We start from the raw sequence: 54,673 nt of genomic DNA on the forward strand, positions 1-54,673 counted from the left end.
GCTGCCGTTCACCGTCTGGGTGCTCACCGCTTTCGTGCGCGACCTGCCGGTGGAGGTCGAGGAGGCGGCGATCCTCGATGGCGCGACGCCGTGGATCATCATCACGCGCATCTTCCTGCCGCTGATGTGGCCGGCGCTGGCGACCACCGGGCTGCTGGCCTTCATCGGTGCCTGGAACGAGTTCCTGTTTGCGCTGACCTTCACCTCCAACGACGCGCGGCGGACCGTGCCGGTGGCGATCGCGCTGCTTTCGGGCAATTCGCAGTTCGAAATCCCCTGGGGCAACATCATGGCCGCCTCGGTGATCGTCACGGTGCCGCTGGTGGTGCTGGTGCTGATCTTCCAGCGCAAGATCGTCTCCGGCCTCACCGCCGGCGGGGTCAAGGGGTGAGGAGTGGTCGGCGAAGCCGATCAATCGACAACGATTTGTCGATTGAAGCGACGAACGCCCGAAGCCATAGCGGAGGGCAGGGCATCCTCAGATATCGGGCGCGTTGCCGATTTTCTGCTTGATCTCCAGCGCCCAGGCGCGGCCCTCGTCGCCACCCCATAAGAGCCAGGCGATGGTGCCGGCCGAAGGGTTTTCTTCATTGCCGTAATTCTTGCCGCGCTTGTCGACCTCGTGGCGGGCGAAGTAGCTGACCATGCGGCGGATGGTGGAAGGCGCCAGCTTCTCCCGGTTCTTCAGCTCAGTCGCCCGCGCCACGCCGATCTCGGTGCCGCCACGGCCGAACTGCTTGCGCAGCCGCAGGCCCTTGGCGGCATTGTCGGCCACCACTTGCGGGCAGCGCAGGTCGATCTCGTCGGCTTCGTGCATTCTTCTCTCCACTCGCAGCTGTAGCCGATAACGGGGATGTGGCAAGGCCGGGCCTGTCCCGATGCGAAATGTCGGGACCGGTTCCGGCCAAACGTCCTTGGGTCGCAGAGCAATCGCGCCGGGACGCCGGCGCGCGGAACCAAGGAGCCGATCATGATCACCTTTCCCAACGAATCCGCCAGATACCGCACCGCGCGCGAAAAGCTGCTGAACAAGGAAATCGAGCTGCGCCGCGCCATGGAAGCCGTGGCCGAGGCGCGCCGCGCGCTGCCGCCGGGCGGGCTGGTGCCGCAGGATTATGTATTCGACGGGCTCGATGCCGCCGGCAAGCCCGCCAGGATAAAATTGTCGGAGCTGTTCACGCCCGGCAAGAACACGCTGATCCTCTACAACATGATGTTCCCGCGCCATCCGCGGGAGACGCGCGACGTCGCGACCAGCGGCGGCACCGCGAAGCTCGCCCGGCCCGACCAGCCATGCCCGTCCTGCACCGCCCTGCTCGACCAGTTCGACGGCGCGGTCGGCCATCTCGAAGCGGCCGGCTTCAACTTCGCCGTGGTGGCCAAGACGGCGCTGGAAAACCTCGTCACGCTCGGCCGCGATCGCGGCTGGCGCAACATGCGGCTGGTGTCGTCGGCCAACAACAGCTTCAAGCGCGACTACAATGCCGAGGACGCGGACGGTGCGCAGATCCCGCTGCTGTCGGTGTTCCACCGCGACGGTGACGGCGTCAGGCATTTCTGGTCGTCGGAACTCGGCTTCGCACCGACCGAGCCCGGCCAGGACCCGCGCGCCATCGGCACCTGCGAGATCCTGTGGAACCTGATGGATTTCACGCCGGAGGACCGGCCGAATTTCAGCGAGCAGCTGCAATATGGCGAGGCGTGCTGCCACTGAGGACGCTCAGTCCGCACGCTTCGGTTCCGAGTGGCTCTTCAGCACATGGTCGCCGTCGGCTTGTTCGATGAGGCAGGCCGGCTCGCCGGCGATGCCTTGTGTTTGACCCGTGTTCTTGATCCGCGCATCACGTGGCTGCTGAAGCTCTCGCTCAGGTCGGCCGGAACATCGGAACATCCGCTGCATTGATAGGAGACGGTTTGCGACCCGCTTCACGGATTAGACGTGCGCCCTGCAGTTAAAGACGTATGGGACTTGGTGCGAGAAAGCGTGGTTGGCTTTGTCAACGACAATGCTCTTAGCCATGGCGCGGCGATGGCGTTTTATGCCGCCACGTCGCTGGCCCCGGTTCTGATAATCGTCGTCGCGATAGCTGGCATCGCTTTTGGTCATGACGCGGCACAGTTGGCCTTGTCTGCTCAGATATCGGGGCTGATGGGCCGGGAAAGCGCAGCGCTGCTTCAGACGGCGCTCGAAGGGGCATCCAGCAAATCATCGGGGACCCTGGCAGCCCTGATCGGCGTGGCCACTCTGCTCGTCACCGCCTCCGCGGTGTTCGGCGAGATGCAGCAGGCCCTGAATGCAATATGGAAGGTTGAAGCGAAAGGGGATTCGCTGTCGCGTCTCTTGCGCGCGCGTGCGGCAAGTCTGGGCCTGGTCGCCGCCCTTGGCTTCATGTTGCTGGTATCCTTGGCGGCGAGCGCGGCGATCTCGGCTCTGGGCAGCGTGATCAGCGCTTATCTGCCGTTCGGCCAATTTGTTCTGAGCGCCATCAACACCCTGATTTCCTTTTCCCTGATCTCCGTGATGTTTGCCGCGATCTACAAAGTGCTGCCGGACCGTGCCTTGCAATGGCGGGATGTCGGGATCGGTGCCGTGGTGACCGCCGCTCTGTTCACGTTGGGAAAGTCGCTTATCGGCTGGTATATCGGCACGAGTGCGATCGCATCGTCCTATGGTGCGGCCGGAGGGCTGCTCGTCATACTGCTTTGGGTCTATTATTCATCGGAAATCTTTCTGCTCGGTGCGGAGTTGACGCGCGCCTATTCCGTTCGACGGGGGAGCAGGTCCGACCTGGACGGGTTGGTTCAAAATGCTCCGGCTCCGGAAAGCCTTGTTCCAATGCACCGAAGGTCCGGCTCTTCGGGCTTTGTCCCCTTGTTGGCGGTGGCGTGCGTGAGCGCGACGATGACAGCCTTTCTGCTGGGGTCTCGTCGTCCGTAAGGAGAGATCATGCCGCGGTCGCCAAGCTGCTTTCCCTCCTCCCGCGACGAGAAGGGACGCGGCTGGCAACCTCGCCGCATCTGCGGCGTTGGAATCCTCGAGGGAACCATTCCGATCGGAGACGCCAGATGAAAATGCTCCTGACCATGGTCGCCGTCGCGCTGACCGCCGTCGCGCCCGCCGCCCTTGCCCAGACGAACGGCACCAACTCGAATGCCGTCGCGCCCATATTGCCCGACAGCAAGGTCGACACCCCGACTTTTGTCGGCACCGTGCCCAGTGCCAATGAATTCGAGATCCAGTCGAGCCAGTTGGCCGAACAGAAATCCGCCTCGGCGGACGTCAAGGCCTTCGCCGCCCAGATGATCAAGGACCACACCAAGGCCGGCGAGGACTTCAAGCAGGCGCTGAGCAAAGGGCAGACCACCGCCTCGATCAAGCCCGCCGGACCGGCGCTGCAGCCCAAGGACCAGCAGATGCTGGACCAGCTGAAAGCCGCCAGCGGCAAGGCGTTCGATGAGAAATACGTCATGATGCAGACCGAGGCCCACAAGCAGGCGGTCGCGCTGTTCAGCACCTATGCGAAATCGGGCGACGACCCCGCGCTGAAGGAATTCGCCAAGAAGACGCTGCCCGTGTTGAAGATGCACGAGAAGCACGTGAAGGAGCTCGGCGCGGTGCATTAGGGGGCGGTGGCCAGGGCGAGAACGGTTCGAGATCCGCGCTCTACGGCGCCCCCCTCTGTCCTGCCGGACATCTCCCCCTCAAGTGGGGAGATTGGCGGCTTCGGGGCCGGCTCTCTTCCTGGCGCTGTTGAAAATTGGCGAAAGCAGCGACAACAGCCAATCTCCCCCCTTGGGGGGAGATTGTCCGGCAGGACAGAGGGGGGCGCCGTAGGGCGCTACGTCGCATACGCCCAGGCAAAACGCGCAACTTGGCCCTGTGCCTCCACCCGCCATGCGCTACACTGCCGCCTCACCTCGGGAGCATCGTATGCCCAAGATCGATCTCGCATTCGTGCCCGTGCGCAAGGGCTCGGGCTACCCCGCACCCTTCGACGCCCCGTGCGCCGACCGCACGCGCCGGCGCCTCGGCGATGCCGGCGGGCTTACCGATTTCGGCGTCAATCTGATGACACTGCCGCCCGGCGGCTGGTCGAGCCAGCGTCACTGGCACAGCCACGAGGACGAGCTCGTCTATGTCTTGGAAGGCGAACTGGTGCTGGTCGAGGATGGCGGCGAGACGCTGCTCAAGGCCGGCGACAGTGCTGCCTTCGCCAAGAACAGCGGCAACGGCCATCACATGATCAACCGCTCGCCGGTTACCGCGCGCTACCTGGAAGTCGGCTCGCGCTCTCCGGACGATGTCATCACCTGCTCCGACATCGACATGATGAGCCCGAGTTCGGACGGGCGCTTCCTGCACAAGGACGGCACGCCTTATCCGGGGCAGGGGTGAGGGCAATCGCATAGGGCGGCGCTAGCCCCCTCTCCGTCCGCGTAGCGGACGGAGAGGGGAGCGCCCTATGCGATTAGCTTGGGCAGGGGTGACGCCTGGACCACATCCCGCCGCTGGCGTTCGCCCGGCAGCCCGCTAAGCTCCCTGCCAACCCAGGGAGCACCACCATGAAAAAAGAAGTCATCGAAGTGCCCGTCATGTCGGACAAGGTGCGGGCGCTCGGCCTGCCCTGTTCGACGGCGGTGAAGGCCAACGGCTTCGTGTTCATCTCGGCGACGCCGCCGGTGGATATGGTGACCGGCGAGATGGTGCGCGGCGACATCGAGGTCCAGACCGAGGCCTCGCTGAAGGCGCTCAAACATTGCCTGGAAGCGGCCGGCACCTCGCTGGAAAACGTGGTGATGGTGCGCATCTACGCCGTCAATTCCGGCTTCTACAACGCGATAAACAGGGTGTATGCCCGGTATTTCAGCGTGAACCCGCCGGCGCGGAGTTTCGTGCCGGTGGCGTCTTGGCCGATGGAGTTTGATATCGAGATTGAGTGCGTGGCGGTGGGGTGAACGAACGACATTAATAGCGGCAAGGCTGCCGCCGTCCTAAGCCTGCAATGGGTCGGCACTAATATTGAGGCCAACAACGACATTGGCAGCAATTCCAGCAGCCCTGCCTTCGCAAACGAACACAACTGTGCAATGAATTGAAGTTAGGGGGATTCTACTATGGCAAATAGTGAGAACGTTGACGCTTCTTCGGCGTCCGAAAATGAGCGCCTACGCTTCAGCGTGAGTCTAGTGCGCCAAGGAAGGCACTCCTTTTATACGTTGACGATGCCGTCAAATGTCCTGGCGCGGACTTGCGTCGTTAGCTCCAGAAAAGAAGACCCGAAGCATGGCTTTCAGCGTGTGCTGGATGAGAAGCGAGCCCTGGAGATTGCCAATTATATCGACACTGGTATGGGAACGATACCAAACTCAATCGTCTTGTCTGCGCAACCTGCCGCGAACCTAAAGGTTATCGGCAGAGGTAAAACCCTTGAGTTTTCTGATACGCCCGGAGCATTCCTAATCTTGGACGGTCAGCACCGCGTCTATGGGTTTTCCAAGGCCTCAACGCAATTGCGAGTACCTGTAGTCGTCTATAATGGATTGTCGCGCCGGGACGAATCTCGATTGTTTATTGACATAAACACTAAGCAGCGCCCGGTTCCAGCTCAGCTTTTGCTTGACATAAAGCAGCTCGCAGACATTGAAGATGAAAGCGAAGGTATTCTTCGTGAGGTGTTCGACTCTTTCAACTCTGATATAAGGAGCTCTCTTTTCGGTATGATGGCTCCGTATGAAAGTGTCAAAAATAAAATAACTAGAGTTACGTTCAATTCGGCTGTGAAGCCGCTTCTCGAGATTTTCTCCGGAAGGGATATTGTCGACATTTATGACATATTGAATAATTATTTGAGCGCCGTCAGAAGGTGTGTCGACCCGAAGTGGGATTCACAAGTGGTGGCAAAACCCGTTGTGTTCAGAGCTTTGATGGGGCTATTCCCTTCGGTAGCGCAGAGGGTATTGGACAGATTCAGTGGCGACTACTCGGAGGCGAATTTTTTCGAGATCGTTAGCGGTATCTTTGCCGGCATGCCAAAGAATAAGCTGGATGTACCCGGAACAAGTTGGGTGGCTTTGAGAGATTATTTTGAAAAAAGACTGCGCAGCAAGCTAACACTATAGCCATGGGACTTTCGTCAGCCATAGTTAGGAGGTCATTGCCGCGCATCGGAGAGTATGTCGCTCGAGCTGATGGCATCAGAACGTGGATTGAAAGTGGCAGTTTCTATATTGATGATCAAAGCACTGATTCTATAATAATTTTGAAGAATATAACTATTACTGAAATTCTTCCTTATTTTATGTTTGATTATGAAAGATTTGCGTTGTCGTGCTGGGAGAGTTTTTCCGTATATAAAGAGGAGTCTAACTCTCATAATTTGCTCGCGTGGCCTTTTCTGAAATTATATTACTCTGCGTTCTTTGGTGCCCACGCAGCTATGCGAGTGGTGGGGGAGGCAGTCATTCGTATAGAGCATGGGCAAGCAAAGCGTCTCTCGGAGCTTGTTTCAATATTTATGGCGCCCGGATTCCATGTCGGGACGGGGACTTATCACGTCAGAACAATTCAGAATCCAGATTTGACGATCAATGTGATTTTGCAGAAGCTTTCAGACACTGGTGGCGCTCATGACGGTTTCTGGAGAGTTTTTTCTGGATTTTTACAAGAAATAGAGGCCGAATCTATTCGAGATAGATATGTCGATGCCGGAATAATTGTATCCAAGATTGAAGATCTCACAAAGATCACCAAAGCCTACGGCGGAGCTGCAGGAAATTGGCTTTCGACAATTCGGAATCGTATCAATTACAGTCACGACTTCGGTGTCTGGTTCCCAATTAAAGGGTCTCATACATCCTTGGACGATCTTAGGGGTATCGTGTTCAGAAGCCTCGATGGAATTCGACTAGATATAAATCCGGGTAAGGAGCCCCTGAGGGCATTTGCCGCCGCTAGCCAAGTGCTGGCATCGCTGAGCTTCGAAATTGCAGAGCAGATCGCAGCGCAGTCGGACGCGGCCACTCGGTTCGGAAGCAAATGGAAGCGGCTGCGCCGTGAGTTGCGCGACGGCGAACCAGCTAGATCAGGTTAGAGGCGACCGTTGCGGCGCTGCCCCTCATCCGCCTGCCGGCACCTTCTCCCCGTATTATAGAGGCGGGGAGAAGAGAGCCAATCACTCAAGCAAAATACTCCTGCAGCGGCCTGACCTCCAGACTCCCCGCCTTCAGCGCCGCGATCGCTTCCGCCACCGCGGCCGCCCCCGACAGCGTCGTGTAATACGGCACCTTCTGCATCAGCGTTGCCCGCCGCAGCGACTCGAGTCCGACACCGCCTTCTGACCGTCGGTCGTGTTGAAGACGATCTGGACCTGGCGGTTGCGGATGGCGTCCTCGATGTGGGGGCGGCCTTCCAGGACCTTGTTGATCTTCTGGGCGTCGACGCCGTTTTCGGCGAGGAAGCGCTGCGTGCCCGAGGTGGCCAGCACCTTGAAGCCGAGGCCGGCGAGGCGCTTCTGCTTCAACCTACTTTGCGCTAGTCTCAGATTAGAGATGATCGAAAGGGTAGACGATGGATATTACCAGCGATCAACGCGATGCATGGTCAAAGCGCCCTGAGAATGGTGAATGGGAAGCGATTATTGCTCCCTACTACAAACGATCCGGCGGCGTTGCGGACTTAGAGGCGCTGCATGAGATTGCGCGGCTCAACGGGCTGATGGATACACGCTCCGAGCCCTCTGGAAGCAAGGTATATTGAAACTACCAATTGACCGATGCGTACGGCGGTTGCGCTAGCTAATGCCACTTGGCGCTGCCCCTCATCCGCCTGCCGGCACCTTCTCCCCGTTGAACGGGGAGAAGAGAGCTAATTGCTCAAGCAAAATACTCCTGTAGCGGCCTCACCTCCAGGCTCCCCGCCTTTAGCGCGGCAATCGCCTCCGCCACGGCCGCAGCCCCCGACAGCGTCGTGTAATACGGCACCTTCTGCATCAGCGTTGCCCGGCGGAGCGATTTGGAGTCGGACACCGCCTTCTGGCCATCAGTCGTGTTGAAGACGATCTGGACCTGGCGGTTGCGGATGGCGTCTTCGATATGGGGGCGGCCTTCCAGGACCTTGTTGATCTTCTGGGCGTCGACGCCGTTTTCGGCGAGGAAGCGGGCGGTGCCTGACGTCGCCAGCACCTTGAAGCCGAGGCCGGCGAGGCGCTTGACCGCCGGCAGGATGCCTTTCTTGTCCTCGTCGCGCACCGAGACGAACAGCGTGCCGGAGCGGGGCAGGTCGACGCCGGCGCCCAACTGGCTCTTGGCGAAGGCGAGCGCGAAGTCGCGGTCGAGGCCCATGACCTCGCCGGTCGAGCGCATTTCCGGCCCGAGCAATATGTCGACGCCGGGGAAGCGGGCGAAGGGGAAGACGGCTTCCTTGACCGCGATGTGGCCGGGGTTCCTGGGGTCGGGCATGGCGCCGTAATGGGCGAAGGCGTCTTCCAGCGTCTCGCCGGCCATGATGCGGGCGGCGATTTTCGCTATAGGCCGGCCGATGGTCTTGGCGACGAAGGGCACGGTGCGCGACGCCCGCGGGTTGACCTCCAGCACATAGACCGTGCCGTCCTTGATCGCGTATTGCACGTTCATCAGTCCGCCGACATTGAGCGCGCGGGCGAGCGCCGCCGTCTGCCGCTCCAGCTCGTCGACGAGGTCCGAGGGCAGCGAGTGAACCGGCAGCGAGCAGGCACTGTCGCCCGAATGGATGCCGGCTTCCTCGATGTGTTCGAGAATGCCTGACACGAAGGTCGCCTTGCCGTCGCAGAGGCAGTCGACATCGACCTCAATGGCGCCGGAGAGGTAGGTGTCGAACAGCAGCGGGTTCTTGCCCAACAGCGTGTTGATCTGGCCGGTCTTGTCGTTGGGGTATTTCTGCTTGATGTCCTCCGGCACCAGGCCGGGCACGGTGTCGAGCAAATAGGACTGCAGCATGCCCTCGTCATGGATGATCTGCATGGCGCGGCCGCCGAGCACATAGGAGGGGCGCACCACCAGCGGGAAGCCGAGCTCGCCGGCGACGAGGCGGGCCTGCTCGACCGAATAGGCGATGCCGTTCTTCGGCTGGCTGAGGTTGAGCTTGTGCAGCAGCTTCTGGAAGCGGTCGCGGTCTTCGGCGAGATCGATCATGTCGGGCGAGGTGCCGAGGATCGGAATGCCGGCCTTCTCCAGCGCATCGGCCAGCTTCAGCGGCGTCTGGCCGCCGAACTGGACGATGACGCCGACCAGTTCGCCCGAGGCCTGCTCGGCGCGCAGGATCTCCAGCACGTCCTCCGCCGTCAGCGGTTCGAAATAGAGCCGGTCCGAGGTGTCGTAGTCGGTCGACACGGTTTCGGGGTTGCAGTTGATCATGATCGCTTCATAGCCGGCGTCGCGCAGCGCGAACGCGGCGTGGCAGCAGCAATAGTCGAACTCGATGCCCTGGCCGATGCGGTTCGGCCCGCCGCCAAGGATGACGACCTTCTTGCGCGCCGAGACCTGGGCCTCATTGGCGAGCGCGCCGGCGAAGGGCACCTCATAGGTCGAGTACATGTAGGCGGTGGGCGAGGCGAACTCGGCGGCGCAGGTGTCGATGCGCTTATAAACCGGATGAACGTCGAGCTTTTCACGAATCTTCTGAACGACTTCGGCGTCGGTCTTCGTCAGCGAGGCGAGGCGGGCGTCGGAGAAGCCCATCGCCTTCAGCATGCGCAGATTGACGGCGTCGCCCGGAATGCCGTGCTCGCGGATGCGGGCTTCCATGGCGACGATACCGGCGATCTGTTCGAGAAACCACGGGTCGATCTTGCACATGGCGTGCACGTCTTCCAGCGAGGTGCCCATGCGGATCGCCTGCGCCACCATGCGCAGCCGGTCGGGCGTCGGCGTGCCCAAGGCGGCGCGGATGGCGTTGCGGTCATCGGCGCTGTTGGTCGCGCCGAGGCCGGGGATCTCGATCTCGTCCAGGCCGGTGAGGCCGGTCTCGAGACCGCGCAGCGCCTTCTGCAAAGACTCCTGGAAGGTGCGGCCGATGGCCATGACTTCGCCGACCGATTTCATGGCGGTGGTCAGCACCGGCTCGGCGCCGGGGAACTTTTCAAACGCAAAGCGCGGGATCTTGGTCACGACATAGTCGATGCTCGGCTCGAACGAGGCGGGCGTGGCGCCGCCGGTGATGTCGTTCTCCAGCTCGTCCAGCGTGTAGCCGACGGCAAGCTTGGCGGCGATCTTGGCGATCGGGAAGCCGGTCGCCTTGGAGGCGAGCGCGGACGAGCGCGAGACGCGCGGGTTCATCTCGATGACGACGAGACGGCCATCGGCCGGGTTGACGGCGAACTGCACGTTGGAGCCGCCGGTCTCGACGCCGATCTCGCGCAGCACCGCGATCGAGGCGTTGCGCATCATCTGGTATTCCTTGTCGGTCAAGGTCAGCGCCGGGGCGACGGTGATGCTGTCGCCCGTGTGCACGCCCATCGGGTCGATGTTCTCGATCGAGCAGACGATGATGCAATTGTCCGCTCTGTCGCGGACGACCTCCATCTCATACTCCTTCCAGCCGAGCACGCTCTCCTCGATCAGCACTTCGGTGGTCGGCGAGGCGTCGAGGCCGGACTGGACGATGTCGTAGAATTCGGCCCTGTTGTAGGCGATGCCGCCGCCGGTGCCGCCCATGGTGAAGGACGGGCGGATGATGGCCGGCAGGCCGACATGGTCGAGCGCCTGGGCCGCGATCGCCATGCCGTGGCTGATATAGCGCTGCTTGCGGTCGCCTTCGCCGAGGTTCCAGCGAGTTTCCAGCGCATCGAGTTCGGCGTCGAGATTGTCGGGCTTCTCGGCCTTCAGCGCGGCGCGCTCGGCCTCATGCGTCTTGCGGTCGGCGTTCTTGACGTCGGTGGCGTTGGCCAGCATCGACTTCGGCGTCTCCAACCCGATCGTCTTCATCGCCTCGCGAAACAGCGCGCGGTCCTCGGCCTTGTCGATGGCATGGGCGTCGGCGCCGATCATCTCGACATTGTAGCGCTCGAGCACGCCCATGCGGCGCAGCGACAAAGCGGTGTTGAGCGCGGTTTGGCCGCCCATGGTCGGCAGCAGCGCGTCGGGCCGCTCCTTGGCGATGATCTTGGCGACCACTTCTGGGGTGATCGGCTCGATATAGGTGGCGTCGGCCAGTTCCGGGTCGGTCATGATGGTGGCCGGGTTGGAATTGACCAGGATGACGCGAAAGCCCTCTTCCTTCAGCGCCTTGCAGGCCTGGGTGCCGGAATAGTCGAATTCGCAGGCCTGGCCGATGACGATGGGGCCGGCCCCGATGATCAGGATCGACTTGATGTCGGTGCGTCTGGGCATGTCTATGAATTCCGTTCGGCAGCGGGCTTGCACAAAAAACCGGGACGGGAAGACCCGGCCGGTTGTGCTCGCGATTCTGGTATCAGGCTAGGAGGGCCTTATAGGGAAGAGTTTTGCCCGATGTAACCCCGAAAATGCGGGATTGGGCGGGGCTGCACAGGCTGGGCGCGCGCGTTGGGTTTGAATGGGTATCTTGCAGTGCGTTGGCGCTGCCCCTCACCTGCCTGCCGGCATCCTCTCCCCGTATAGCGACGGGGAGAGGGGTGCTGCCGTCGCCGGTGTCGCCAATCACCGCTGTTGCAAGAAGAGCGCAAGGTTGCGGCCAGCATCTTTCTCCCCGTCATTATACGGAGAGAAATGCCCGGCAGGGCAATGAGGGCGGCGCAAACCCCAGCAATCAGGCAGCCACGGCAAAAGTCGCCGAACTCTAATCCCCCAGTACCACCGTGTCCGTGATCTCGAACCGCTCCGACACGCCGATGCGGATCATGTTGAGTTTGCCTTCCCGGGTGAAGCGGAAGTCGCTGCCGGCGTCCGAGCTTGCCGGCAGGCCGGCAGCGAAGGAGATGACGCGGCTGCCGCCATCGGGCCAGGTCACGGTGACGTCGGCCTTGTCCGTGCCCTTGTGCGTCACGCTCGCCGCGCAAGGCGCCATGGGCTGTCCAACGTAGCGGGCGCAGGGAATTTGCAGGGCGCCATCGACGGCCGCCGTGGCCCCGGTTGGCTCTTCGGCCGCGGGTCCGTTTTCAGTTGCAGCCAGCGCCAGGCCATAGGCATCCTGCATGGCGATCTCCGCCGCGGATTTCGGTATGGCTTCGGGGCTGGTCGGTTGGCTCGCACCACCCAGCCGAGCGGTCAGGTCGGGTGCATCGGGCGTCGCTGCGGCTTCGGTGGCCATGGCGGGCGTATCCGCGGCCTCGTCGGGCACGGTCGCCGGATTGAGAGGAATGAGGTAGCGCGCGGGAGCCCAGCCGGTGGCTTTGGGATTGTCTGACTCAACCTTGCACCAGGGATGGCCGTCAATGTCGTTGCAGCCGAGGTTCCGTACGCTCGCACCGGCCGCCAGGCGGGCCTCGGTCTTGCCGATCGCCGACGGCTTGGCGCGCACATTGAGCAGGTCGTCGGGGGCGAGCCCGGTGACAACGGAGATAAAGGGACCTTCTTCCGCATGGGCCGGGACAACAGCCGGCCACGCCGCCATCAGCAGCGGAACCGCAACCAGCGCATGCAAACCTGTTCGGAGCGTAACTGTGCGCCTCATCATCTGGCCGTGCGCCGATACTCGAAGTTCCATGCCGCGGCCATCTTGCCGCATGTCCGGCCGGTTTTATAAGGGACGACGCGCCGCCATGTAAGCCCGAAAATTGTTGCGAAGCCTTGGTATAGGCGGTGCTGGCTTGGGCGGTATTGACGCCCGCCGTCCATCGGATACGCTTCGAGCGTGTGCGGGGACCTACATGGCCGGGGACGGATATTCGCCAATCATCAAAGGCATTTTCATTGCGGAAGCGATTGTTGGAAGCATAGCGCTGATCGCCTTCCTCTGGACAGGAAAAGGCATCGCACTAATTTATGGACGCGGTGTTTTCCTCATAGACCGGAGCGAAAGCCCCTATCTCTATTGGAGCGGACTAGCGGTGATTTTAGCTGGTTTCGTGGCGTTTCCGATCTGGTCTCTCTACCGGAAGCCGCGAAGGCGCTGAGAAGACTTACCGGCCCTGTCTAGTTCCATCGAATGAGTGGCGGCATCCTGACAGGTGCTGCCCAGCCGAAGGAGAATGCCTACAGCACTTGTGCAGGCAGGATGCTTACGGCATGAATCCCGTCCTGAGCGCGTGCGCCCGTTCCGGGCGTCCCGCCTGTTCAGCCTGCCGTGCCGCCGCCTCGTGGTCGTACTCGACGGCGATCGTCTCGAAGCGATCCGGCTGGCCGGCGCCGCCCAAGGTGATGATGCCGTCGCGGGCTAAGCGCATTTTCGAGGGGGCTCCACAGGCTGGCGAAGGACTGGTCGAAAGGGCGACCCTGACAGGGACATGATTTCCTCCCGCTTAGCGAGGGAAAGGAAATGTGTCAGGCCGACACTTCGATGTCGTGGCCGCCGACGGCCGGCAGGGCGGCGTCGTCCGCGGCCGCGGCGATGACGCTGTCGAGCAGGCCGGGGAAGCGGGCGTCGAGATCGGCGCGGCGCAGCGTGATCATGCGGTTGGTGCCGACCACTTCGGCGCGGGTGACACCGGCCTCACGCAGCTTGGCGAGGTGGTAGCTCAGATTGGTCTTGGAGCCGAGATCGAGGAAGCGGCTGCAGTTCAGCGGCACGCCTTCCTTGCTGGCGAGATAGCGCACGATCGCAAGCCGCGTCGGGTCGCCGAGCACGCCGAGCACAATGGGCAGGCTGATCTGGTCCGTATTGGGGTGTGGCAAGGTCATGGCTGGAACCTAAGCACAGTTCGGGCCGATTTCAACGCGTCGATCCTGCCCGGTCCATACACACTGTTTCTCCACTTCATGGCCGTCCTGACACAGGGCTGTCAGCATGGTTATGCTATTTTTGCCTGGCTTCATTGACATGATGCCCTTTTATGTCCAATTGTTCAATAACTTTTGAACTAAGGACGCTTTCCCATGGACAAGAGAATTTTCTGGCTTGCGCTCGGATCGTTTGCGATCTCGACCGAAGGCTTCGTCATCTCCAGCCTCCTGCCCGATATCGCCAGGGATGCCGGCATCTCGGTGCCGCTCGCCGGCTCGCTGATCACCGCTTTCGCGCTCGCCTATGCCGTGGGCACGCCGATCCTGGCGACGCTGACCGGCGAATGGGACCGGCGCCGCGTGATCCTGTGGACGCTGGTGTTCTTCGTCGTCGGCAATGTCGTCGCCGCCTTGAGCTCATCCTTCGAAGTGCTGCTCGTCGCACGCATCATCATGGCGCTGTCGTCGGGCCTGTTCGCGGCGACCGCGCAAGGCACGGCGGTGGCGCTGGTGGACGATCATCACCGCGCCCGTGCCATCGCCGTCGTCGTCGGCGGCACCACGGTGGCCGTCGCTGTCGGTGCACCGCTTGGCGCGCTTGTCGCGGCCATCGCCGGCTGGCGTGGCACCTTCTATGCCATTGCCGGCCTTGGCGCGCTGTCCGGCGCCATCCTGTGGTACCGCCTGCCGCGCGGCATCATCGGCACCAGGCTGCCGCTGAAGCGCCGGCTGGCGGCCGCCATGCGTCCCGGCGTGATGCCGATCCTGGTGACGACATTGCTGGCGCTGGTCGGTGCCTTCACCGTCTTTGCCTATGTCGCGCCGCTTGCCATCGAGGGCGGCGGGCTGAGCGAGATCGCGCTGCCCGGCATGCTGCTCGCCTTCGGCGTCGGCGCCGTCGTCGGCAACATTGCAGGCGGCCAGGCGGCCGACCGTTTCGGCGCCACGCGCACCGTCGGCTGGTCGCTGGCGTTGAGTGCCGCCATGCTGATCATGCTGTCGGTCATCCCGACCTTCCTGCCGCAGCACATTGCCGGACCGGCGCTGATGGCGATGATGGTGCCGTGGGGCATCGTCGGCTGGGCGTTCCCGCCGGCGCAGGCCAGCCGCATCATCAAGCTGGCGCCGGACGCCGCTCCAATCGTGCTGTCGCTCAATGGTTCGGCGCTCTATCTGGGCGTGGCGGTGGGCGCGGTGGTCGGTGGTGGCGTGCTGCGCTACGGCGCGCCCGCCGATCTCGGCCTGGTCGCGGCGGTGTTTCCGATCGTCGGGCTCGGCATCGTGCTGGCGGGGCGGGTGTTTGCCCGGGCCGTCACCATGCCGGCGGAATAAGGCCGGCTCCGAGGCTTGCATCCTTGTTTTTTCGCGGCCGCTTCTTCAACTGGAAGGAGTGGCCGCGGGCAATTCCAGCTTCAACGCAGCCACTTCATCGAGCGTGGCCCGCAGTTTCGCGGCCTGCTCCGCGCCGATCATGGCCTCGAATTGCCGCTGGGCGACGCTCCATAGCTTGATCGCCTCGTCGAGCTTGGCCTGTCCTGATGACGTCAGCCGTACGCGCTTGACGCGGCGATCGTCCTTGTCGGGGAAGGTTTCGACATAGCCGTCGCGGACCAGGGGCTTCAGCGTGTGGCCGAGCGCCGACAGATCCATGATCAGCGCCTCGGCAATGGCTCCCATCGCCGGCTCGCTGCCGACACTGATCTGGAACAGCAGGCCGAACTGCGTGCCCTTCAGGCCGGAAGGCGCCAGCGCGTCGTCGTAGAACCGGCCGAGCCTGCGTGCGGTGCGCCGCAAGGTGGCATTGTTGCAACGGCTAAATCCGTCAGCTTCACTCATGGTCGCTCCTTGTGGAGCATCTCCGGCGAAACGCATCGCCTCCAATGCTCTGTCTTGTACGCAATTCCGGACGCAAAACCGCTGGGCACTTGCTGGAATTGTCCTGGCAGGTGCGCCAGCCTGCCGCAGAAATAGTTTTCGCCGCCGCCGTTGACAAGATGGTGGCATATACCTACTTCAAAGAAAGTGGCATATACCACTAATTCGGATAACAGCCTTGCCGGCCGATATTTATCCGCCGGGGCCGAGCCAGCGAACACAAGGAACGTGACAATGAGCAAGAATGACAACAAGGGCACGGCGGTCGTTACCGGCGCCTCATCGGGGATCGGCGCCGTCTATGCCGACCGGTTGGCGAGGCAGGGCTACGACCTGGTGCTGGTGGCGCGCCGTGCCGACCGGCTGCAGGCGCTGGCCGGGAAGCTGCGCCATGCCCACGGCCGCAACGTCAGCGTGATCAGCGCCGATCTGTCCGACGACGGCGATGTGCGCCGTGTCGAGCAGTCGATATCAGCCGACGAAACCGTGACGCTGCTGGTCAACAATGCCGGCCTTGGCGGTCAGGCAGTGGTGGCAACCGCCGACGCCGACGCGGCCGAGCGCATGATCAAGGTCAATGTCGTGGCGCTGACCCGGCTGACACGTGCCGTGCTGCCTGGGTTCCTGGCGCGCAACCGGGGCGGGATCGTCAACATCGCCTCGGTCCTGGCCTTCGACACCTCGTTCGGCGGCATCTACAGCGGCACCAAGGCCTATGTCGTCAACTTCACCGAAGCCCTGCATCGCGAGGTCGCGGGCACCGGAGTGACGGTGCAGGTGGTGCTGCCGGGCGCGACCCGAACCGATTTCTGGGAGCTTTCCGGCGGTGATATCGACCAGTTGCCGAAGGAGATCGTCATGACCGCCGACGATATGGTCGACGCCGCCCTTGTTGGCCTGGCCAGGGGCGAGGCCGTCACCGTGCCGGCGCTTGCCGACACGGGAAAGCTGGACACATTCCTAGGCGCCCGCCAGGCCTTCTATGGCAGCCTGCATGCCGACAAGCCGGCCCCGCGCTACGCGGCTTAGGCTGATGTGGCGGCCGGCCGTCAGGCCGTCCGCCACATCGGGATGATCGAGGCGGCGAGCACCAGCGCCAGCGCGATGTTGAGCGCGCGCCATTGCCACTCGGCCTTGAGCAGCCGCGCCAGCACCATGCCCGCCACGCACCAGACGGACAGCGAGATGGCGGCGGTGAGGCCGAAGGTCGAGCCGAGCAGCAAGGCGAGTTGTCCCGGACCGTCGGCAAGCGCGGCGAAGGAGGCCGCCGCGCCCAGGCCCATCGCCCAGCCCTTGGGGTTCATCCACTGGATTCCGGCGCCGCCCAGGAAACTGTTGGGTTTGGCCATGGCGACATCGAGATTGGGCGGGCCGGCGCGGCCGATCTTGATTGCCAGCCAGACGAGGTAGAGCGAGCCGGCGATCTTCATGGCAAGCTGCAGCGACGGCATGGCAAGCAGCAGCCCGGCGAGCCCGGCGGCGGCCGCCCCCGTCACGGTCGCGAGACCGGCGGCACTGCCGACCATCAAGGGAACCGAGCGGCGAAAGCCGAACTGCGCACCCGAAGCGGTCGACAATGTCGTGGCGATGCCCGGCGTCGCGGTGGCCACGAAGGCAAACAGGATGAGCGGCAGGATCGGCTGGAGCATGGAGCGTCCTTTGTCGGAGGCTTCATGGTAGACTGAGCGTGACATCAGTAAATGCAATGTTTGCGATGATGATCATTAGCATTTATAATGCTGATGATGATCCGCAATCTCGATACCAGTCTCATGCGCACCTTCGTCACCGTCGCCGACAAGGCCAGCATGACGGCGGCGGCCAACGCGCTGCACCTGACGCAGGGCGCGGTCAGCCAGCAGGTCAAGCGGCTGGAAGACACGCTCGGCTGCGGGCTGTTCGAGCGCGACCGGCGCGGTCTGCGGCTGACCCATTCCGGCGAGCGGCTGTTCGACAAGGCAAGGCGCCTGCTCAGCCTCAATGACGAGATATGGACCGAGATGGTGGGGAGCGCTGTCGCCGGACAGGTGCGGCTCGGCGTTCCCTACGACCTTGTCGGCACCTTGCTGGCTCCCGTCCTGAAGGCCTATGCCGAGGCCTATCCGCAGGTCGAGATATCGCTGGTCTGCGCCTCCTCGCCGGAACTGGCGGCGGCACTGGCGGCCGGAACCATCGACCTCGCGGTAATCGAGGAGCGGGTCGGCCCGACCTCTGGCGAATGCCTGGCCATCGATCGGTTGGTCTGGGTCGGCGCAAGGGGTGGGGTGGCTCGCGCCAAGCGGCCATTGCCCGTCTCGATCGTTGCCGACACCTGCGCCTTCCGGCCGGTGGTGCTGGCGGCACTTAACGAGCATGGGCTGGAATGGCGCAGCGTGTTCGAGAACGGCAACATCGACGCGACGACCGCGACGGTGCGTTCCGACCTCGCCGTCACCACATGGCTCGCTGCCACCGTGCCAGCCGATCTCGACATATTGCCGTTCGACACCGGCCTGCCGCCGCTGCCGAATTTTGCCATCAACCTGCACCTGCCGAGGCATGGCGTGAGCACGGCGGCGCAGGAATTCGCACGCCATATACGCGATGGGTTGGCGCGGCGATCGCAGGCTGCCTGATGCCCGAATTTACTTCCAGTTCTTGCGCCGCTCGAGTTCGGCCGGGGATGGCTCGCCCGTGACAAAGGAGCCGACCTTGATTTCGCCCGCGCGCTCATAGATGACGCCGGTGGTCGAAGTCTGCGAATTGACAAGCTTGAAAGCGGCCGGCATCGCTGCCGCGCCGAACAGCCGCTTGCCCTTGCCCAGCAACAGCGGGAAGATCATCAGCCGGATCTCGTCGATCAGCCCGTTGGCGAGCAGGGTCTGAATGAGATCGCCAGATCCCTGGATGAGCAGGTCAGGTCCATCGTCCTGCTTGAGGCGACGCAAAGCCGTGATGATATCGGGCCCAAGCGCGTGCGTGTTCTGCCAGGTCAAAGTATCCGGCCGATGCGTCGCCACATACTTGGTCGCGGGGTTGAACGCATCCGCGATCGGATCTTTCTGGTAGGGCCAGTACGCGGCGAAGATGTCGTAGGTTCTGCGGCCGAGCAGCAGGGCGAAGGGTTTGGAGAACAATTCCTCCATTGCCGCGCCTCCCACGTCATCAAAGTAGTGGAATGTCCAGCCGCCGAATTCGAAGCCACCGACCGGATCCTCGTCTGGCCCTCCCGGCGCCTGCATGACGCCATCGAGGCTGACGAAGGTCGCGGCGATGATCTTTCTCATTGTGCTCTCCCTTGCTTGCGGCCACGCCATCGCGGCCGGATTTCAACCCAAGGACGGAGCAACCGCGCCCGTCCCGACAAAGGCCGCGAGATCTGGTCCGCCCTCGATAGGTCAGCCGCGGACGCTCACGGCTTTCGACGAGAACCAGACATGCTCGAAGATCGCCGTGGCGGTGCGGTCCGGCTGCCTGTCCTCGACCAGCCAGATCGAGCGGCTGCGCGTGGCCTGCTCGCGTGTCGGGATCTTCGCCGCAAGATCCGCGAGCGAGGCGCCGAAGCATGGGATGAACCAGGCACGCATGAACGGATCGCAGGCAAAGCCCTTTTCGGTGCGGGTCACCAGCATCGCCAGCGGGACGCGCTCGGCGGGACGCCAGGGGAAGATCATGCGGCCGCCGGGGCGCAACGCTTTCAGCCATCCGGCGGGAGGGGCGACGACACCGGCATTGACATAAATGATGTCGGACGGCGGCAGCGGCGACGTCACGGCATCGCCATGGACAATGGTCGCATTGCCGTAGGTTTCGAGATTCTTGCGCGCCAACCCGGCCAGGTTTTCGTCGATCTCGAAGGCGGTGATGGTGCCGCATGGCGAAACCAGTTTGGCCAGCAAAGCTGTGTAGTAACCGCTGCCGGCGCCGATATGCGTGATGGCCTCACCAGGCTTTGGCGCGAGTTTTCCGATCCACATGGCGTGCAGGAAGGGCTCGCCATTGTTGATGCCCTTGTCGGTATCGAGCGCCACCAGAACGTTCTGGCAGATGTGGGCCGGATCGGCGCTTGGCGTGGTGACCGTGCCGTTGCCGGTGATGACCGTCCATGGGCCGGGGCCGAGGAAGGCCTCGCGCGGTACGCTGGCGAACACCTCTTCCAGGCGCGGGTCCGATGAGGCGGCGTTGACCGCCATCAGCCGCGCGTAGAATGTCCGGATGTCTTCGAGGTCGCTCATGGCATCGGGAAGATAGCGCGATCCGGCGGTTTGTCCCGTGATTAAACGGAACTTCAGCCAACCCCGAACATGGTGTCGTAGAGCAGCTTGAAATTGAGCACCAGGATGATTGCCGCGACCACCCAGGCCAGTGCGGCGACGCCGCGCGGGATGGCGAGATTGCCCATCTTCTTCTTGTCGGACACGAACTGCACCAGCGGGACGACCGCGAAAGGCAGCTGCATGGACAACACCACCTGGCTGAAGACCAGCAACTGGCCAGTGCCCTTCTCGCCATAGAGCGCGGTGACGACCACCACCGGTATGATGGCGAGGCCGCGGGTCAGCAGGCGCCGCGCCCAGTTCGGGATGCGCAGGCGCAGAAAACCTTCCATGATGATCTGGCCGGCGAGCGTCGCCGTCACCGTCGAATTCAAGCCCGACGCCAGCAGTGCCACGGCAAACAGGATCGAGGCGATGCCGAGGCCAAGCAGCGGCGACAGCAGCTTGAAAGCCTGGTCGATCTCGGCGACATCCTGGTGGCCGGTTTCGTGGAAGGCGACGGCCGCGACGATCAGGATGGCGGCGTTGACGAACAGCGCCAGCATCAGGGCGATGGTGGAGTCCGTCGTCGCCCATTTGATGGCATCTCGTTTTCCGGCCTCCGTGCGCTCATAGGCGCGGGTCTGCACGATCGAGGAATGCAGGTAGAGATTGTGCGGCATCACCGTTGCGCCGATGATGCCGATGGCGATGTAGAGCATCGCTGGATCGGTGACGATTTCGGAGGACGGCACGAACATCGAATGCAGGATCGTGCCGGCCGGCGGAGCGGCAACGAAGATCTGGATGGCAAAGCAGCTGAAGATGATGACCAAAAGCGCGACGACGAAGGCTTCGAGATAGCGGAACCCCTTGTTCATCAGGAGCAGAACCAGGAAAGCGTCGAGCGCGGTGAGCATGGCGCCGCCGATCAGCGGGATGCCGAACAAAAGCTGCAGCGCGATCGCGGTGCCGATCACCTCGGCGAGGTCGCAGGCGATGATGGCGAGTTCGCAGGCGATCCACAGCACGAGATTGACGGGGCGCGGATAGTAGGCGCGGCAGGCCTGGGCGAGGTCGCGGCCGGTGGCGATGCCAAGGCGCGCGGCCAGCGCCTGCAGCAGGATCGCCATCAGGTTGGACAGCATGATGATGAACAAAAGCGTGTAGCCGAACTGCGCGCCGCCGGCGAGGTCGGTCGCCCAGTTGCCCGGGTCCATGTAGCCGACCGAGACCATGTAGCCGGGACCCATGAAGGCGAACAAGCGGCGGAACCAGACGCCTGATGTCGGCACCGCGATGGAGGAGTTGACCTCGCGCAGGCTGGGCTGATCGTCTTCATCCCGTCTGGCGAACCGCCATGCGGACCGGGAGGTTGTGACGTCTGCTTCTGACATGAAAAGGCTTTCCGCGACTTCCGGAGGATGCCCTCAAGGTATGCCATGGCTCAACATTATGCAATAGGCTATATTTCATTGTCGGTGCTTTTTAGCATGTCGCGCTGTGCGTGCGAGGATGACGCCCCCGGAGACGCCGGTTGCGCCTCTCTCGGAATGCAAATAAACGGCCTGAAGAATCAGAGCCCGTGCTATAAAAGCAGGGACGGCAAACTCCCGAGGAGGAGCGCGCATTGGCGCTGAAGAACAGACCGGTCCCGCGTGAGCCGTTGCTCGATGCCGATGTCCATTCGGAAGGGTTCCGGCAGACGCGCGAAGCGCGCCGCAGCGCGCTGGTCGAGGATTATGTCGAACTGATCGCCGACCTGATCGAGGACGGCAACGAGGCGCGCCAGGTCGACATCGCCGCGCGCCTCGGCGTCGCCCAACCGACGGTGGCCAAGATGCTGACGCGGCTATGCGCCGACGGGCTGGTGTCGCGAAAGCCCTATCGCGGCGTGTTCCTGACCGATGCCGGCCGCAAGGTCGCAGAGGAAAGCCGCATCCGCCACCAGACGGTCGAGGCCTTTCTGCGCTCGCTCGGCGTCAGCGCCGAGACGGCGCGCATCGATGCCGAGGGCATCGAACACCATGTCAGCGCCGAGACGCTGGAAGCGTTCCGCAAGGCGATGACGGCGCGCTGAAGCGCTTCATTGCCGCGTTTTCGACCATGTTAGCCGCTGGAACTGCCGGCGCTTATGCGCGTTCCCCTCTCATTGCGCGCCTATCGCGCGCCAGGGAGGAAGCAATGGGCATCGAGCAGGCACCGACCGCAAAAGGCAAGCAGGCAGCCACAGGATTGGAACAGGCGGCCGCCAGGGACGAGCGCAAGACCGAGGCCGAAACGGGACATCCGCTGAAGAAAGGCGCCGATCGTTTCGAGGAACGCTCGAAAAGCTCCGACGGCAAGAGCGCCGGCGCCAAGCAGAAAGAGTAAGCGGCAGCAGTTCTGGACCGATGCGGATGACCATCGAGTGGCGCCCGCCTGAACGCTTTGTCTTTCAGGGACATTCGATCGCCTGGGGCGTCATGGGGGAAGGACCGCCCGCCGTCGTTCTCCGCGGCACGCCATTCTCCTCGGTCGAGTAGCGCCGCATCGCGCCATGGCTGGCGAAGCAGCGACGCGTCCACTATTTCGACATGCTTGGCTATGGCTGGTCGGACAAGCCGGACGGCGATGTGTCGCGTGGCATGCAGAACGAGCTGTTCGCGGCGCTCTATGCCCACTGGAAGCTGGAACGGCCCGACGTGGTCGCGCATGATTTCGGCGGATCGACCGCTCTGCGCGGTCATCTGCTCAACGGTTTGGAGTTCCGCTCGCTGGTGCTGATCGATCCAGTGGCGATCAGCCCGCAAGGTTCGCCGCTGGTCCAGGCAGCCAAGCAGAACGAGAAGGTTTTTGCCGGGCTGCCCGCATATGTCCACGAAGCGATCTTGCGGGCCTACATCGATGGCGCGACGGACAATTCGTTGCGCACAGACGAGATGCAGGCCTATCTGCGTCCATGGCTTGGCGACGAGGGCCAGAAGGCGTTCTGGAGGCAAGTCGCGCAGATGGACGACAAGTACACGGAGGAAGTGGAGTGGCGATATGGCGAGATTCGCTCTCCGGTCACCATCCTGTGGGGCGAAAATGACGATTGGATACCGGTAAAGGACGGCCGGGAGCTGGCGCGGCGCATTCCCGGCGCGACGTTTCAGACAGTCCCCGGCGCCAAGCATCTCGTCCAGGAAGACGCGCCGGAGGCGATCGCCGCCACGGTCCTCCAGTTTTGGCGGAGCCTGGAAGCCGGCTGGGGCGGTGGTAGTGTCTCAGTTTGAAATTTGGTGGCGGACCCGCCCGTCTCGACCGGGGGCCTCCAGCACATGACTGGCGCTCTTCCCCTGAGCTACGGGCCGCCAACCTGTTTATATCAAGCTACCCGCCTTTTGTAAGGGCCGCGATTGTCGACGTCGCGGGTGACGCCGAGCGCGGGGCCGAGCAAACGGCTGATCGACAGGCCGCCGCGTTCCAGCGCCTGCAACGTGGCCGGATCGGTGACGGCGACGCTGGGATCGAGCGTCACCGCGCCGGCATTCGCAGCCCGAGGCACGGCAACGCCACCAGCAGCGACAGGAAACCCCTGATCGTCCTCAAGCCTGGAACCCCTCCCAATGCCGGCGATGCGACAGGCCTTGCGCGCTCCCGGCCAGTGCGGTGGAGCGGCCATGCGGCGCTGCCTGGCCGCAAAAATGCTGTGACTTGGAGCAACCATTGCGATACTTGTTTGTTGGATTGAGCCGGTCCTGCCGGAGCAATGGGGAAGTTCGCAGCACGAGGAGTTGCCATGCTCTGGAGAGGCCGTCGTCAGAGTGACAATATCGAGGACGACCGCAGCGATGGCGGCGGCGGCGGGATCGGTGGTGGCGGCGGCCAGTTCCGCATCCCGATCGGTGGCCGCGCCGGTGGCGGCGGTAGCATATTCCTCGTCATCCTGGTGGTGCTGGCCGGATGGTATTTCGGCTTTGATCCCTCAACGATCCTGGGCGGTGGCGACGGTGGCCTGCTGCCGGGCGGCGGTGGCCAGATATCGGACAACAGCGGCGGCCAGGACAGCGGCGCAACACCAGCCAATGACGAGATGAAGCAGTTCGTGGCGACCGTGCTCGCCGAGACGGAAGACACCTGGACCGGCATCTTCAAGTCGCAAGGCCTGACCTATGAGGACCCGAAGCTGGTGCTGTTTTCCGGCCAGGTCCGCTCCGCCTGCGGCTTTGCCTCGGCGGCGGCGGGACCGTTCTATTGTCCGGGCGACCACAAGGTCTATCTCGACATGACCTTCTTCCAGCAGCTCGACCAGCAGTTCGGCGCTTCCGGCGAGTTCGCCCGCGCCTATGTCATCGCGCACGAGGTCGGCCACCACGTGCAGAACCTCACCGGCATCATGGGGAAATTCAACCAGATGCGGCAAGGCATGAGCGAAGCCGATGCCAACCAGCTGTCGGTGCGCATCGAGCTGCAGGCCGACTGCTTCGCCGGCGTGTGGGCGCATTACACCGGGCAGAAGGGCCTATTGGAGCAGGGCGACTTCGAAAGCGCGCTGAACGCGGCCAAGCAGATCGGCGACGATACGCTGCAGAAGAAGATGCAGGGCTATGTCGTGCCGGAAAGCTTCAACCACGGCACCTCGCAGCAGCGGCAGACCTGGCTGACACGCGGATACAAGAGCGGCAAGCTTTCGGACTGCAACACGATGAGCGGCCCGCTCTAAGCAGCCGTTTTCGGACATGGACCTGGCGGCCAACGCGCCGTCAGGGAGTGTCAGGATCAAAGCTTCCTGCCTGTTCCCGCACTGTTCCTTTCCGCGGGCTCGCCTATAAGGTGCATCCGCCCGCGCCCCCCAGGCGGCCAGAGGAGCTTGACCCATCATGATCGATCCCAAAACCGCCAAGCGGGGCCTTGCGCTGGTTTTCACCACGCTGCTGCTCGATATCATCGGCTTCGGCATGATCATGCCGGTGCTGCCGGCCTTTCTCAGGGAATTGACCGGCGTCGGCATCAGCGAAGCGGCGATCGAGGGCGGCTGGCTGTTCTTCGTCTATGCGGCCATGCAGTTCTTCTTCGCGCCCATCATGGGCGGCCTGAGCGACCGGTTCGGGCGACGGCCGATCCTGCTTGCCTCGGTGCTGACCTTCTCCATCGACAATTTGATCTGCGCCATCGCCTGGTCCTATCCGATGCTGTTCATCGGTCGCGTCCTGGCCGGCATTTCGGGCGCCAGCTATTCGACGACGTCGGCCTTCATCGCCGATATTTCGAACGACGAGAACCGGGCGAAGAATTTCGGCCTGCTCGGCATCGCCTTCGGCGTCGGCTTCGTCATCGGGCCGGTGCTGGGCGGATTGCTCGGTACGTTCGGGCCGCGTGTGCCGTTCTTTTTCGCCGCCGGGCTCGCCTTCGTGAACTTCCTCATCGCAATGTTCTTCCTGCCCGAAACGCTCGATGAAAAGCACCGCCGCCGCTTCGAGTGGAAACGCGCCAACCCGGTCGGCACGCTTCTGCAGATGCGCCAATATCAGGGCATCGGCTGGATTGGGCTGGTCTTCTTCCTGATGACGCTCGGTCACATGATGTATCCGGCGGTGTGGTCGTTCGTCTCCAACTACCGCTACGGCTGGAGCGAGCAGCAGATCGGCTTCTCGCTCGGCGCTTTCGGCCTGTGCGGCGCCATCATCATGGGCACGGTGCTGCCGCGCGTCATCCCCAGGCTCGGCGAGTGGAGGACGGCGGTCATCGGCCTGACGTTCACCGCGGCCAGCGCCTTCGGCTATGCCTTCGCCTCGCAAGGCTGGATGGTCTACGCGGTGATCGTCGTCGGCTGCCTGGAAGCGCTGGCCGATCCGCCGCTGAGAAGCCTCGCCGCAGCCAAGGTTCCCCCTTCGGCACAAGGCGAATTGCAAGGCGCGATGACCTCGATCTTCTCGATCACCTCGATCGTCACGCCGCTGCTCTATACCGCGATCTTTTCCTGGTTCACCGGCCCCAGCGCGCCCGTCACCTTCGGCGGCGCGCCCTATCTGGTCGGTGCATGCTTCCTGGCGCTGGCGGTCATCGTCTTCGTCACCAAGGTGGCTAGGCCGGCGACAGTCATGACTGTCACGAACGATGTCGTGGAAGATGGAGCCCAGCTATGAGCGGGAGGCAAGTGAGGGGCGGCGCGACGCGTTTCAGGCCCTTTCCACCAGCAATTCCTCGCCGCGCTTTTCGCGGATGAGGTTGACGAAGCGGCGGAACAGGTAGTGCGAATCCTGTGGGCCGGGCGAAGCCTCGGGGTGATGCTGGACCGAGAACACCGGGCGGCCGGTCAACGCGATGCCGCAATTCGAGCCGTCGAACAGCGAGACATGGGTTTCCTCGACACCCGCGGGCAGCGAGTCGGCATCGACGGCAAAGCCGTGGTTCATCGAAACGATTTCGACCTTGCCGGTGGTGTGATCCTTGACCGGATGGTTGGCGCCGTGATGGCCCTGGTGCATCTTGGCGGTCTTGCCGCCCAGCGCCAGCGCCAGCATCTGGTGGCCGAGGCAGATGCCGAACACCGGAATGTCGGTCTTGAGCAGGTCCTGGATGACCGGCACGGCATAGTCGCCGGTGGCTTCCGGGTCGCCGGGGCCGTTGGAGAGGAAGATGCCGTCGGGCCGCATGGCGAGGATTTCTTCCGAGCCGGTGCTGGCCGGAACCACCGTTACCTTGGCGCCCAGACCGGCGAGCAGCCGCAATATGTTGCGCTTGACGCCGTAGTCGATGGCGACGACGTGCAGCGAAGGGTCGGCCTGTTCGCCAAAGCCTTCGTTCCACACCCAAGGCGTCTCGCGCCAGACAGAAGACTGGCCCGACGTGACCTCCTTGGCGAGATCGAGCCCGATCAGGCCCGACCAAGCGGCGGCACGCCGCTTCAGCTCGTCGAGGTCGAAGACGCCGTCGGGCGCGTGCGCGATGACGGCATTGGGCATGCCTTTTTCGCGGATCAGCGCGGTAAGCGCGCGGGTGTCGATGCCCGAGAGCGCGACGATGCCCCGCTTCTTCAGCCACTGGTCGAGATGGCCGGCGGCGCGGTAATTGGACGGGTTGGTGACATCGGCCTTGAACACGGCACCGACGGCGCCGGCACGAGCGGCCGGATTGAGGTCTTCGATGTCCTCGCCATTGGTGCCGATATTGCCGACATGCGGGAAGGTAAAGGTGACGATCTGGCCGGCATAGGACGGGTCGGTGAGGATTTCCTGGTAGCCGGTAAGTGCCGTGTTGAAGCAGACCTCGGCAACCGCCGAGCCGGTGGCACCGAGGCCGCGACCCTCGATGACGGTGCCGTCGGCCAGCACCAGAAGGGCGGTCGGCTTTTCAGTGGCCCAGGCGGGCGTCATCTCGGCCATGGCGGCACTCCTATCAAGCCGCGCGCTTCCATAGCCCGGCGGGCGTTGGCGCGGCAAACGGCGCGAAGCGGCGAATTCGCGGCCTCCACGCACCCAAGCTTCAGTTCATGCAAGGCCCAGTACATAGGGGAAGGGGACAGGGCGGTCAATGATCATGCGAAAGAGGGTCGCGATTTATTTCATTGAGGAATATCATAGGCTTGCCCTGGAATATCAGAGTTTGCGTTGGCCTGTACCCGGCGCTATTGTCCGCGCCGACCGAAGGAGAGAGAGCAATGCGCGCGAAAATCGCCGAATCCCTGAAGACCGCGATGAAGGCGCAGGACAAGCACCGGCTGCCGACATTGCGGCTGATCCAGGCCGCCATCCACGACCGCGACATCGCCAATCGCGGTGCCGGCAAGGAACCCGCCAGCGATGAGGAGATCCTGCAGATCCTGGCCAAGATGGTGAAGCAGCGCGAGGAATCGGCCAAGGCATTCGAGGACGGCAAGCGCCCGGAACTGGCCGCGCAGGAACGCGGCGAGATGGAGATCATCCGCGGCTTCCTGCCGACGCAGCTTGACGATGCCGCGGTCACGGCGGCGGCGCGCGAGGCGATAGCGGCGACCGGTGCGGCCAGCCAGAAGGACATGGGCAAGGTGATCGCGGCGCTGAAGCAGAAATATGCCGGCCAGATGGATTTCGGCAAGGCGAGCGGCATCGTCAAGGCGCTGCTGCAGTAGGGCTTTCTACTCTCGCGTCGTCGGCTTCCAACACGGCCACTCGACGCCAAGCTGCGGCTTGCTGTTAGACCCGAGGCTCCAACGCGCGGCGCAATGCGGGTGCTTCCCGCTGGATATGGTCCCACAAGCGATTGGCGATCGGGCCGTGCGGCCGGTCGCGGCGGCGCGCCACCACCAATTCGTCGGTGCGGCCCGGCAGATGACGGCCGGCTATGGATAACAGCTGGGCGTCGCGCAGCTCTTCCGCGATCAGGAAGTGAGGCAGGTGGCCCCAGCCGAGCCCTTGCAGGATGAGTTCCTTCTTCATGGCCTGATCGGGGACCAGACATCGCGGCGCGCCCTCGGCCACGAAATAGTCCTGTCGTGGCGAATGCAGGGCGGTGTCGCGCATCACGCACTGGGTGAATGCCTGCATCTTCTCCAGTGTGACCGGTTGGTCGACGCGCTCCGGCAGAAAGCCCGGCGCCACGACGGGAATGAACGACACCTTGCTGAGATCGATCCATTCCACCCGTACGTCGCCCTTGTCGATCCAGTGCAGGATGAGATCGGCTTTGTCGTCAAAAAGGCGTTCCCACGGGCCGCCGACGGCTTCGAAATGGAGATGCAGCCGCGTGCCGGGGCACTGGGCGAAGAACCGCCCAAGCATGCCCAGCACCTGCGGGCGCGGGCAGAGGTCGCCGATCACGACGTGGATATCGCTTTCCTCGCCCATCGAGAGCTGGGCGGCGTGGATGATCAGGCCTTCCAGTTCGCGCAGCAGCGATTTAGCCCGTCGATGGAACGACAGCCCCGCTTCCGTCGCCCGCACGCGATAGCCGCCGCGATCCAGGAGGACGAGGTCGAGCTGTCGTTCGAGCCTGGCGACGGCGGCGAACACCGCCGGATGCGAGCGATGGAGCAGGGCCGCGGCCGGCTGAAAGCCGCCGCAGCGGATCACCGCGTCGAAGCACTGGAGGTCGTGCAAGGTGAATTCGGCCATGTCAGCTTTGATTACAGAGATTGTCCTATCTTTGTAATATCACCAAATCCCAGCCACAGCTACGCTTTGCCTCATTCAACGTTCCAAAAGGATTTTAATCATGAGTGAGTTGAATTTCGTGACTGTCGGCGACGGCACGCGCATTGCCTACCAGCTCGACGGTGACGCTGGGCAACCGGTGCTGGTGCTGTCCAACTCCATCGCCACGACGCTGCACATGTGGGATGGCCAGATCGGCGAACTGTCCAGGCGTTTCCGCGTTCTGCGCTACGATTTTCGCGGCCATGGCGGATCGAGCGTGCCGATCGGCGCCTATTCGCTCGACCGGCTTGGCCGCGACGTGATCGAACTCATCGACGCGCTCGGCCTTGGCCAGGTGCATTTCCTCGGCCTGTCGCTGGGCGGTTTCGTTGGGCAGTGGCTTGGCATCCACGCGCCCGAGCGGGTCGACCGGCTGATCCTGAGCAACACTTCATCTCACCTCTCGCCGGCAAGTTATTTCGACGAGCGGATCGCCGTCGTGCGGCAGGCGCCGGACATGTCGGAAACCGCCGAAGTGTTCCTCAACAACTGGTTCCCGGCCGGCATGGTAGCGGCCAACGAGCCCGTCATCGAGAAATTCCGCGCCATGTTGCTTGAGATCGACCGTCTAGGCCTGGCGGGTCTGTTCGCCGCGGTTCGCGACGCCGACCTTCGCCGCACGGTGGCCCTGATCGACCGGCCGACATTGGTAATCGCCGGCCAGCACGACACGGTGACGGCGGCCAGCCACAGCGAACTGATCGCGGCAGCCGTGCCCGGGGTGAAGCTTGTCGTGCTGCCCGCGGTTCACCTGTCGAACGTGGAATACCCCACCGAGTTCATGCAGGCCGTGCTCGATTTCCTGCACTGAGCCGGAGCAGGGTGCCGTGGCTCCATCTCACGGCTCCTTGCACATCGGCAGTGGCTGCGGGGGCGCCGCCGGGTGGTCCTTCTTGTACTGGGCAATGACCGGCTCGAGGGTTTTTCGCGGCCAGAATTTCGGCGTACCGATCTCTTTCAGGCAGGATGCGTTCCAGTAGGTGCCTGAACCGGAATGGCCGTTTGCCACGGCGGCGATGTCGCGCGATTCCGGATAGATATAGAGCGTGGTGGGGTTGTCCTTCACCATCGAGATGAGCTGCCTGGCATCGGCCGGCGACCAGCTGGTGCAGCCATTGCTGCGGCCGCCGGCATAGTCCACCAGCTTGCCGAACGGCACGAAGCCGTCATGGTCGGCATAGGAACTGCTCGGGCTCTTGCGCAGGCACATGCCGCGCAGCACCTGCGCCGCGTGGCCGCCGATCACGCGCTGCCTTGCGTTGGCGGCTTCGCCTTCGCCGTCGAACTGGATGAAAGTGCGCTGGAAGGCCACGTCCTGTTTGGCGCCGATGCGATAATAGCCCTTGAACGAGGTTTTCGCCTCGCGGGTCATGTAGGGACCGCCGGCGGTCAGTTCCGAATCCATGGCATTGCCGAAATTCCTGGCGCAGCGCCTGCCATTGGAGAAATCCACCGTGCCTTTCAGGTTGCGGCCGCCGCCGTGACCCGACGAAATCGCGCGAAACGACTGGCTGGCCTCGCATACGATATAGTAGCGGCGCCCGAGCACGCCATTGCCCAAATCGCCGGGACGGGTGGCGTCCATGGCGAAGTAGCAGGGGTTCCGGACGACGCCCTGGGCGACTTTTTTCAGGTAAAGCGCGCGCGCCCGCTCCAGCACCACTTGTGAAATCTGGCCATCGCCATCTCCGACATGGGCCTGCAGCCAGGCCGGAATGGCCGATGGCGCGGCAAAGGACCGGGCCGATGCCATCAAGGCCATGACGACGACGAGGAGACCGAGGAACGTAACGACACCCAACGGGACAGATCTCAACCGCACCGGACCCATTCTCCTGTCGAAGCCGTTTGTGATCCCCGCGGAATCACCCGAGGCGATCATAAAACGCGGCGCGCCGTCAGGCGAAACACATCTTGTTTAGCGCACCGGCAAGTAGGCGCGAAAAGACCAGGCCGACGCGCAACCATCCATAAACGGACATGCTGGGTCAAGGCTTGCGGCGGGAGCCTCCATATCTACGAACGCCCGATTTTCGAGCCGGCGCGATTGGGCTATGATCTGATTCTGGCGCGGCCCACGCCTCCTCCCTCCGCCGGGAAAGCATCGTTCATGCGGGGCCATCCAATCACCGCACCGACTGTTCGAACACCAGGCATAAGGAGGGGTTGCAAAAACTGCTCGCACCAGGAGGTTTTGCGATGAGGCTGTTTTGGCCCGTCTATCATCTGAAGCGTCAAGCCAGGCTGTTGTCCCGCGAGGTGAAAATACCGCTCCACCAGGCGCTCGACCGTATCGCGGCACAAGAAGGTTTCGCGAGCTGGAGCCTGCTTGCGGCGAAGGCCGCGGAAACTGGGCCCGCAGGCAGATTGTTTGCACAACTGGCGCCCGGCGACCTCTTGCTGGTCGGCGCGCGGCCGGGCCAGGGCAAGACGCTGATGAGCCTGGAACTGGCGGTCGAAGCCATGAGGCGCGGCCGGCGCAGCGTGTTCTTCACGTTGGAATATACGCAGGCGGACATTCTCGACCGCTTCCGCGCGATCGGGGTCGAGCCACGGCAATTCGAGGGTCGGTTCGAATTCGACAGTTCCGATGCCATCTCGGCTGACTACATGGTGGCGCGGCTGACCTCGGCCGGAGCCGGCACGCTGGTGGTGATCGACTACCTGCAATTGCTCGACCAGAAGCGGGAAAATCCGGATCTGATGATCCAGGTACGCAGGCTGCGATCATTCGCGCGCGACAGGGGGCTTATCCTGGTCTTCATCGCGCAGGTCGACCGTTCGTACGAACTGTCGAAAAAACCAGTCCCCGATATCGACGATATCAGGCTGCCCAATCCGCTCGACCTGTCGCTGTTCAGCAAGACCTGCTTCCTGAACAAGGGAGAGATACACTTCCAGGCGGCTTGAGCCCCCTGCTGTCCAAGGCTATGCCTGCAGCGTTTTTCAGGAGGCATCGATCATGGTCGAGATCGTCAAACCGGCGCTTGAACATCTGCCGAGCTACAAGGCGGCGCTCGAACGCGGCTGGTCGCCGGACAATGTGCGGCTCCTGGACGCGACGCGCGAGCAGCTTGCGGCAATAGAGGAAGACCCGGTGGCGTTCCTGGCCAGCCTCGACGATCCCGAAGCCAAGGGGCCGCCCATCGCCTTGCCCGACGGGACACGGGTGCCACGCCTGCCGGGCTTCCGCCGCTGGATCTGGGACGGCGAGGCGGCGGGCTCGATCGGCTTTCGCTGGCAGAAGGGCACGGCGGGACTGCCTTCGCACGTGCTTGGTCATATCGGCTACGCCGTCGTGCCCTGGAAGCGGCAGCGCGGCTACGCCACCGAAGCGTTGCGGCTGATGCTGGACGAGGCGAGGGCGGTAGGCCTTCCCCATATCGAGATCACCGCCAAGCCGGGCAATCCGGCCTCGCACAAGGTGATCCTGGCCAATGGCGGCAAACTCGTCGAGCGCTTCTTCGAGGACGCCGCCTATGGCGGGGTGCAGAGCCTGCGGTTCCGGATCGATTTGTAAGAGGCGGTTTGGAAACTCCACGCCGGCGGCCATCTGATGGCGTTTTCCGCGCCTATCGCCTTTCGGGCTGGTCGCCCAGCCAGTCGGCGAGCGATGCGCGATGGGTGCCGGCCCTGCCGGTGAATGCCTCGGCGGACAGCATGGAGTTCAGCACCGCCTCCTGCGTCGCTTCCGCCGCCGCCCGGAACAGGATGTCGATGCGTGCTTCGTTGAGCGCGAGCAGCGGCACCAGATCGCGGTTTTCATCGTGGTCGACCGGGTTGCCGGTGCTGAAGGCGATGGCGATGTCCCCGCTGCCATTGCCCCAGAAGGAACCGAGCCTGGCGATGCCGGCGCCCGCACGGCGCGCCAGGCGCTCGAGCTGGCGGTGTTCGAGCGGCACATCGGTCGCCAGAACGACGATGATCGAGCCGCGTTCGGCCTCGGCCTGCCGCCTGGGGTCGGGCCGGCGCCCATCGGCAGGACGAGGTCGCCGGCCCTGCCGAAATTCGACAGGACGAGAACGCCAAGATGATGTCCGCCGGCGAGCGCGATTTTCCTGGAGGTCGAGCCGACGCCGCCCTTGAAGCCGAAGCAGCTCATTCCCGTTCCGGCGCCGATATTGCCCTGTTCGAACGCGCCTTCTCGGGCATCCGCCAGCGCGGCAAGGGCATGCTGCTCTGATATTGCCATGGCCTGGATGTCGTTCAACGGACCGTCATTGCATTCACCGACCACCGGATTGACCGTTCCGGTGGTGCGGCCGATATCGGGGTTCTGGCGGATGGCGTCACGGATCAGCGCCGTGGCGCAGGTGCCGACCGAGAGCGTGTTGGTCAAGAGAATAGGCGTCTCGATGGTACCGAGTTCCTTGACCTGCATTAGCCCGACGGTCTTGCCGAAGCCGTTGATGACATGGCTGGCCGCCATCACCTTGCGGCGGAACAGGTTTCCGCCATGCGGCAGGATCGCGGTCAGGCCGGTGTTGATGTCGCCGTCGCGCAGCGTGCGGTGACCGACGCGCACGCCAGGCACATCGGTGATGGCGTTGTGCGTGCCCGCCTGCAAGGTGCCGCAGGTCAGGCCGAAATCGGCGACAGTCCTTGCCATCTTATTCGGCGGCCGCCGGTACTGGCGGGCCGATGTCGCTGCGCCGTTCCCAGAGATGGGAGATGACAGCCACGATGACGGCGACCAGCATCGCAAAGGCGCCAACAAGCGACAGGCTGCGATAGCCGTAGCCGGCATTGAGCATGGCGGCGCCCAGCGATGCGGCCAGCGCGATGCCGATATTGAAGCCGGACGGGATGAGCGAGGCGGAGAGGTTGGAGGCGTCGGCCGTCCAGGCCAGGATGCGGGTCTGGATCGGCGTGCCGATGGCGAAGTTGAGGCCGCCCCAGACGATGATCGCGACGACCATCGGTACGGGATAGGGGCTGACGGCATAGATGATGGCCAGCGTCACCGCCTGCAGGGCAAGCATGGTGATCAGCGACGGCATCAGTTTCCAGTCGGACAGTTTGCCGCCCAGGAAGACGCCAAGCGTGGCGCCGACGCCGTTGAGCAGCAGCACCCAGGGCACCAGGTTTTCATCGAGCCCGGTGACCTCCAGCAGCGTCGGGGTGATGTAGGTGAACAGGCAGAACTGGCCGAGCATCAGCATCAGCATCAGGATCAGCGAAGTCCAGACCTGCTGGCGCGCCAGGACGCGGACCTCGCTGGCAAGGCTCGCCGACCTGGCCTGATATCCGGTGGTGCGCGGCAGCAAGGCCGCCATGGCGAGCGTTGCCGCCACGCCCAGCGCGCACATCACCCAGAAGGTCGCGCGCCAGCCCCAGATGTTGCCGATGGCGGTGCCGGCCGGCACGCCGATAACGTTGGAGACGGTGAGACCCGACAGGATGACGGCGACCGCCATGCCGCGCTGATCCTCGCGCACAAGGCCGACGGCGACCACCATGGCGACGCCGAAATAGGCGCCATGCGCGACAGCCACGGCAATGCGCAGCAACAGCATCGAGGTGAAGTCGGGTGCCAGCGCGCAGGCCGCCTGACCGAGGGTGAAGACGACGGCGAGGCCAAGCAGCAAGGTCTTGCGCGGCAGGCTCTTGGTGGCAAGCGCCAGCAGCGGCCCGCCGATGGCGATGCCGCAGGCATAGCCGGAGACGAGGTAGCCGGCGGAAGGAACCGAAACGCCTAGCCCCTGCGCCACCTGCGGCAGCACGCCGGCGATGACGAATTCGGTGGTGCCGAAAGCGAAGGCGGCGATGAACAGGGCGATGAGCGGCAGCGACATGAAAAGGAACCCCCGAATGCAGGGCTCAAACCATGGATGGCCTTGGCAGGCAATCCAGAAATTTTTGTCGCCGGTTTAGGTTTTCTTGACGGGACCGATCGATCGCAAGCCCTTCAAGTCACGGATTTGCGTCCGTAAGGAATCTTCAGCCATGCCCGCTCATGAAAATAATAGAGCAGCGACTTGGTGAAGACCTCCGTCACCCCGATGGCGGCCGCAAGCTTGATGCTTCCGGTCACCACCAGCGAGATGATCATCGTATCGATGGTGCCGGTCACGCGCCAGGAAAGCGCCTTGGCGAAACTGCGCGAATGGGTATCCATCGATTTCCTCCCGGTGGAAACGGATGCTTAGCCGACGGATGGCTGGATAAGCAAAGGCTAAATTTGGCGCGCTTTCCCGAATGATGGAAGCGTGTTCCAAATCGGTGCGATTGCAGGAAGCTTCCGCCAGTCAGCTCGCCTTCAGCCGCGATCCCGTGAGCAGGCCGCGCTCTTCCAGAACCGGGTAGGCCATCGAGGCCAGCAGCGAGTTGATCTGCTTCAGGTCGCGGATGGTGTCGAGGTGGATCGAGCTGGTTTCGACGCTTTTGGCGGTGCCTTCGCGCAGGCGCATAAAATGGCTGGCGCTGGTTTCCTTCTCGCGGTCGCGCAGCCGGTCCTTTTCCAGCACGAGCTGGCGCGCGGTTTCGGGATCGCGCGAGACCAGGACGTTGAAGGCGAGCCGGGCATTGGCCAACACCGAGCCATGGAAGGCGCACAATTCGCTCCAGCCTTCGTCGGTGAATTCCAGCCCGCGGTCGAATTTCTTCTTCACATGCACCAGCATGTTGCGCACGATGATGTCGCCGACCTGCTCGAGCTTGACGCAGGCGCCGATCAGCTCCTGGCAGCGCAGCGCCTCGTCTTCGGTCATCGGATTCCTGCTGACCTTGGCGAGGTAGAGCTTTATGGCCGCGTGCCTGCGGTCGACACGGTCGTCGAGGGCCGCCAGCGCCTTGATCTTGTCCGAGTCTGCGTCCTCGTAGAGTTCGATGATGCGCTTGAGCATGATCTCGACCGTCTCGCAGACACGCACCACCTCGCGTGTGGCGTTGGCCAGGGCCTGGCTCGGCACATCGATCGCGCTTTCGTTGAGCGCCGACAGTTCGACGACGTCGAGCGCAGCGGCCGGCGCCGGTTTGGCGCCGAGCGCCACGATCCTTTCGGAGGCTCGGTAGACCAGACCGGCCAGCGGCAGGCCGGCGAGCAGGATGACCACGTTGAACAGGATATGGGCGTTGACGATCTGATCGGCCGCCGTCGGGCCGAGGAAGGCAACATGCGGCCGGAAGATCATGAACAGGATCAGCATGATCAGCGAACCCAGCCCGCGCATCAAGAGATTGCCGACCGGCACGACACGCACTTCGGGACTGGCCGAGCGTGTCAGCATCGGCGCGATCAGCGACGAACCGAGATTGACGCCGAGGATGAGGACAAGGCCGAGTTCAGGGCTGATCAAGCCACGGCCGGCCAGCGTCGCCATCAACAGCACCGCCGCGATGCTCGACTGGAACAGCCAGGTGATCATTGCCGCCAGCAGGTACGCGGTGATCGAATCGGTGGAGAAGTAATTGAGGATGACCGGCAGCAGCTGGCTGTTGCGCAGCGGCTCGGACGCCTGGCCGATCATTTCGAGGGACAGGATCAGGAGACCGATGCCGACCAGGATGCGGCCGGTCTGGCGCCAGTCGCGCCGCTCCGTGGCCATGAACATCACCGTGCCGGCAATCAGGCAGAGCGGCACCAACAGCGTGAGGTCGAAGGTCAGAAGCTTGACCACCAGAGCCGAGCCGATCTCGGCGCCACGCACGGCCAACTGACCGGCGGCGCCCGAGACGATGCCTGAACCGGCGAAGGAGCCGACCAGCAAGGTGACGGCGGTGGAGCTTTGCAGCGCGATCGCAAGGCCGGTGCCGGCCAGCACCGCCATGATCGGATTGCGCATGGTGGCGCGCAGGCGATGACGCAGCACGTCGCCATAGGCCCGTTCGACGCCGGTCTTGACCATGCGGGTGGCAAACAGCATCAGCGCCACCGCGCCGGCCAGATGCAGGAGGACGACCGAGCCGCTCATCGCGGGGCCTGCATGGCGGCATGGCGCGCGCGGCGGGCAGCATGGCGACCGGTGGTTAAAGCGAGGGTACGAATCATGGTCATGGCAGCCTTGGAATATAGCCGGAATATTTTAGCCGGATAATAAAAATTTGTCGATTTCAAGGGCTCGTCGCGAGGCGACGGCCGGTGTCGGAAAATGGACGGGTCCGCAAATGGTTGCACGGGCTTGAGCCGTGGGTCGGCCGGACCTGCGAGGGTGTTGGCGCCGCTGCTTGCGCTTATGTTCAAATATTCGGACTAAACAGCGAGATTCATTACACAATTGTAATGCTGGCGTTCAGTTTCGGTTCATCCCCTGGCGGCTATTCCTCTGGCATCGACAACCAAGGAGACTTCCGATGAAACGCATTGTTCTTTCCGCTCTGGCTTTCTCGATGCTGGCCGCCACCTCACTCACCGGCCAGGCAGCGCCGATGAATGCTCCGGTCGCGCCACAGTCGAACTACACCAAGGTCGACTGGCAGAGGCCCGGCGACCACCGGGATATGAAAAAGCGTGTGTTCAAGAAGAAGGTCGTGGTGAAGCGGAACAACTGGCGCAATGGCCAGAAATATTCCGGCTGGAGGCAGCACCGGCCGATCCGCGACTATGGCCGCTATGGCCTGCACCGTCCCGGCCGCGGCCAGGAATGGATCCGCGTCGGCAAGGACTATGTGCTGGTCGGCATCCTCTCCGGCGTCGTCTTCGGCGCGCTTGCCGCGCAGTAAGTTCCGACTGGTGCCGGACTGAAAAAGAAAGGCGGTCCGCAATGGCCGCCTTTCTATCTGGCCTGTGGAAACCGGGCATCGTCCGCATTAGGGGTCGTCTGAAATCGCGGGCATGATTATATGGTGGGGAAACGAGTTCCCTAATGCGCTTTCCACCCGCCTTTCTCGACGAGATCCGCGACCGCGTGCCGATTTCATCGGTTATCGGCCTGCGCGTCGCGTGGGATCGCAAGAAGACCAATGCCTCGCGTGGCGATTATTGGGCGTGCTGCCCGTTTCATGGCGAAAAGAGCCCGTCTTTCCACTGCGAGGACAGGAAGGGGCGCTACCACTGTTTCGGCTGCTCGGTCTCGGGCGACCATTTCAAGTTCCTCACCGAACTCGAGGGACTGAGCTTTCCCGAGGCGGTCGAGAAGATCGCCGACATGGCCGGCGTGCCGATGCCGGTTCGCGATGCGCAGGAAGAGCGGCGCGAGAAGGAACGCGCCAGCCTGACCGACGTCATGGAAATGGCGACCGTCTTCTTCCAGGAACGCCTGCAAGGGCCTGAAGGCGCCAAAGCCCGCGCCTATCTGCGCGACCGTGGGCTGACGCCGGCGACGCAGCAGTCGTTCCGGCTCGGCTTCGCGCCCGACAGCCGCAATGCGCTGAAGGAACATCTGGCGGCCAAGGGCGTGCCGAAGGCCGATATCGAGGCCTGCGGGCTGGTGCGCCATGGCGACGATATCCCGGTCTCCTATGACTGGTTCCGCGACCGCATCATGTTTCCGATCCCGGATTCGCGCGGCAAGATCATCGCCTTCGGTGGCCGCGCGCTGGCGCCCGACGCGCTCGCCAAATACATGAACTCGCCCGACACCGAGCTCTTCCACAAGGGCAATGTCCTCTACAATTTCGCCCGCGCCCGCAAGGCATTGGCGAAAGGCGGTACGGTCATCGCCGTCGAGGGCTACATGGACGTGATCGCGTTGGCGCAGGCCGGCTTCGAGAATGTCGTGGCGCCGCTCGGCACCGCGCTTACCGAAAACCAGCTCGAATTGTTGTGGCGCATGGCGCCGGAGCCGATGCTGTGCTTCGACGGCGACAAGGCCGGGCTGAAGGCGGCGTGGCGGGCCGCCGACATGGCGCTTCCGTCGGTACAGGCCGGACGCTCGGCGCGCTTCGCGCTGCTGCCGGAAGGCAAGGATCCCGACGACCTGGTCAAGGCCGAGGGGCCGGATGCCTTCCGCGCCGTGCTGGCCGATGCGCGGCCGCTGGTCGACCTCCTGTGGATGCGGGAGACGGCGGGCGGCGTCTTCGACACGCCGGAGCGGCGGGCGGAATTGGGACAGACGCTGCGGGAACTCAGCAGCCGCATCCGCGACGAAAGCACGCGCTACCACTACCAGCAGGAAATGCGCGAGCGGGTGCTGAGCTTCTTCGGCTCGCAGCGCAATGCGCGCCAAGGCCGCCAGGACTGGAAACCGGGGCAGGGCAAGGCAACCGCACCCGGTGGCCAATTCGCCAAGCCTGGTGGCGGCCGCATGGCGATCACCGAAAGCCTCGGCCAGTCGGCGCTGGTCAAGCGCGGCAGCGAAGGGATGTCGGTGCGCGAGGCGACGATCATCGTCGCCTTGATCAACCATCCGGCGCTGATCGACGAGAACTTCGCTCATGTCGAGTTCCTCGATCTCGCCAATTCCGATCTGACCCGGCTGCATGCCGCCATCCTCGATGCGATGGCGCATGACATGGCCAACGACCGCCACGCCGTGGTGGCGACGATCGAGCGGGCCGGCTGCGCCGAGATCTGGGAGCGCGCCGTCGGCCTGATCAAGCGGGCGCGGCAATGGCCGGCGCTGGAGACGGCGGCGCTCGAGGATGCCCGCGACGCCCTGAACCAGGCGTTGCACTTGCAGCGCAGCGCGCGCACCTTACATAAGGAGCTGAAACAGGCGGAAGCGGCGCTCGAGGCGGACCCTTCGGACGAAAATTTCCGCCATCTGATCGAAATTCAGGCGCAGTTTCAGGATGTACAAGCGACGGAAGCGCTGATCGAAGGATTTGGCGTTTCGTCGGGCAGGGCTGGGCGAGCCTAAGTGCAGCTGAGTGCAGGAATGAAGGCGCGGCCGCGCTTCCCTTGGGGGCGCGGTGCGCTAAGTCGGGTAATTGATTCGCTTTTTTCATGCGAATCATGCCAGAGGCGCTTGACCTTCGGACAGAATGACGGAATCAGGACGATTCGAAACGTTAACCCGCACCCGCGTCGACGGGAAACAAGCGATGCAAGGTACTTGGTCACTGGACAGGCGGCCCGCCTGCCACAGATATCAGGGTTAATCTGGACTTAATGTATGCCGCCCAAGAGTGAAACCCGGTTTTGGGGCAACGGCATGCACCAAACAAAAGAGTGGATGCAGTTTGTGGGCCGGGTAAGGCGCGTTTAGAAAACGGGCGTATCCGATTTGACTGGTCCGACAGCTTACGCGGCCCCGATGGCCGGCCGCTAGGAGAAGATAAAGACTATGGCGACAAAGGAAAAGGAAGAGGTCGAGACCGAACGCGAAGGCGCCACCGATGGGCCTCTGCTCGACCTTTCCGATGATGCTGTCAAGAAGATGATCAAGGCCGCCAAGAAGCGCGGCTATGTCACCATGGACGAGCTGAATTCGGTGCTGCCTTCCGAGGAAGTGACCTCCGAGCAGATCGAGGACACGATGGCGATGCTGTCCGACATGGGCATCAACGTCGTCGAGGACGACGAGCAGGGCGAAGAGGCCGAGGCCAGCGACACCGCCGCCGATGCCGAGGAAGACGCCAACGAGCTGGCCGAGCAGACCGGCACCGCGGTCGCCGCCACCACCACCAAGAAAGAGCCGACCGACCGCACCGACGATCCGGTGCGCATGTATTTGCGCGAGATGGGCTCGGTCGAGCTTCTGTCGCGCGAAGGCGAAATCGCCATCGCCAAGCGCATCGAGGCCGGGCGCGAGACGATGATTGCGGGCCTGTGCGAAAGCCCGCTGACCTTCCAGGCCATCATCATCTGGCGCGACGAGCTCAACGAATCCAAGATCCTGCTGCGCGAGATCATCGACCTCGAAGCCACCTATGCCGGCCCCGAAGCCAAGCAGGCGCCGGTGGTCGAACGCGTCGAGGAAGCACCCAAGGTCGAGGAAAAGTCGCGTCGCGGACGCGATGACGAAGACGACATCACCAATGTCGGCGCCGACACGCGCGGCATCGGCGATGATGACGAGGAAGACGAGGACGAGGCGAGCCTGTCGCTGGCGGCGATGGAAGCGGAACTCCGCCCTCAGGTGATGGAGACGCTCGACGTCATCGCCGACACCTACAAGAAGCTCAGGAAGCTGCAGGACCAGCAGGTCGAGAACCGTCTGGCCGCCGCCGGCACGCTGTCGCCCAGCCAGGACCGCCGGCTGAAGGAGCTGAAGGACCAGCTGATCAAGGCGGTGAAGTCGCTGTCGCTCAACACGGCGCGCATCGAGGCGCTGGTCGAGCAGCTCTACGACATCAACAAGCGGCTGGTGCAGAACGAGGGCAAGCTGTTGCGCCTGGCCGAAAGCTATGGCGTGCGCCGCGAGGAATTCCTGAAGGAATATCAGGGCTCGGAACTCGACCCCAACTGGACGCGTTCGATCGCCAACCTGACCTCGCGCGGCTGGAAGGAATTCACCAAGAACGAGAAGGACGCGATCAAGGATTTGCGCGCCGAGATCCAGAATCTGGCCACGGAAACGGCCATTTCGATCCTGGAATTCCGAAAGATCGTCAACCAGGTGCAGAAGGGCGAGCGCGAAGCCGCGATCGCCAAGAAGGAAATGGTCGAGGCCAATCTGCGCCTCGTCATCTCCATCGCCAAGAAATACACCAATCGTGGCCTGCAGTTCCTCGACCTGATCCAGGAAGGCAATATCGGCCTGATGAAGGCCGTCGACAAATTCGAGTACCGCCGCGGCTACAAGTTCTCGACCTACGCGACATGGTGGATCAGGCAGGCGATCACGCGTTCGATCGCCGACCAGGCGCGCACCATCCGCATTCCGGTGCACATGATCGAGACGATCAACAAGATCGTGCGCACCTCGCGCCAGATGTTGCACGAGATCGGCCGCGAGCCGACGCCGGAGGAACTGGCCGAGAAGCTCGCCATGCCGCTCGAAAAAGTGCGCAAGGTCTTGAAGATCGCCAAGGAGCCGATCTCGCTCGAAACGCCTGTGGGCGACGAGGAGGATTCGCATCTGGGCGATTTCATCGAGGACAAGATGGCGATCCTGCCGATCGACGCGGCGATCCAGGCCAATCTGCGCGAGACCACCACGCGCGTTCTGGCTTCGCTCACCCCGCGCGAGGAGCGCGTGTTGCGCATGCGCTTCGGCATCGGCATGAACACCGACCACACGCTGGAAGAGGTCGGCCAGCAGTTCTCGGTCACCCGCGAGCGTATCCGCCAGATCGAAGCCAAGGCGCTGCGCAAGCTCAAGCACCCGAGCCGCTCGCGCAAGCTGCGCAGCTTCCTCGATAGCTGAGTTCATTTTTGTCGCGAACAGTTAAGGGCGCCGATCGGCGCCCTTTTTCGTTTCGGGCGTCAAAGCAACGGCACGTTCAGCCGCGCGCCCTTGACGGTGATGCCGCCCCGGTTGCCGATCTCTATCGAGCCATAGCGCTGCCGGAAGCAGTCCGGCAGCGGACGGTCGCCGGGGACCGACAGCCACAGGCGCAGCATATGGCGCCGCTTGTCGGGATCCGGCCAATCGCGAAAGCCCATGCGGTCGTGAAGCAGCGAATGATTGTAGACGAACTGCATGTCGCCAGGCCGGAGCCGCATCGACAGGTTCAGCCTGACATCATTGGCAAGGCTGTCGAAAAGATCCAGCGCCTCGACATGGGCTGGAGTGAGGCGCATGGCATCGGGGAAGCGCTGCGCGCTGTCGATGTACTGACGCTGATAGATGCCGGTCAGCAGTCCGGCATGCCAGTTGAGCACCGGGATTTCGAAGTAGGGCTTTTCGCCTTCCGGGATCTCGCCGCGCCGGTCGGTGGCAATCGGATCGAACAGCAGGCGGACCAGATCGGGCCGTCTCTTGCGCATCTCGTTGTAGATCGTCACCGTGCTCACCAGCAGGGACTCGCCGCCCTGCATGGCATCGCGCAGGCAGAGCAGGCCGACGACATCGGCGGAATCGGTGTGAAATGTCTGGCGTTCCGACGTCTGGTAGATGCGTGTCCTGGGGTCCTTGGCGTCGGCGCCGATGTCGCGGACATGGCCGAGTATATGGCCCTGGGCATTCTGGGACCGAGCGCTTCCCAGATGGGCGCCAACCCCGCGGAAGATCGTTGCCGCCATCTCGGTGGAATATCTCTCGACCGGGAGACCGCGCAGCACCTCGAAGCCAATTCCGGCAATCAGTTTTTCGCGAAGCGCGGCAAGGTGGCCGGCAAGCCGGGGCAAGGGGAAATCAGCCTTGGTCAGACTGCTGATATCGTGCGAGCCGGCGAGAAAGCCGGTTGCGGCAGCTTCCAACTCCGCGACGTCCTCTGGCTCCAGGTCGACCAGCCATTTTTCAGGATGCTTCGCCATGTCCTCGCCGACCCAGGCGGCGGGAATTTCGATCTGTTCCGGCGGCAGCTCTGATGTCTCGCGCATGAAGCTCTCCTGCGGCTGGGTTGGCCCGGATGAGGTATTGCCGGCCTGGGGGCCACGACGGAGATTGCCGCACTCAGGCGGGTTTTTAAACCGGCTTTACCTGACCGCCGCCGGCTGATTTGCGGTTGATGCCTGCGAGCGCCTTTGTTGCGTCGGCTGGCGTGAGGTCGCACTCACACGGCATTGGTCCCGCGCAGTAGCGCTTGCAGGACGTCGGCAGCGGGAGGATACTCCTGCGTCGGATGCATTTTCGGGCGACAACCCCCGGAAGCCAGCCCCGGCCGAGGCCGTGTCGACAAGCCCATGGCCTGAGTGCCGTGCTCCGTGGCCCCGGAGAGAGGCCTACCATGACGACCTACATCATGCTGATGAACTGGACCGAGCACGGCGCCAAGAACGTGCGCGACTCGCCCAAGCGCCTCGACGCCGCCAGGAAGCAACTGGGCGAGATGGGAGGATCGTTCAAGTCGTTCTACCTGACCATGGGCGAATTCGATATGGTGGCGGTGGTCGAGGCGCCCGACGATGCGGTGCTGGCGCGTTTCGCGCTGATGCTGGCCGCGGGCGGCAATATCAGGTCGCAGACGATGAAGGCTTTCCCGGAGCTCGCTTACCGCGAGATCATCTCGTCGCTTGGATGACGGTATCCGCCTTGCGCAAACAGGTCGGCACGGTCAATCCCGCATCGGTCCATTGCGCCGCGATTGGCGGACGCCTGACAATCAAGAAGGACAAGGCCCGGCAACGGGTTTTGCCACCTGCCCAACGGGCGCCTCTGTGAAGAGTGGGCGCTGTTTCGCGACAACAGACGCGTCGGGCCGTCATGCATCGGAACTGAGGCGCGGACTTCCCTTGGGCGATCTCGCAACCGTGCCTGGCGGTGTGGTCGATGACATGGCGTGCCATCATGATAGGGTGAGCCATGACCCATTCCCATTCGCATCTTTGGCCCGGCGTACCGCTTGCCCTCGGCTCAGCCGTCTTGTTCGGCGCGACGCCGCCCCTGTCCAAGCTGCTGCTCGACAGCGTCAATCCGTTCATGCTTGCGGGCCTGCTATATCTCGGCGCGGGCCTTGGCCTTGCCCTCTATCGCCTGTTGCGCGACCGGCAAGCCAATGCCGGCGAGGCGCGACTGGCCGCCGAGGATATTCCATGGCTTGCACTGGCCATCGGCATGGGCGGCATTGTTGGACCGGTCCTGCTGATGTTCGGCCTCATCCTCAACACGGCATCCAGTTCTGCATTGCTGCTCAACCTCGAAGGGCTGGCAACGATGGCGATCGCCTGGCTCGTCTATCGCGAAAATGTCGACCGGCACCTGCTTTTCGGTGCCTTCGCCATTCTCACTGGCGCTGTTTTGCTTTCGTGGCAAGGTAATGGCGTCACTTTCAACCTTGGCGCGTTGCTGGTCGCGGGGGCGTGCCTGGCATGGGGACTCGACAACAATTTCACGCGCCGGATATCGGCCACAGACCCGGTGGTGATCGCCATGCTGAAGGGGCTCGTGGCCGGTGCCGTCAATGTCGGCCTGGCATTGATCGGCGGCGCCTCGCTTCCCGCCGCGCCGATTGTCGCCTCGGCGGCGGCTGTCGGTTTCTTCGGCATCGGCGTCAGCCTGGTGATGTTCATCCTGGCGCTGCGCCATCTCGGAACGGCGCGCACCGGAGCCTATTATTCGCTGGCGCCGTTCATCGGTGCCTTGCTGGCCATCGTCATGCTCGGCGATGCCGTGACGCTGAAGCTGGCGATTGCCGGGTTGCTGATGGGCGTCGGGCTCTGGTTGCATCTGTCGGAACGCCACGATCACGAGCATGAGCACGAGGCGCTGGAGCATGAGCACAGCCATGTGCATGACGAGCACCACCAGCATCATCATGACGGGCCGGTGACGAAGCCGCATTCGCACTTGCACCGGCATGCGCCGCTGCGCCACAAGCATCCGCATTATCCCGATCTGCACCACCGGCACGATCACGGCTGACACATGTCCAGGCCCGTGCTGACCGTCTGGTACAACACGCGCTGCCCCGTCTGCGATGCCGGCATCGGTCGGCAGAAGCGGCGGCTGGTCGAGGCGGTCAAGGCCGGTCGGATCGAATTCCGCGACATCAACCTGGAGCCGGATGCGCTGTCGTCGCGTGGCATCGCGCTGGAGGACATCCGCTGCCGGCTGCATGCGACCGACGCCCAGGGCAGGCTGCTGGTCGGTGCAGACGTGGCCATCGCGGTCTGGCTGACCACGCCTGGCGAGGGATGGCTGGCGCGCCTGTTCGGCAATCGGCTCATGCTGCCGCCGACCCGCATTGCCTACGATCGCTTCGCCGATCTGCTGTACGGCTGGAATCGGCGCAAGGGCCGCTGGTAGCCCATTCACACACCATCCATTCCTGCCGCGCCTGACGCCTCGACGCCACCCCTTGGTTCAGATACATCGTAAGATATATCTTGACTCACCGACAGGGTGTTCCTAATTAAGATATATCGTGAGATAGAACTCAAGGAGCAATCAATGCACAAGCACAATTTTGGGCACAATCATTCCGACCGTCATCATTTCGGCGAGCGCATGTTCATGCACATGGCCGGCAAGTTCGGTGGCAGGGGGAGCGGCGGCTTCGGTCCGTTCGGGGGCAGGGGCGGCGGCGGCCGCGGTGGACCTGGCGACTTCTTTCGCGCCGGGCGCATGCTGGCCGACGGCGACCTCAAGCTGATCACGCTGTCGCTGCTGGCCGAGGCGCCGCGTCACGGCTACGACATCATCAAGGCGCTGGAAGAGCGCACCAGCGGCATCTACACCCCGAGCCCGGGCGTGGTCTACCCGACGCTGACCTTCCTGGAAGAGGCTGGCTATGCCGTGTCGTCGAGCGAAGGCAACAAGAAGGTGTTCTCGATCACCGAGGCCGGGCAGGCGCATCTGGCCGACAATCGCGAGATGATCGACGGCGTGCTCGATCATCTCGAGCGGTTCGGCCGCAAGATGGCCAAGGCGCGCGACTGGTTCGGCTGGAACGACGACGGCGAGGATCGTCGCGGCGGCCGGGGTGGACGTGGCGAGCGCTCCGAAACGCGCGACGAATTCCGCGCCATCCGCCACCGGCTGCGCGCGGCACTCGGCGAGATCGTCGATGCCCCGGCCGAAAAGCAGGCCGAGGCGATCGCCATTCTGGAAGCCGCCGCCGAAGCGCTGGAAGCGCTGACACATCGCTGAACCCACGATGCGGCGCGTCTCCTGAAGCGCGAAAGCTCAACAAAAAGCCCGGGGAGATCCGGGCTTTTCTCGTCAGGGCAGGTCGGCATCATTCCTTGCCGACATATTCACTGATCAGCTTCTCGTGCGCGCCTTCTCGATCTTGGCGGTCCCGGCGGAGATGCGCTCGTCGGTGCGGTACTTGACCAGGTTCACGAGGCTGCCGGTGAGCAGCAGGATGCCCATGGCCCAGTAGCCGATAGCAGGAATGAACCTCGTTCAAGACCTTTTGAACACTGTTCACGATACCCTGGATGTGGTAAACGAAGCGGCGTCGGGTCGAAAACAGCAGGTCATCTGCAAGGCGCGCTCATTCAGAAGGAAAGCATGGCACTCGACAAGGAAGAGACGGGCGAGCGGGTGCTGGCCATTGCCGAAGCGCTGCTCAACGAGGGCGGCATGGACAATCTGAAGGCCAGGACCATTGCCGAACAGGCGGGCATCTCGGTCGGCTCGGTCTACAACCTGTTTTCCGATCTGGACGGGGTGCACCGCGCCGTCAACATGCGCTTGCTCGACCGGCTGGGGGGCGCGGGCGCCGCGGCGATGGCCGAGCTTGCGAGGCGCGGCATCACCGACGTGCGCCAGCGGCTTTTGGCACTGGCCGGCGCCTATGTTCGCTTCGTCGAGGCGCATCCCGGCAGCTGGCCGGCGCTGCTTGCCTTCAACAGGAGGCGTCCGGTGCTGACCGAGCCCGATGTCTACGAGGCGCGGCTCGACCAGCTGTTCGAGATCATCGCCAGCGTGCTTGCCGATGGCGGCTTCGATCTCGACGAGGACACGCGCCGGATCGCCGCGCGAACCCTCTGGTCAAGCGTACATGGCATCGTCACCAGCGGCTATGCCGCCAGGTCCGACCGCCGCCAGACCGATGAGATCGGCCAGCAGATCGAGCTCCTGGTCTCCGTCTTCATCAGGGGACTGGAACGCGGCGGCACATTCGCGCATGCTGGAGGAACAACGTCGTGAATCGCACGCGAACCGCGATCGCCGGCGACAGGGAGATTTGAGCGATGTCTTTTCTGAAGCGTCTTTTCGGCGGTGGCGGCGAAGCGGCCGAGCCCGGCAGTGCCGCACCGGCCAAGCAGGTCGAGCACAAGGGCTTCACGATCAGCGCCACGCCCTACAAGGCTGATGGCCAGTACCAGACCTGCGGCGTCGTCTCCAAGGAAGTCGACGGCGTGGTGAAGGAGCACAAATTCATCCGCGCCGACCGTTTCGCCGGGCTGGACGACGCCGTCGACATCTCGATCAAGAAAGGCATCCAGCTCGTCGACGAACAGGGCGAGCGGATTTTCGGCTAGGGCATGCCGTTCCCGAAGCGAGCCTGGGGTGCGCGTAAGAGGACCGAACCCTCGAGCACCGCGGTCGAAGCGCTCGAGGTCCTACGTCAGCCGGTTTGCATCCAGACGGGTATTATCCACGCTTGTGGATGACGCCGTAAAGCACGTTGCGGTTCTCGCCGAAGTAGACCTGCGCGTCGACTGCGTTGCGGTCGACGCTGGCGTTGATGATGTTCCACATGTCGACCTCCGACCGCAGCAGCAGCACCCAGTCCATGAACGTTTCCCGGTAGCCGGCGTCAGGAGTGCCCTCGGCGTAGTTGGCGAACAGGAAGGTCCCGTTCGGCTTCAGCATCTGCAGGCAGGTCTTGGTGAGTTTCACGGCGACATTGTGCTGGAGGTAGTCGTAAAGGCCGGAGGCATAGATGAGGTCGAACTTGCCGAGCTTGTGGCTTCTGGTGAGCACAGTGCGCACCGAGCCGTCGATGGCCTCGACCGCGGTGCCCTGGAAGTCGCGCGCGATCAGTCCGACGCTCTGGGGATCCTGGTCGAGCGCGACCCAGCGCTTGAGGCCGCCCTCGGCCAATGCGGCCGAACGGTTCGCCTCGCGCAGATGGCCGGCAGCGATCGCCAGGACTTCCGTTTCGGGCCCGTTCCTGGCCGCGGTTTCATCGACATAGCGGGTCAGCAGATCGCGGCGCTCGCGTGCGGCGACGCATGACGGAACGTTCTGGGTGTGGCTGTAAAGCGCCTTGCCGACCTCCGAGGCGCTTGCGACGCTCTCGGCAACATGCGGGTCGCAATAGATGTAGTCGAGCAACTGCGCGTCGCCGGAATAACCCCTGGGCTTGGTGAAGGACCAATGTGTCAGCGGATCCTCCAGAAAGTACCTCTGGATCGGGTGGTTCTGCGCCACCGGTATCAAGGCCTGCCAAACGTCGGGATGGACCTTGGCGCGCAGCGCGTTGAGAAGCGACAGCAGGCGGCGGACGATCTCGGCGGGAAATTTTTGCTGCTCGACCTGTTGCTGTGTGGCGTGGAGGATGAGCGCCAGCTCCGCGCGAGCGGTTTCGAACGCTTCGCCATGATGCTCGGGCTTTCCTCGACGGAGACCACCGGCGATTGCTTCAGCAGTAATCAGACTCTGGCCGTCAAAGACAGTTTGCACACCAAGGCTCCATAGTTAACAGTCAGTTAACTTATTGCGTAGAATACTCGATTTGCCAACGGCGGCTCCGTTGCATTCTATCGATATGATTAATTTCCCGCTAACCATATCAATTCTTTGGGGTTTTTGAGGGCGGGATTCCGGGTTCGAGTTAACGGAAACTTGTCCTGCGTCATTGCATTTGATCGCGCGGCAAGTTGTGTCGCGCCAAGGAGTCGGTCTGCGTTGGGGGCAGAAGCTGGAAAAGAGTTCGGAACGCGAAATGTCCTTCAGTCGGGATTTGTCGTGAACGAACGCGCGTCATCCGCAGTGGCCGATGCGGTGGATGCGGAACCGCCGCGCCAGGAGCTGGGGGCGGCCGAACTTCGAACCCTTTACCGCACGGAAGCCCAGGCGAAGCGAAGGAAGGAAGCCAGGCCAGGCCTCTGGATCGCCGTCGTCATCTACGTCTTGTTTTCGGTATCGGATCTGCTGCTGATACCCGACGTGGCCGCCCTTACAATCACGGCCCGCTTCGCTGTCGGACTGACTGCACTGTTGGTCCTGGAAGCACAGCTTCGCAGGGGAGCCGCCACCGACTGGCTTGACGTAACCTGCGCCGCGGCCATCATCTTTGGCTATATCGGCTGGCTTTGCCCCGCGTCCATGGGCGCGAACAAGGAAAGCGTCGCCTATTATATGGTCTTTGGCACCATTTTCATGATGAGTGCCAATCTCTTCTTCACATTCCGCTTCAAGGTCTCGATCATAACGTCGACGATAATTTTGTGCATCTTGTATGTGGTGAACTACTTTTTACCCGCTACGCTGATATACAAGATGGTCTTCGGCACCTTCTACGTTTCGTGCTTCACATTCACGTCCTATGTGAACTGGAAGCTGAACGAAGAACGCTACAACGTCTTCCTGAACGCGCTGGAAGCCAAGATCCAGCACAAGGAGGCGACCGAGCGCGGCAAGGCCCTGCTCAGGCTGTCGCGGACGGATCCGTTGACAGGGCTGGAGAACCGGCGCGCGATCGACGAAAAACTGCGCGACTATTGGAACGACTGGCAAAAGCTTGGCCACGGTTTCGCGGCGATCCTCATCGATGTCGACTTCTTCAAGAAGTTCAACGATTGCTATGGCCATCAGGAAGGCGACCGTTGCCTGATCCAGGTCGCCGATGCGCTCAGCGACCTGATCAAGCAACATGATGGCTCCATCGGCCGTTATGGCGGCGAGGAATTCATCGTCCTGGCCCGCATGGACAAGAAGGGCGAGGTCGCGGATCTGGCGGAAGCCATTTGCCGCACGATCGAGAACCTGGCGATCGCGCATGAGTTGCGCCGGGATGGCATCTCGATCGTGACGGCGAGCGTGGGCGCGGCGTTCACCAGGAAGCAGACCGCCGCCAAGCTGGAGAAGATCATCCACGAGGCCGATCGAGCGCTCTATCTTGCAAAAGCCAGCGGCCGAAACTGTGCCCGGCTGTTCGATCCGACCGATCCCCAGAGCAGCGACGAGAGCGAGAACCTGGCGGCCTTGCTGAAGATCGCCATTGGCCAGGACCTCGTTTCGCTCGTCTACCAACCCATCCAGGACGTCGCGTCGGGCGGGTTCGAGGCCGTGGAGGCGCTGATGCGCCTCAAGATGCTCGACGGCACCCTGGTTCCGCCGAGCCTGTTCATTCCCGTCGCGGAACGAACCGGCGCCATCCTCGAGCTCGGGCGCTGGGCAATAAGGACGGTGTGCGCCGAACTCCTGGCGCAGGATCACGTGCGCGTCGTCAGCGTCAACGTCTCGCCGATCCAGCTCAAGACGCCCGGCTTCGCGACGTCGGTCGCGACCATTCTGGGCGAGACCGGCGTGACCGGAAACAGGCTGGCCTTCGAGATCACCGAGGGGCTGGAGATGGAGATGCATTCCGACATCCTGCGCTGCATCAGCGACCTGAAGCTGCTCGGGATCAGGATCTGGCTCGATGATTTCGGGACGGGCTTCGCCGGCCTTTCATGGCTTCGTCTCATCGACTTCGATACGGTCAAGATCGACCGCTCGTTTCTTCACGACTGCGGCACCCCTAAGGGCATGGCAATGCTGCAGGACATCATCGCGCTGGTCAGAAATCGCGGCCACAAGATTCTGGTCGAAGGGGTGGAGACCGAAGAGCAGATGGTCCTCATGCGCCAATTCGGCATAGACAAGGTCCAGGGCTTTCACGTCGGCCGTCCCGCTCCGGCCGCGAATTTCCAGACCAAGCGGGCCATTCAAAAGCGGCCGTTCACGGTTCTCAAGTCGGCGTGACCGCGAGATAGGCGTGGCTTGACCGGCCATCGCCCGTCAAGCCCGTCTGCCCTCTGGCGACGATTGCAGCGCGGAGAAGCCTATGCCGTCTGCAACGCCCTGCGTGGCAGCGGCGGGAAGGCGATCGCTATGCCCGCGGCACCCAGGCCGATAAGCGCCGAGCCGATGAACAGCCAATGGTAGCTGGCATAGGCGTCGAAGATCATGCCGCCGGCAAGCGGCCCCAGCGCCATGCCGAGGCTGGAGAGCATGGTGGCGGCGCCGAATACGGTGCCGAGGATGCGCTGGCCGAAATATTCGCGCGCCAGCACCGCGTAGAGCGGCATGACGCCGCCATAGGTGGCGCCAAAGATGACGGCCAGCATATAGAACTGGTCGAGCTGGCTGATCGAGAGATAGGCGGCAATGACGATCGCCTGGATCGCCAGCCCGGCGATAAGCACCGGCTTCACCCCGAGCCGGTCGGCCAGCACGCCGTAGAGCAGCCTGCCGCCGAGGCCTGCCAGACCCTCGACACTGTAGATCGAGACAGCGGCCATCGGGGCGACGCCGCACAGCATGGCGTAGCTGACCATGTGGAAGATCGGGCCGGAATGAGCCGCGCAGCAGGCGAAGAAGGTCAGCCCCAGCACGATGAATTGCGGCGAGCGCAGCGCCTGGCCGACCGTGAGGCCGGCGCCTTCGGCGGCTCCTGATGCGGCGGCACCCGAGGCGACAGGCTTCGGCGGCTGGCGCACCAGAAGCACGGCGGGCAGCAGAAGCACCCAGGCCAGAATGCCGATGTCGAACATGGCGCTACGCCATTCGTAGGCGGAGATCAGCCAGCGGGCGAGCGGCGAGATCGTCATCGGCGCCACGCCCATGCCGGCCGAGACCAGCGATACGGCCAGTCCGCGATTGGTGTCGAACCAGCCTGACGTCAGCGCGATCATCGGCGCGAAGAAGGCGCTGGCCGCGAGCCCGACGAGCACGCCATAGGTGATCTGGAAGGTGAGAAGCGAACCGGCGCGGCTTGCCAGCACCAATGCCAGCCCGAGCAGCACGGCGCCGATCGTGACGACGATACGGGCGCCGAACCGGTCGGACAGGGCACCCCAGGCGAAACCGCCAAGGCCCATCACCAGGAAATTGAGTGTCATGGCGCTCGAAATGCCCGCGCGCGACCAATTGGTATCGAGCGCCATGGGTTCGAGAAAGATCGCCAGCGAAAACATCGTGCCGATGGCGACACAGGACATCAGCGCGCCAGCCGCGACGATGACCCAACGGTAGGAATGGTTCATGGTTTTCTCCCATGCCGGAACGCGGTCTTGTGGTGGCACGGTCCAGCTTCGCCGTGCCCTTGCGTCCGAAGGACGCCGGCACCAGCGCCCATCCTACAATCCGGTTGCATTTTTTATCCAGTCTGGACGTTAGGGCTTTGACGGATACAGACCCTTGGATTTGCGCTGGCTTGTCCTAGATCGGCAGTTCCGATGTGTATTTGATCGTCTGGCTCGGTACGTCGGTCTTGACGTTCTGCACGCCCTTGATGCGGCTGAGATGCTCCGACTGGAAGCGCCGGTAGTCATCGATGCCGGCGGCCACGACACGCACCATGGCGTCGCAGTCGCCGAGCATGAGATAGCACTCCATCACTTGCGGCAGCTTGGCGACCTCGGTGGCGAAATGTTCGATCGTGTCCTCGTCCTGTGCCTTCAGCCAGATGCGGGTGAAGAAGGTGAGGCCCTTGCCGATGCTGGCCGGATTGATCACGGCGACATAGCGGTCGATGATACCGGCTTCCTCCAGGAGCTTGACGCGCCGCAGGCAAGGCGAGGGCGACAGGCCGACCTCATTGGCCAGATCATTGTTGGCCATGCGGCCGTCTCGCTGCAACGCCCGCAGGATGCGTTTGTCGATGTCGTCGAGCTTCATGGCGTTGAATTCCATTTTCCTGCGGCTTCGCAACAGTGAATGCCAAAATCTGACGAAAGACAACAATCTTCGCAACCAAATTGCGGAGAGCTGTAGGTATGTTTTGCCCCTGACATCACGGGATTTTCAAACGCAGGGCAGGGCGGCTGTGGGGCCGCCCAATGGCAGGGTATGAGCATTTCACAGGCAGTCGAGACGGTCGGCAATGGTTCGGGATCGGAGTTTCGCCGTGGCGTGGCATCCTGCGCGCCGGTGCTGCTCGGCACCATCCCCTATGCGCTGGTGCTTGGCGCCCAGGCCGTGCAGAAAGGGCTGAGCACGGTCGAGTTGTCCATGATGACGGGGCTGAACTTCGCCGGCGGCTCGGAATTCGCGGCGGTCCAGCTGTGGACGTCGCCGCCGCACATCCTGCTCATCGTCGCCATCACCTTCCTGGTCAACAGCCGCCATCTGTTGATGGGAGCGGCGCTCGCGCCGTTCCTGCGCGACCTGCCGCGGCGCAAGGTGTTTCCGGCGCTGTTCTTCCTATGCGACGAAAGCTGGGCGCTGGGCCTGGCCGACGCCAAACAGCGCGCCGCCGCCGGTGTCGCACCGGCCTTCAGCCCGCGCTATTACATGGGTGCCGCGCTGGCGATGTATCTGACCTGGGTAGCCTTCACCACGCTGGGCGCCTTGCTCGGCCCGATGCTGGGCCATGTCGAGATCTACGGTTTCGACATGGCGTTTCCGGCCGTCTTCCTGGTGCTGATGCGCGGCATGTGGAAGGGCGTCGCGGCGGCGCGGCCCTGGCTTGTCAGCCTGGCCGTCGCGGCGCTGGTCTACCTCTTCGTTCCCGGCGCCTGGTATGTCGCGGCCGGCGCGGTGTCGGGGCTGGCCGCGGCCTGGCTGATGGCGGGTGATGCATGATCGACGCAGCGACCCTTCTCACCATCGTGCTGATGGCCGGCGTCACCTATCTGACGCGGATCGGCGGCTATGTCGTGCTGCGCAACCGCGTGCTCAGTCCCCGCGCCACGGCAGTGATGGAGGCAGCACCCGGCTGCGTGCTGATCTCTGTCATCGCGCCGGCCTTCGTGTCGCGCAATCCCGCCGATCTCGCGGCATTGGCCATCACCTTGGTCGCCGCGACACGGCTTTCCATGCTGCCAACCGTGCTGATCGGGGTCGCTTCGGCCAGCCTGTTGAGGCATCTGATCGGCTAGAACGAAAAAAGCAGGCGCGAACGCCTGCCTTTGACAAACCATGGACCGAGAGTCTTACGCTGCAGCCGCGACATCACGGCTGGCGGCAACCAATGCATCGACCGTGGCCGTAGCCTTGGCGAGCGCGGCATCCACCGCGTCAGGTCCCTTGGAGACGCCCTCGATGCGGATGACGTCGACAT

General features: G+C 63.3%; 58 protein-coding genes and 2 pseudogenes (2 of these 60 cut by a window edge). 36 read left to right on the top strand and 24 right to left on the bottom strand.

The window, feature by feature from the left end; all coding sequences use genetic code 11:
- Positions 1 to 391, top strand: partial view of a carbohydrate ABC transporter permease gene (locus tag FJ950_RS17955; protein ID WP_140617763.1) — the end only. The gene continues 434 nt to the left of window position 1, outside the view; 391 of the gene's 825 nt are visible here — the last part of the coding sequence; its start codon lies off the left edge, out of view; it ends in the stop codon at positions 389 to 391.
- 87 nt (positions 392 to 478) lie between these two features.
- Here the strand turns inward: FJ950_RS17955 and FJ950_RS17960 are convergent, their stop codons facing one another.
- Complete coding sequence (locus FJ950_RS17960) at positions 479 to 817, bottom strand: hypothetical protein (protein WP_015316182.1); 339 nt, start codon at positions 815 to 817, stop codon at positions 479 to 481.
- A 153-nt stretch (positions 818 to 970) separates the two neighbouring features.
- Between FJ950_RS17960 and FJ950_RS17965 the strand changes: the two genes are divergently transcribed.
- The 8 genes from FJ950_RS17965 to FJ950_RS18000 all read left to right on the top strand — a co-directional run bounded on the left by FJ950_RS17965 (position 971) and on the right by FJ950_RS18000 (position 7,091).
- Positions 971 to 1,714: a DUF899 family protein gene (locus FJ950_RS17965; RefSeq protein WP_140617764.1), complete on the top strand. Its 744-nt coding sequence runs from the start codon at positions 971 to 973 to the stop codon at positions 1,712 to 1,714.
- Between the two features lie 45 nt (positions 1,715 to 1,759).
- Positions 1,760 to 1,903: a hypothetical protein gene (locus FJ950_RS29545; protein WP_181171299.1), complete on the top strand. Its 144-nt coding sequence runs from the start codon at positions 1,760 to 1,762 to the stop codon at positions 1,901 to 1,903.
- A 36-nt stretch (positions 1,904 to 1,939) separates the two neighbouring features.
- A complete protein-coding gene (locus FJ950_RS17970; protein WP_140617765.1) occupies positions 1,940 to 2,938 on the top strand; it encodes a YihY/virulence factor BrkB family protein in 999 nt (332 codons plus the stop codon).
- A gap of 128 nt (positions 2,939 to 3,066) precedes the next feature.
- Entirely contained in the window at positions 3,067 to 3,624 is a 558-nt protein-coding gene (locus FJ950_RS17975) for a DUF4142 domain-containing protein (protein WP_140617766.1), read from the top strand.
- A 307-nt stretch (positions 3,625 to 3,931) separates the two neighbouring features.
- On the top strand, positions 3,932 to 4,396 hold the full coding sequence (locus FJ950_RS17985) for a cupin domain-containing protein (protein WP_140617767.1): 465 nt from the start codon (positions 3,932 to 3,934) through the stop codon (positions 4,394 to 4,396).
- Positions 4,397 to 4,563: 167 nt separating this feature from the next.
- Positions 4,564 to 4,956 carry a RidA family protein gene (locus FJ950_RS17990; protein WP_140617768.1) on the top strand — a complete coding sequence of 131 codons (393 nt, stop codon included), beginning with the start codon at positions 4,564 to 4,566 and terminating at the stop codon, positions 4,954 to 4,956.
- Positions 4,957 to 5,115: 159 nt separating this feature from the next.
- Entirely contained in the window at positions 5,116 to 6,120 is a 1,005-nt protein-coding gene (locus FJ950_RS17995; RefSeq protein ID WP_140617769.1) for a DGQHR domain-containing protein, read from the top strand.
- 35 nt (positions 6,121 to 6,155) lie between these two features.
- A complete protein-coding gene (locus FJ950_RS18000; RefSeq protein WP_140617770.1) occupies positions 6,156 to 7,091 on the top strand; it encodes a hypothetical protein in 936 nt (311 codons plus the stop codon).
- Positions 7,092 to 7,292: 201 nt separating this feature from the next.
- Here the strand turns inward: FJ950_RS18000 and FJ950_RS18005 are convergent, their stop codons facing one another.
- Positions 7,293 to 7,520 carry a hypothetical protein gene (locus FJ950_RS18005; RefSeq protein WP_181171301.1) on the bottom strand — a complete coding sequence of 76 codons (228 nt, stop codon included), beginning with the start codon at positions 7,518 to 7,520 and terminating at the stop codon, positions 7,293 to 7,295.
- 47 nt (positions 7,521 to 7,567) lie between these two features.
- On the opposite strand from FJ950_RS18005, the gene FJ950_RS18010 reads away from it, so the two are divergent.
- Positions 7,568 to 7,756 carry a hypothetical protein gene (locus FJ950_RS18010; RefSeq protein ID WP_140617772.1) on the top strand — a complete coding sequence of 63 codons (189 nt, stop codon included), beginning with the start codon at positions 7,568 to 7,570 and terminating at the stop codon, positions 7,754 to 7,756.
- A 116-nt stretch (positions 7,757 to 7,872) separates the two neighbouring features.
- Here FJ950_RS18010 and carB read toward each other — a convergent pair whose 3' ends face one another.
- Together carB and FJ950_RS18025 are read right to left on the bottom strand one after the other, a co-directional pair.
- Positions 7,873 to 11,364, bottom strand: a complete 3,492-nt coding sequence (carB, locus tag FJ950_RS18015) for a carbamoyl-phosphate synthase large subunit (protein ID WP_140617773.1) — start codon at positions 11,362 to 11,364, stop codon at positions 7,873 to 7,875.
- A 427-nt stretch (positions 11,365 to 11,791) separates the two neighbouring features.
- Positions 11,792 to 12,628, bottom strand: a complete 837-nt coding sequence (locus tag FJ950_RS18025; protein WP_140617861.1) for an SH3 domain-containing protein — start codon at positions 12,626 to 12,628, stop codon at positions 11,792 to 11,794.
- A gap of 193 nt (positions 12,629 to 12,821) precedes the next feature.
- Here FJ950_RS18025 and FJ950_RS18030 point away from each other — a divergent pair, with 193 nt between their 5' ends.
- Entirely contained in the window at positions 12,822 to 13,067 is a 246-nt protein-coding gene (locus FJ950_RS18030; protein ID WP_140617774.1) for a hypothetical protein, read from the top strand.
- Positions 13,068 to 13,172: 105 nt separating this feature from the next.
- Here FJ950_RS18030 and FJ950_RS18035 read toward each other — a convergent pair.
- Positions 13,173 to 13,328 (bottom strand): annotated as a pseudogene (locus tag FJ950_RS18035) (metallophosphoesterase); the annotation flags it as partial.
- 106 nt (positions 13,329 to 13,434) lie between these two features.
- A complete protein-coding gene (locus FJ950_RS18040) occupies positions 13,435 to 13,791 on the bottom strand; it encodes a helix-turn-helix transcriptional regulator (protein ID WP_140617775.1) in 357 nt (118 codons plus the stop codon).
- A gap of 195 nt (positions 13,792 to 13,986) precedes the next feature.
- Here FJ950_RS18040 and FJ950_RS18045 point away from each other — a divergent pair, with 195 nt between their 5' ends.
- Positions 13,987 to 15,165 carry an MFS transporter gene (locus FJ950_RS18045; protein WP_140617776.1) on the top strand — a complete coding sequence of 393 codons (1,179 nt, stop codon included), beginning with the start codon at positions 13,987 to 13,989 and terminating at the stop codon, positions 15,163 to 15,165.
- A gap of 45 nt (positions 15,166 to 15,210) precedes the next feature.
- On the opposite strand, the gene FJ950_RS18050 is transcribed toward FJ950_RS18045, so the two are convergent.
- Positions 15,211 to 15,669 (bottom strand): MarR family winged helix-turn-helix transcriptional regulator, encoded by a 459-nt coding sequence (locus tag FJ950_RS18050; RefSeq protein WP_015316193.1) that lies wholly within the window; start codon positions 15,667 to 15,669, stop codon positions 15,211 to 15,213.
- A 273-nt stretch (positions 15,670 to 15,942) separates the two neighbouring features.
- Here FJ950_RS18050 and FJ950_RS18055 point away from each other — a divergent pair, with 273 nt between their 5' ends.
- Positions 15,943 to 16,737, top strand: a complete 795-nt coding sequence (locus FJ950_RS18055; RefSeq protein WP_140617777.1) for an SDR family oxidoreductase — start codon at positions 15,943 to 15,945, stop codon at positions 16,735 to 16,737.
- A 20-nt stretch (positions 16,738 to 16,757) separates the two neighbouring features.
- Here the strand turns inward: FJ950_RS18055 and FJ950_RS18060 are convergent, their stop codons facing one another.
- A complete protein-coding gene (locus FJ950_RS18060) occupies positions 16,758 to 17,357 on the bottom strand; it encodes a LysE family translocator (protein ID WP_140617778.1) in 600 nt (199 codons plus the stop codon).
- A gap of 87 nt (positions 17,358 to 17,444) precedes the next feature.
- Here FJ950_RS18060 and FJ950_RS18065 point away from each other — a divergent pair, with 87 nt between their 5' ends.
- Positions 17,445 to 18,323, top strand: a complete 879-nt coding sequence (locus FJ950_RS18065) for a LysR substrate-binding domain-containing protein (RefSeq protein ID WP_015316196.1) — start codon at positions 17,445 to 17,447, stop codon at positions 18,321 to 18,323.
- A gap of 9 nt (positions 18,324 to 18,332) precedes the next feature.
- On the opposite strand, the gene FJ950_RS18070 is transcribed toward FJ950_RS18065, so the two are convergent.
- The 3 genes from FJ950_RS18070 to FJ950_RS18080 form a co-directional block, all read right to left on the bottom strand.
- Positions 18,333 to 18,974, bottom strand: coding sequence for a dihydrofolate reductase family protein (locus tag FJ950_RS18070; protein ID WP_140617779.1), 642 nt, complete (start codon positions 18,972 to 18,974; stop codon positions 18,333 to 18,335).
- A gap of 111 nt (positions 18,975 to 19,085) precedes the next feature.
- Positions 19,086 to 19,922 (bottom strand): protein-L-isoaspartate O-methyltransferase, encoded by an 837-nt coding sequence (locus FJ950_RS18075; protein WP_140617780.1) that lies wholly within the window; start codon positions 19,920 to 19,922, stop codon positions 19,086 to 19,088.
- A 53-nt stretch (positions 19,923 to 19,975) separates the two neighbouring features.
- Positions 19,976 to 21,340, bottom strand: a complete 1,365-nt coding sequence (locus FJ950_RS18080; protein ID WP_140617781.1) for an Nramp family divalent metal transporter — start codon at positions 21,338 to 21,340, stop codon at positions 19,976 to 19,978.
- A gap of 233 nt (positions 21,341 to 21,573) precedes the next feature.
- Here FJ950_RS18080 and mntR point away from each other — a divergent pair, with 233 nt between their 5' ends.
- The 3 genes from mntR (at position 21,574) to FJ950_RS18095 (ending at position 23,200) form a co-directional block, all read left to right on the top strand.
- On the top strand, positions 21,574 to 22,023 hold the full coding sequence (mntR, locus tag FJ950_RS18085) for a manganese-binding transcriptional regulator MntR (protein WP_015316200.1): 450 nt from the start codon (positions 21,574 to 21,576) through the stop codon (positions 22,021 to 22,023).
- A gap of 104 nt (positions 22,024 to 22,127) precedes the next feature.
- Positions 22,128 to 22,316, top strand: coding sequence for a hypothetical protein (locus FJ950_RS18090; protein ID WP_015316201.1), 189 nt, complete (start codon positions 22,128 to 22,130; stop codon positions 22,314 to 22,316).
- 158 nt (positions 22,317 to 22,474) lie between these two features.
- Positions 22,475 to 23,200 (top strand): alpha/beta hydrolase, encoded by a 726-nt coding sequence (locus tag FJ950_RS18095; RefSeq protein ID WP_348641171.1) that lies wholly within the window; start codon positions 22,475 to 22,477, stop codon positions 23,198 to 23,200.
- 92 nt (positions 23,201 to 23,292) lie between these two features.
- Here FJ950_RS18095 and FJ950_RS18105 read toward each other — a convergent pair whose 3' ends face one another.
- Positions 23,293 to 23,589 (bottom strand): hypothetical protein, encoded by a 297-nt coding sequence (locus FJ950_RS18105; RefSeq protein WP_140617782.1) that lies wholly within the window; start codon positions 23,587 to 23,589, stop codon positions 23,293 to 23,295.
- A 117-nt stretch (positions 23,590 to 23,706) separates the two neighbouring features.
- On the opposite strand from FJ950_RS18105, the gene FJ950_RS18110 reads away from it, so the two are divergent.
- Together FJ950_RS18110 and FJ950_RS18115 are read left to right on the top strand one after the other, a co-directional pair.
- The gene (locus FJ950_RS18110; protein ID WP_140617783.1) at positions 23,707 to 24,630 is read left to right on the top strand and encodes a neutral zinc metallopeptidase; all 924 of its coding nucleotides are present in this window, start codon (positions 23,707 to 23,709) and stop codon (positions 24,628 to 24,630) included.
- Between the two features lie 157 nt (positions 24,631 to 24,787).
- Positions 24,788 to 26,053 (top strand): TCR/Tet family MFS transporter, encoded by a 1,266-nt coding sequence (locus FJ950_RS18115; protein WP_140617784.1) that lies wholly within the window; start codon positions 24,788 to 24,790, stop codon positions 26,051 to 26,053.
- Between the two features lie 33 nt (positions 26,054 to 26,086).
- Here FJ950_RS18115 and carA read toward each other — a convergent pair whose 3' ends face one another.
- Positions 26,087 to 27,292 carry a glutamine-hydrolyzing carbamoyl-phosphate synthase small subunit gene (gene carA / locus FJ950_RS18120; RefSeq protein WP_140617785.1) on the bottom strand — a complete coding sequence of 402 codons (1,206 nt, stop codon included), beginning with the start codon at positions 27,290 to 27,292 and terminating at the stop codon, positions 26,087 to 26,089.
- Between the two features lie 275 nt (positions 27,293 to 27,567).
- On the opposite strand from carA, the gene FJ950_RS18125 reads away from it, so the two are divergent.
- Positions 27,568 to 28,017, top strand: coding sequence for a GatB/YqeY domain-containing protein (locus FJ950_RS18125; RefSeq protein WP_015316206.1), 450 nt, complete (start codon positions 27,568 to 27,570; stop codon positions 28,015 to 28,017).
- A 64-nt stretch (positions 28,018 to 28,081) separates the two neighbouring features.
- On the opposite strand, the gene FJ950_RS18130 is transcribed toward FJ950_RS18125, so the two are convergent.
- On the bottom strand, positions 28,082 to 28,999 hold the full coding sequence (locus FJ950_RS18130) for a LysR family transcriptional regulator (RefSeq protein ID WP_140617786.1): 918 nt from the start codon (positions 28,997 to 28,999) through the stop codon (positions 28,082 to 28,084).
- Positions 29,000 to 29,099: 100 nt separating this feature from the next.
- Here FJ950_RS18130 and FJ950_RS18135 point away from each other — a divergent pair, with 100 nt between their 5' ends.
- Positions 29,100 to 29,891: an alpha/beta fold hydrolase gene (locus tag FJ950_RS18135; RefSeq protein WP_140617787.1), complete on the top strand. Its 792-nt coding sequence runs from the start codon at positions 29,100 to 29,102 to the stop codon at positions 29,889 to 29,891.
- A gap of 27 nt (positions 29,892 to 29,918) precedes the next feature.
- Here the strand turns inward: FJ950_RS18135 and FJ950_RS18140 are convergent, their stop codons facing one another.
- A complete protein-coding gene (locus FJ950_RS18140; RefSeq protein ID WP_140617788.1) occupies positions 29,919 to 30,902 on the bottom strand; it encodes a hypothetical protein in 984 nt (327 codons plus the stop codon).
- 377 nt (positions 30,903 to 31,279) lie between these two features.
- Between FJ950_RS18140 and FJ950_RS18145 the strand changes: the two genes are divergently transcribed.
- Entirely contained in the window at positions 31,280 to 31,990 is a 711-nt protein-coding gene (locus tag FJ950_RS18145) for a DNA helicase (protein WP_140617789.1), read from the top strand.
- Positions 31,991 to 32,042: 52 nt separating this feature from the next.
- A complete protein-coding gene (locus FJ950_RS18150; protein WP_140617790.1) occupies positions 32,043 to 32,600 on the top strand; it encodes a GNAT family N-acetyltransferase in 558 nt (185 codons plus the stop codon).
- A 52-nt stretch (positions 32,601 to 32,652) separates the two neighbouring features.
- Here the strand turns inward: FJ950_RS18150 and FJ950_RS18155 are convergent.
- From FJ950_RS18155 to FJ950_RS18170, 4 genes and pseudogenes are all read right to left on the bottom strand, one after another.
- Positions 32,653 to 33,689, bottom strand: a pseudogene (locus FJ950_RS18155) (P1 family peptidase).
- Between the two features lies 1 nt (position 33,690).
- Positions 33,691 to 34,875 carry an MFS transporter gene (locus FJ950_RS18160; protein WP_140617791.1) on the bottom strand — a complete coding sequence of 395 codons (1,185 nt, stop codon included), beginning with the start codon at positions 34,873 to 34,875 and terminating at the stop codon, positions 33,691 to 33,693.
- 113 nt (positions 34,876 to 34,988) lie between these two features.
- On the bottom strand, positions 34,989 to 35,198 hold the full coding sequence (locus tag FJ950_RS18165) for a DUF2061 domain-containing protein (RefSeq protein WP_015316213.1): 210 nt from the start codon (positions 35,196 to 35,198) through the stop codon (positions 34,989 to 34,991).
- Positions 35,199 to 35,328: 130 nt separating this feature from the next.
- Complete coding sequence (locus FJ950_RS18170) at positions 35,329 to 36,993, bottom strand: Na/Pi cotransporter family protein (RefSeq protein ID WP_140617792.1); 1,665 nt, start codon at positions 36,991 to 36,993, stop codon at positions 35,329 to 35,331.
- Positions 36,994 to 37,372: 379 nt separating this feature from the next.
- On the opposite strand from FJ950_RS18170, the gene FJ950_RS18175 reads away from it, so the two are divergent.
- The 3 genes from FJ950_RS18175 to rpoD all read left to right on the top strand — a co-directional run bounded on the left by FJ950_RS18175 (position 37,373) and on the right by rpoD (position 42,270).
- Complete coding sequence (locus FJ950_RS18175) at positions 37,373 to 37,741, top strand: RcnB family protein (protein WP_140617793.1); 369 nt, start codon at positions 37,373 to 37,375, stop codon at positions 37,739 to 37,741.
- A gap of 143 nt (positions 37,742 to 37,884) precedes the next feature.
- Positions 37,885 to 39,819 (top strand): DNA primase, encoded by a 1,935-nt coding sequence (gene dnaG / locus FJ950_RS18180; RefSeq protein WP_140617794.1) that lies wholly within the window; start codon positions 37,885 to 37,887, stop codon positions 39,817 to 39,819.
- A gap of 426 nt (positions 39,820 to 40,245) precedes the next feature.
- A complete protein-coding gene (gene rpoD / locus FJ950_RS18185; protein ID WP_140617795.1) occupies positions 40,246 to 42,270 on the top strand; it encodes an RNA polymerase sigma factor RpoD in 2,025 nt (674 codons plus the stop codon).
- Between the two features lie 59 nt (positions 42,271 to 42,329).
- Here the strand turns inward: rpoD and FJ950_RS18190 are convergent, their stop codons facing one another.
- Complete coding sequence (locus FJ950_RS18190) at positions 42,330 to 43,388, bottom strand: TauD/TfdA family dioxygenase (RefSeq protein ID WP_140617796.1); 1,059 nt, start codon at positions 43,386 to 43,388, stop codon at positions 42,330 to 42,332.
- 347 nt (positions 43,389 to 43,735) lie between these two features.
- Here FJ950_RS18190 and FJ950_RS18195 point away from each other — a divergent pair, with 347 nt between their 5' ends.
- The 7 genes from FJ950_RS18195 (at position 43,736) to FJ950_RS18225 (ending at position 47,939) form a co-directional block, all read left to right on the top strand.
- Positions 43,736 to 44,029: a GYD domain-containing protein gene (locus FJ950_RS18195; protein ID WP_015316219.1), complete on the top strand. Its 294-nt coding sequence runs from the start codon at positions 43,736 to 43,738 to the stop codon at positions 44,027 to 44,029.
- A 117-nt stretch (positions 44,030 to 44,146) separates the two neighbouring features.
- Positions 44,147 to 44,281: a hypothetical protein gene (locus tag FJ950_RS29830; protein ID WP_246681337.1), complete on the top strand. Its 135-nt coding sequence runs from the start codon at positions 44,147 to 44,149 to the stop codon at positions 44,279 to 44,281.
- A gap of 29 nt (positions 44,282 to 44,310) precedes the next feature.
- Complete coding sequence (locus FJ950_RS18205) at positions 44,311 to 45,369, top strand: DMT family transporter (protein ID WP_140617797.1); 1,059 nt, start codon at positions 44,311 to 44,313, stop codon at positions 45,367 to 45,369.
- Positions 45,370 to 45,372: 3 nt separating this feature from the next.
- Positions 45,373 to 45,753, top strand: coding sequence for a DCC1-like thiol-disulfide oxidoreductase family protein (locus FJ950_RS18210; protein WP_181171303.1), 381 nt, complete (start codon positions 45,373 to 45,375; stop codon positions 45,751 to 45,753).
- 144 nt (positions 45,754 to 45,897) lie between these two features.
- Positions 45,898 to 46,596 carry a PadR family transcriptional regulator gene (locus FJ950_RS18215; protein ID WP_140617798.1) on the top strand — a complete coding sequence of 233 codons (699 nt, stop codon included), beginning with the start codon at positions 45,898 to 45,900 and terminating at the stop codon, positions 46,594 to 46,596.
- 366 nt (positions 46,597 to 46,962) lie between these two features.
- Positions 46,963 to 47,604, top strand: coding sequence for a TetR/AcrR family transcriptional regulator (locus FJ950_RS18220; protein WP_140617799.1), 642 nt, complete (start codon positions 46,963 to 46,965; stop codon positions 47,602 to 47,604).
- A 44-nt stretch (positions 47,605 to 47,648) separates the two neighbouring features.
- The gene (locus FJ950_RS18225; protein ID WP_140617800.1) at positions 47,649 to 47,939 is read left to right on the top strand and encodes an HlyU family transcriptional regulator; all 291 of its coding nucleotides are present in this window, start codon (positions 47,649 to 47,651) and stop codon (positions 47,937 to 47,939) included.
- A gap of 112 nt (positions 47,940 to 48,051) precedes the next feature.
- Here the strand turns inward: FJ950_RS18225 and FJ950_RS18230 are convergent, their stop codons facing one another.
- Complete coding sequence (locus FJ950_RS18230; RefSeq protein WP_140617801.1) at positions 48,052 to 49,086, bottom strand: class I SAM-dependent methyltransferase; 1,035 nt, start codon at positions 49,084 to 49,086, stop codon at positions 48,052 to 48,054.
- 285 nt (positions 49,087 to 49,371) lie between these two features.
- Here FJ950_RS18230 and FJ950_RS18235 point away from each other — a divergent pair, with 285 nt between their 5' ends.
- Positions 49,372 to 51,372: an EAL domain-containing protein gene (locus tag FJ950_RS18235; protein WP_051041256.1), complete on the top strand. Its 2,001-nt coding sequence runs from the start codon at positions 49,372 to 49,374 to the stop codon at positions 51,370 to 51,372.
- Positions 51,373 to 51,452: 80 nt separating this feature from the next.
- Here the strand turns inward: FJ950_RS18235 and FJ950_RS18240 are convergent, their stop codons facing one another.
- A complete protein-coding gene (locus FJ950_RS18240; RefSeq protein WP_140617802.1) occupies positions 51,453 to 52,655 on the bottom strand; it encodes an MFS transporter in 1,203 nt (400 codons plus the stop codon).
- Between the two features lie 175 nt (positions 52,656 to 52,830).
- Entirely contained in the window at positions 52,831 to 53,289 is a 459-nt protein-coding gene (locus FJ950_RS18245) for an Lrp/AsnC family transcriptional regulator (RefSeq protein WP_015316228.1), read from the bottom strand.
- 171 nt (positions 53,290 to 53,460) lie between these two features.
- On the opposite strand from FJ950_RS18245, the gene FJ950_RS18250 reads away from it, so the two are divergent.
- Both FJ950_RS18250 and FJ950_RS18255 read left to right on the top strand, forming a co-directional pair.
- A complete protein-coding gene (locus FJ950_RS18250; RefSeq protein ID WP_140617803.1) occupies positions 53,461 to 54,195 on the top strand; it encodes an AzlC family ABC transporter permease in 735 nt (244 codons plus the stop codon).
- Entirely contained in the window at positions 54,192 to 54,491 is a 300-nt protein-coding gene (locus tag FJ950_RS18255) for an AzlD family protein (RefSeq protein ID WP_015316230.1), read from the top strand. Before FJ950_RS18250 ends, FJ950_RS18255 begins: the two co-directional genes overlap by 4 nt.
- A 54-nt stretch (positions 54,492 to 54,545) precedes the next feature.
- Here FJ950_RS18255 and FJ950_RS18260 read toward each other — a convergent pair whose 3' ends face one another.
- A protein-coding gene (locus tag FJ950_RS18260) for an FMN-dependent NADH-azoreductase (protein ID WP_015316231.1) crosses the window boundary here: on the bottom strand, positions 54,546 to 54,673 show its 3' end. 508 nt of this gene lie beyond the right edge of the window; the window shows 128 of its 636 coding nt (coding positions 509-636); its start codon lies off the right edge, out of view; its stop codon occupies positions 54,546 to 54,548.

It is taken from the genome of Mesorhizobium sp. B2-3-14, from assembly GCF_006442175.1.
GTDB lineage: Bacteria > Pseudomonadota > Alphaproteobacteria > Rhizobiales > Rhizobiaceae > Mesorhizobium > Mesorhizobium australicum.

What these genes read in the sequence shown, in the direction of transcription:
- FJ950_RS17960 (WP_015316182.1), bottom strand. Translation starts at nt 817, where the DNA reads ATGCACGAAGCCGACGAGATCGACCTGCGCTGCCCGCAAGTGGTGGCC.
- FJ950_RS17965 (WP_140617764.1), top strand. Translation starts at nt 971, where the DNA reads ATGATCACCTTTCCCAACGAATCCGCCAGATACCGCACCGCGCGCGAA.
- FJ950_RS29545 (WP_181171299.1), top strand. Translation starts at nt 1,760, where the DNA reads ATGGTCGCCGTCGGCTTGTTCGATGAGGCAGGCCGGCTCGCCGGCGAT.
- FJ950_RS17975 (WP_140617766.1), top strand. Translation starts at nt 3,067, where the DNA reads ATGAAAATGCTCCTGACCATGGTCGCCGTCGCGCTGACCGCCGTCGCG.
- FJ950_RS17985 (WP_140617767.1), top strand. Translation starts at nt 3,932, where the DNA reads ATGCCCAAGATCGATCTCGCATTCGTGCCCGTGCGCAAGGGCTCGGGC.
- FJ950_RS17990 (WP_140617768.1), top strand. Translation starts at nt 4,564, where the DNA reads ATGAAAAAAGAAGTCATCGAAGTGCCCGTCATGTCGGACAAGGTGCGG.
- FJ950_RS17995 (WP_140617769.1), top strand. Translation starts at nt 5,116, where the DNA reads ATGGCAAATAGTGAGAACGTTGACGCTTCTTCGGCGTCCGAAAATGAG.
- FJ950_RS18010 (WP_140617772.1), top strand. Translation starts at nt 7,568, where the DNA reads ATGGATATTACCAGCGATCAACGCGATGCATGGTCAAAGCGCCCTGAG.
- carB (WP_140617773.1), bottom strand. Translation starts at nt 11,364, where the DNA reads ATGCCCAGACGCACCGACATCAAGTCGATCCTGATCATCGGGGCCGGC.
- FJ950_RS18025 (WP_140617861.1), bottom strand. Translation starts at nt 12,628, where the DNA reads ATGATGAGGCGCACAGTTACGCTCCGAACAGGTTTGCATGCGCTGGTT.
- FJ950_RS18030 (WP_140617774.1), top strand. Translation starts at nt 12,822, where the DNA reads ATGGCCGGGGACGGATATTCGCCAATCATCAAAGGCATTTTCATTGCG.
- FJ950_RS18040 (WP_140617775.1), bottom strand. Translation starts at nt 13,791, where the DNA reads ATGACCTTGCCACACCCCAATACGGACCAGATCAGCCTGCCCATTGTG.
- FJ950_RS18045 (WP_140617776.1), top strand. Translation starts at nt 13,987, where the DNA reads ATGGACAAGAGAATTTTCTGGCTTGCGCTCGGATCGTTTGCGATCTCG.
- FJ950_RS18050 (WP_015316193.1), bottom strand. Translation starts at nt 15,669, where the DNA reads ATGAGTGAAGCTGACGGATTTAGCCGTTGCAACAATGCCACCTTGCGG.
- FJ950_RS18055 (WP_140617777.1), top strand. Translation starts at nt 15,943, where the DNA reads ATGAGCAAGAATGACAACAAGGGCACGGCGGTCGTTACCGGCGCCTCA.
- FJ950_RS18060 (WP_140617778.1), bottom strand. Translation starts at nt 17,357, where the DNA reads ATGCTCCAGCCGATCCTGCCGCTCATCCTGTTTGCCTTCGTGGCCACC.
- FJ950_RS18065 (WP_015316196.1), top strand. Translation starts at nt 17,445, where the DNA reads ATGCTGATGATGATCCGCAATCTCGATACCAGTCTCATGCGCACCTTC.
- FJ950_RS18070 (WP_140617779.1), bottom strand. Translation starts at nt 18,974, where the DNA reads ATGAGAAAGATCATCGCCGCGACCTTCGTCAGCCTCGATGGCGTCATG.
- FJ950_RS18075 (WP_140617780.1), bottom strand. Translation starts at nt 19,922, where the DNA reads ATGAGCGACCTCGAAGACATCCGGACATTCTACGCGCGGCTGATGGCG.
- FJ950_RS18080 (WP_140617781.1), bottom strand. Translation starts at nt 21,340, where the DNA reads ATGTCAGAAGCAGACGTCACAACCTCCCGGTCCGCATGGCGGTTCGCC.
- FJ950_RS18090 (WP_015316201.1), top strand. Translation starts at nt 22,128, where the DNA reads ATGGGCATCGAGCAGGCACCGACCGCAAAAGGCAAGCAGGCAGCCACA.
- FJ950_RS18105 (WP_140617782.1), bottom strand. Translation starts at nt 23,589, where the DNA reads ATGGCCGCTCCACCGCACTGGCCGGGAGCGCGCAAGGCCTGTCGCATC.
- FJ950_RS18110 (WP_140617783.1), top strand. Translation starts at nt 23,707, where the DNA reads ATGCTCTGGAGAGGCCGTCGTCAGAGTGACAATATCGAGGACGACCGC.
- FJ950_RS18115 (WP_140617784.1), top strand. Translation starts at nt 24,788, where the DNA reads ATGATCGATCCCAAAACCGCCAAGCGGGGCCTTGCGCTGGTTTTCACC.
- carA (WP_140617785.1), bottom strand. Translation starts at nt 27,292, where the DNA reads ATGGCCGAGATGACGCCCGCCTGGGCCACTGAAAAGCCGACCGCCCTT.
- FJ950_RS18125 (WP_015316206.1), top strand. Translation starts at nt 27,568, where the DNA reads ATGCGCGCGAAAATCGCCGAATCCCTGAAGACCGCGATGAAGGCGCAG.
- FJ950_RS18130 (WP_140617786.1), bottom strand. Translation starts at nt 28,999, where the DNA reads ATGGCCGAATTCACCTTGCACGACCTCCAGTGCTTCGACGCGGTGATC.
- FJ950_RS18135 (WP_140617787.1), top strand. Translation starts at nt 29,100, where the DNA reads ATGAGTGAGTTGAATTTCGTGACTGTCGGCGACGGCACGCGCATTGCC.
- FJ950_RS18145 (WP_140617789.1), top strand. Translation starts at nt 31,280, where the DNA reads ATGAGGCTGTTTTGGCCCGTCTATCATCTGAAGCGTCAAGCCAGGCTG.
- FJ950_RS18150 (WP_140617790.1), top strand. Translation starts at nt 32,043, where the DNA reads ATGGTCGAGATCGTCAAACCGGCGCTTGAACATCTGCCGAGCTACAAG.
- FJ950_RS18160 (WP_140617791.1), bottom strand. Translation starts at nt 34,875, where the DNA reads ATGTCGCTGCCGCTCATCGCCCTGTTCATCGCCGCCTTCGCTTTCGGC.
- FJ950_RS18165 (WP_015316213.1), bottom strand. Translation starts at nt 35,198, where the DNA reads ATGGATACCCATTCGCGCAGTTTCGCCAAGGCGCTTTCCTGGCGCGTG.
- FJ950_RS18170 (WP_140617792.1), bottom strand. Translation starts at nt 36,993, where the DNA reads ATGAGCGGCTCGGTCGTCCTCCTGCATCTGGCCGGCGCGGTGGCGCTG.
- FJ950_RS18175 (WP_140617793.1), top strand. Translation starts at nt 37,373, where the DNA reads ATGAAACGCATTGTTCTTTCCGCTCTGGCTTTCTCGATGCTGGCCGCC.
- dnaG (WP_140617794.1), top strand. Translation starts at nt 37,885, where the DNA reads ATGCGCTTTCCACCCGCCTTTCTCGACGAGATCCGCGACCGCGTGCCG.
- rpoD (WP_140617795.1), top strand. Translation starts at nt 40,246, where the DNA reads ATGGCGACAAAGGAAAAGGAAGAGGTCGAGACCGAACGCGAAGGCGCC.
- FJ950_RS18190 (WP_140617796.1), bottom strand. Translation starts at nt 43,388, where the DNA reads ATGCGCGAGACATCAGAGCTGCCGCCGGAACAGATCGAAATTCCCGCC.
- FJ950_RS18195 (WP_015316219.1), top strand. Translation starts at nt 43,736, where the DNA reads ATGACGACCTACATCATGCTGATGAACTGGACCGAGCACGGCGCCAAG.
- FJ950_RS18205 (WP_140617797.1), top strand. Translation starts at nt 44,311, where the DNA reads ATGACCCATTCCCATTCGCATCTTTGGCCCGGCGTACCGCTTGCCCTC.
- FJ950_RS18210 (WP_181171303.1), top strand. Translation starts at nt 45,373, where the DNA reads ATGTCCAGGCCCGTGCTGACCGTCTGGTACAACACGCGCTGCCCCGTC.
- FJ950_RS18215 (WP_140617798.1), top strand. Translation starts at nt 45,898, where the DNA reads ATGCACAAGCACAATTTTGGGCACAATCATTCCGACCGTCATCATTTC.
- FJ950_RS18220 (WP_140617799.1), top strand. Translation starts at nt 46,963, where the DNA reads ATGGCACTCGACAAGGAAGAGACGGGCGAGCGGGTGCTGGCCATTGCC.
- FJ950_RS18225 (WP_140617800.1), top strand. Translation starts at nt 47,649, where the DNA reads ATGTCTTTTCTGAAGCGTCTTTTCGGCGGTGGCGGCGAAGCGGCCGAG.
- FJ950_RS18240 (WP_140617802.1), bottom strand. Translation starts at nt 52,655, where the DNA reads ATGAACCATTCCTACCGTTGGGTCATCGTCGCGGCTGGCGCGCTGATG.
- FJ950_RS18245 (WP_015316228.1), bottom strand. Translation starts at nt 53,289, where the DNA reads ATGAAGCTCGACGACATCGACAAACGCATCCTGCGGGCGTTGCAGCGA.
- FJ950_RS18250 (WP_140617803.1), top strand. Translation starts at nt 53,461, where the DNA reads ATGAGCATTTCACAGGCAGTCGAGACGGTCGGCAATGGTTCGGGATCG.
- FJ950_RS18255 (WP_015316230.1), top strand. Translation starts at nt 54,192, where the DNA reads ATGATCGACGCAGCGACCCTTCTCACCATCGTGCTGATGGCCGGCGTC.